General features: G+C 48.7%; 43 protein-coding genes and 3 pseudogenes. 18 read left to right on the top strand and 28 right to left on the bottom strand.

Annotation, left to right across the window (positions count from 1 at the left end; all coding sequences use genetic code 11):
* Positions 1-72 precede the first annotated feature (72 nt).
* Together IXB50_RS17300 and IXB50_RS17295 are read right to left on the bottom strand one after the other, a co-directional pair.
* Positions 73-1,614 (bottom strand): hypothetical protein, encoded by a 1,542-nt coding sequence (locus IXB50_RS17300; RefSeq protein WP_215610241.1) that lies wholly within the window; start codon positions 1,612-1,614, stop codon positions 73-75.
* A gap of 81 nt (positions 1,615-1,695) precedes the next feature.
* Positions 1,696-2,649, bottom strand: coding sequence for a homocysteine S-methyltransferase family protein (locus IXB50_RS17295; RefSeq protein WP_215610240.1), 954 nt, complete (start codon positions 2,647-2,649; stop codon positions 1,696-1,698).
* A gap of 170 nt (positions 2,650-2,819) precedes the next feature.
* On the opposite strand from IXB50_RS17295, the gene IXB50_RS17290 reads away from it, so the two are divergent.
* The 5 genes and pseudogenes from IXB50_RS17290 to IXB50_RS17275 all read left to right on the top strand — a co-directional run bounded on the left by IXB50_RS17290 (position 2,820) and on the right by IXB50_RS17275 (position 6,367).
* Positions 2,820-4,442, top strand: a complete 1,623-nt coding sequence (locus IXB50_RS17290) for an NAD(P)/FAD-dependent oxidoreductase (protein ID WP_215610239.1) — start codon at positions 2,820-2,822, stop codon at positions 4,440-4,442.
* Between the two features lie 106 nt (positions 4,443-4,548).
* A pseudogene (locus tag IXB50_RS22860) lies at positions 4,549-4,674 on the top strand (type II toxin-antitoxin system VapC family toxin); the annotation flags it as partial.
* A 190-nt stretch (positions 4,675-4,864) separates the two neighbouring features.
* A complete protein-coding gene (locus IXB50_RS17285; RefSeq protein ID WP_246564640.1) occupies positions 4,865-4,984 on the top strand; it encodes a DNA glycosylase AlkZ-like family protein in 120 nt (39 codons plus the stop codon).
* A 187-nt stretch (positions 4,985-5,171) separates the two neighbouring features.
* The gene (locus tag IXB50_RS17280) at positions 5,172-5,630 is read left to right on the top strand and encodes a cupin domain-containing protein (RefSeq protein WP_215610238.1); all 459 of its coding nucleotides are present in this window, start codon (positions 5,172-5,174) and stop codon (positions 5,628-5,630) included.
* Positions 5,631-5,956: 326 nt separating this feature from the next.
* Positions 5,957-6,367, top strand: coding sequence for a VOC family protein (locus IXB50_RS17275; protein WP_215610237.1), 411 nt, complete (start codon positions 5,957-5,959; stop codon positions 6,365-6,367).
* A gap of 173 nt (positions 6,368-6,540) precedes the next feature.
* On the opposite strand, the gene IXB50_RS17270 is transcribed toward IXB50_RS17275, so the two are convergent.
* Positions 6,541-6,972, bottom strand: coding sequence for a hypothetical protein (locus IXB50_RS17270; RefSeq protein ID WP_215610236.1), 432 nt, complete (start codon positions 6,970-6,972; stop codon positions 6,541-6,543).
* Between the two features lie 41 nt (positions 6,973-7,013).
* On the opposite strand from IXB50_RS17270, the gene IXB50_RS17265 reads away from it, so the two are divergent.
* Positions 7,014-7,484 (top strand): nucleotidyltransferase family protein, encoded by a 471-nt coding sequence (locus tag IXB50_RS17265; RefSeq protein ID WP_246564637.1) that lies wholly within the window; start codon positions 7,014-7,016, stop codon positions 7,482-7,484.
* Positions 7,481-7,849, top strand: coding sequence for a ribonuclease toxin HepT-like protein (locus tag IXB50_RS17260; protein ID WP_215610235.1), 369 nt, complete (start codon positions 7,481-7,483; stop codon positions 7,847-7,849). The genes IXB50_RS17265 and IXB50_RS17260 overlap by 4 nt, the downstream gene beginning before the upstream one ends.
* A gap of 147 nt (positions 7,850-7,996) precedes the next feature.
* Here the strand turns inward: IXB50_RS17260 and IXB50_RS17255 are convergent, their stop codons facing one another.
* Both IXB50_RS17255 and argS read right to left on the bottom strand, forming a co-directional pair.
* Complete coding sequence (locus IXB50_RS17255; RefSeq protein ID WP_215610234.1) at positions 7,997-8,656, bottom strand: hypothetical protein; 660 nt, start codon at positions 8,654-8,656, stop codon at positions 7,997-7,999.
* Between the two features lie 214 nt (positions 8,657-8,870).
* The gene (gene argS, locus IXB50_RS17250) at positions 8,871-10,625 is read right to left on the bottom strand and encodes an arginine--tRNA ligase (protein WP_215610233.1); all 1,755 of its coding nucleotides are present in this window, start codon (positions 10,623-10,625) and stop codon (positions 8,871-8,873) included.
* 234 nt (positions 10,626-10,859) lie between these two features.
* On the opposite strand from argS, the gene IXB50_RS17245 reads away from it, so the two are divergent.
* On the top strand, positions 10,860-12,248 hold the full coding sequence (locus tag IXB50_RS17245; RefSeq protein ID WP_215610232.1) for a hypothetical protein: 1,389 nt from the start codon (positions 10,860-10,862) through the stop codon (positions 12,246-12,248).
* Positions 12,249-12,343: 95 nt separating this feature from the next.
* On the opposite strand, the gene IXB50_RS17240 is transcribed toward IXB50_RS17245, so the two are convergent.
* The gene (locus IXB50_RS17240; RefSeq protein ID WP_215610231.1) at positions 12,344-15,277 is read right to left on the bottom strand and encodes an SdrD B-like domain-containing protein; all 2,934 of its coding nucleotides are present in this window, start codon (positions 15,275-15,277) and stop codon (positions 12,344-12,346) included.
* Positions 15,278-16,423: 1,146 nt separating this feature from the next.
* Positions 16,424-17,659 carry a BaiN/RdsA family NAD(P)/FAD-dependent oxidoreductase gene (locus tag IXB50_RS17235; protein ID WP_215610230.1) on the bottom strand — a complete coding sequence of 412 codons (1,236 nt, stop codon included), beginning with the start codon at positions 17,657-17,659 and terminating at the stop codon, positions 16,424-16,426.
* Between the two features lie 311 nt (positions 17,660-17,970).
* Here IXB50_RS17235 and IXB50_RS17230 point away from each other — a divergent pair, with 311 nt between their 5' ends.
* Positions 17,971-19,008, top strand: a complete 1,038-nt coding sequence (locus tag IXB50_RS17230) for a PDDEXK nuclease domain-containing protein (RefSeq protein WP_215610229.1) — start codon at positions 17,971-17,973, stop codon at positions 19,006-19,008.
* 369 nt (positions 19,009-19,377) lie between these two features.
* Here IXB50_RS17230 and IXB50_RS17225 read toward each other — a convergent pair whose 3' ends face one another.
* The 3 genes from IXB50_RS17225 to IXB50_RS17215 all read right to left on the bottom strand — a co-directional run bounded on the left by IXB50_RS17225 (position 19,378) and on the right by IXB50_RS17215 (position 21,011).
* Positions 19,378-20,187 (bottom strand): formylglycine-generating enzyme family protein, encoded by an 810-nt coding sequence (locus tag IXB50_RS17225; RefSeq protein ID WP_215610228.1) that lies wholly within the window; start codon positions 20,185-20,187, stop codon positions 19,378-19,380.
* Between the two features lie 228 nt (positions 20,188-20,415).
* Positions 20,416-20,793: a DoxX family protein gene (locus IXB50_RS17220; protein ID WP_215610227.1), complete on the bottom strand. Its 378-nt coding sequence runs from the start codon at positions 20,791-20,793 to the stop codon at positions 20,416-20,418.
* The gene (locus IXB50_RS17215; protein WP_215610226.1) at positions 20,790-21,011 is read right to left on the bottom strand and encodes a DUF6737 family protein; all 222 of its coding nucleotides are present in this window, start codon (positions 21,009-21,011) and stop codon (positions 20,790-20,792) included. Before IXB50_RS17215 ends, IXB50_RS17220 begins: the two co-directional genes overlap by 4 nt.
* A gap of 600 nt (positions 21,012-21,611) precedes the next feature.
* Between IXB50_RS17215 and IXB50_RS17210 the strand changes: the two genes are divergently transcribed.
* Positions 21,612-22,406 carry a DUF1838 family protein gene (locus IXB50_RS17210; RefSeq protein ID WP_215610225.1) on the top strand — a complete coding sequence of 265 codons (795 nt, stop codon included), beginning with the start codon at positions 21,612-21,614 and terminating at the stop codon, positions 22,404-22,406.
* A gap of 26 nt (positions 22,407-22,432) precedes the next feature.
* Here the strand turns inward: IXB50_RS17210 and IXB50_RS17205 are convergent, their stop codons facing one another.
* Positions 22,433-22,984 carry a Uma2 family endonuclease gene (locus tag IXB50_RS17205; RefSeq protein ID WP_215610224.1) on the bottom strand — a complete coding sequence of 184 codons (552 nt, stop codon included), beginning with the start codon at positions 22,982-22,984 and terminating at the stop codon, positions 22,433-22,435.
* Positions 22,985-23,182: 198 nt separating this feature from the next.
* On the opposite strand from IXB50_RS17205, the gene IXB50_RS17200 reads away from it, so the two are divergent.
* Both IXB50_RS17200 and IXB50_RS17195 read left to right on the top strand, forming a co-directional pair.
* A complete protein-coding gene (locus tag IXB50_RS17200) occupies positions 23,183-24,373 on the top strand; it encodes a DUF4336 domain-containing protein (protein WP_215610223.1) in 1,191 nt (396 codons plus the stop codon).
* A 268-nt stretch (positions 24,374-24,641) separates the two neighbouring features.
* Positions 24,642-25,961 carry an aromatic ring-hydroxylating dioxygenase subunit alpha gene (locus tag IXB50_RS17195; RefSeq protein WP_215610222.1) on the top strand — a complete coding sequence of 440 codons (1,320 nt, stop codon included), beginning with the start codon at positions 24,642-24,644 and terminating at the stop codon, positions 25,959-25,961.
* Positions 25,962-26,014: 53 nt separating this feature from the next.
* On the opposite strand, the gene IXB50_RS17190 is transcribed toward IXB50_RS17195, so the two are convergent.
* Positions 26,015-27,097, bottom strand: coding sequence for a tetratricopeptide repeat protein (locus IXB50_RS17190; protein WP_215610221.1), 1,083 nt, complete (start codon positions 27,095-27,097; stop codon positions 26,015-26,017).
* Positions 27,098-27,224: 127 nt separating this feature from the next.
* Here IXB50_RS17190 and IXB50_RS17185 point away from each other — a divergent pair, with 127 nt between their 5' ends.
* On the top strand, positions 27,225-28,523 hold the full coding sequence (locus tag IXB50_RS17185; protein ID WP_246564635.1) for a Caspase domain-containing protein: 1,299 nt from the start codon (positions 27,225-27,227) through the stop codon (positions 28,521-28,523).
* A 66-nt stretch (positions 28,524-28,589) separates the two neighbouring features.
* On the opposite strand, the gene glgA is transcribed toward IXB50_RS17185, so the two are convergent.
* Both glgA and hemC read right to left on the bottom strand, forming a co-directional pair.
* The gene (gene glgA, locus IXB50_RS17180; protein WP_215610220.1) at positions 28,590-30,023 is read right to left on the bottom strand and encodes a glycogen synthase GlgA; all 1,434 of its coding nucleotides are present in this window, start codon (positions 30,021-30,023) and stop codon (positions 28,590-28,592) included.
* A 179-nt stretch (positions 30,024-30,202) separates the two neighbouring features.
* Positions 30,203-31,159, bottom strand: a complete 957-nt coding sequence (hemC, locus tag IXB50_RS17175; protein WP_215610219.1) for a hydroxymethylbilane synthase — start codon at positions 31,157-31,159, stop codon at positions 30,203-30,205.
* Between the two features lie 129 nt (positions 31,160-31,288).
* On the opposite strand from hemC, the gene IXB50_RS17170 reads away from it, so the two are divergent.
* The gene (locus tag IXB50_RS17170) at positions 31,289-32,773 is read left to right on the top strand and encodes a tetratricopeptide repeat protein (RefSeq protein ID WP_215610218.1); all 1,485 of its coding nucleotides are present in this window, start codon (positions 31,289-31,291) and stop codon (positions 32,771-32,773) included.
* A 29-nt stretch (positions 32,774-32,802) separates the two neighbouring features.
* Here the strand turns inward: IXB50_RS17170 and IXB50_RS17165 are convergent, their stop codons facing one another.
* Positions 32,803-33,537: a sulfite exporter TauE/SafE family protein gene (locus IXB50_RS17165; protein WP_215610217.1), complete on the bottom strand. Its 735-nt coding sequence runs from the start codon at positions 33,535-33,537 to the stop codon at positions 32,803-32,805.
* Between the two features lie 174 nt (positions 33,538-33,711).
* Here IXB50_RS17165 and IXB50_RS17160 point away from each other — a divergent pair, with 174 nt between their 5' ends.
* Positions 33,712-34,230 (top strand): MarR family winged helix-turn-helix transcriptional regulator, encoded by a 519-nt coding sequence (locus tag IXB50_RS17160; protein WP_215610216.1) that lies wholly within the window; start codon positions 33,712-33,714, stop codon positions 34,228-34,230.
* Here IXB50_RS17160 and IXB50_RS17155 read toward each other — a convergent pair.
* Together IXB50_RS17155 and remA are read right to left on the bottom strand one after the other, a co-directional pair.
* Positions 34,227-34,661 (bottom strand): SufE family protein, encoded by a 435-nt coding sequence (locus tag IXB50_RS17155; protein WP_215610215.1) that lies wholly within the window; start codon positions 34,659-34,661, stop codon positions 34,227-34,229. The two genes, IXB50_RS17160 and IXB50_RS17155, sit on opposite strands and share 4 nt — an antisense overlap.
* 105 nt (positions 34,662-34,766) lie before the next feature.
* Entirely contained in the window at positions 34,767-35,030 is a 264-nt protein-coding gene (gene remA / locus IXB50_RS17150) for an extracellular matrix/biofilm regulator RemA (RefSeq protein ID WP_215610214.1), read from the bottom strand.
* Between the two features lie 284 nt (positions 35,031-35,314).
* Between remA and IXB50_RS17145 the strand changes: the two genes are divergently transcribed.
* From IXB50_RS17145 to IXB50_RS17135, 3 genes are all read left to right on the top strand, one after another.
* A complete protein-coding gene (locus IXB50_RS17145) occupies positions 35,315-37,063 on the top strand; it encodes an Rqc2 family fibronectin-binding protein (RefSeq protein ID WP_215610213.1) in 1,749 nt (582 codons plus the stop codon).
* 100 nt (positions 37,064-37,163) lie between these two features.
* Positions 37,164-38,189, top strand: a complete 1,026-nt coding sequence (gene dusA, locus IXB50_RS17140; RefSeq protein ID WP_215610212.1) for a tRNA dihydrouridine(20/20a) synthase DusA — start codon at positions 37,164-37,166, stop codon at positions 38,187-38,189.
* Between the two features lie 120 nt (positions 38,190-38,309).
* Positions 38,310-38,582 carry an acylphosphatase gene (locus tag IXB50_RS17135; RefSeq protein WP_215610211.1) on the top strand — a complete coding sequence of 91 codons (273 nt, stop codon included), beginning with the start codon at positions 38,310-38,312 and terminating at the stop codon, positions 38,580-38,582.
* A 207-nt stretch (positions 38,583-38,789) separates the two neighbouring features.
* Here IXB50_RS17135 and IXB50_RS17130 read toward each other — a convergent pair whose 3' ends face one another.
* The 11 genes and pseudogenes from IXB50_RS17130 to IXB50_RS17080 form a co-directional block, all read right to left on the bottom strand.
* Entirely contained in the window at positions 38,790-39,404 is a 615-nt protein-coding gene (locus IXB50_RS17130; protein WP_215610210.1) for a hypothetical protein, read from the bottom strand.
* Between the two features lie 222 nt (positions 39,405-39,626).
* Positions 39,627-40,187: a hypothetical protein gene (locus IXB50_RS17125; RefSeq protein WP_215610209.1), complete on the bottom strand. Its 561-nt coding sequence runs from the start codon at positions 40,185-40,187 to the stop codon at positions 39,627-39,629.
* Positions 40,188-40,726: 539 nt separating this feature from the next.
* Positions 40,727-40,906, bottom strand: a pseudogene (locus IXB50_RS17120) (DUF4058 family protein); the annotation flags it as partial.
* Positions 40,907-40,957: 51 nt separating this feature from the next.
* Positions 40,958-42,427 (bottom strand): multicopper oxidase family protein, encoded by a 1,470-nt coding sequence (locus IXB50_RS17115; protein ID WP_215610207.1) that lies wholly within the window; start codon positions 42,425-42,427, stop codon positions 40,958-40,960.
* 112 nt (positions 42,428-42,539) lie between these two features.
* Entirely contained in the window at positions 42,540-43,043 is a 504-nt protein-coding gene (locus IXB50_RS17110) for a hypothetical protein (RefSeq protein ID WP_215610206.1), read from the bottom strand.
* Positions 43,036-43,467, bottom strand: coding sequence for a MarR family winged helix-turn-helix transcriptional regulator (locus IXB50_RS17105; RefSeq protein ID WP_215610205.1), 432 nt, complete (start codon positions 43,465-43,467; stop codon positions 43,036-43,038). Before IXB50_RS17105 ends, IXB50_RS17110 begins: the two co-directional genes overlap by 8 nt.
* Before the next feature lie 99 nt (positions 43,468-43,566).
* Positions 43,567-46,746: an efflux RND transporter permease subunit gene (locus IXB50_RS17100; RefSeq protein WP_215610204.1), complete on the bottom strand. Its 3,180-nt coding sequence runs from the start codon at positions 46,744-46,746 to the stop codon at positions 43,567-43,569.
* Positions 46,747-46,770: 24 nt separating this feature from the next.
* On the bottom strand, positions 46,771-47,685 hold the full coding sequence (locus IXB50_RS17095) for a class I SAM-dependent methyltransferase (protein WP_215610203.1): 915 nt from the start codon (positions 47,683-47,685) through the stop codon (positions 46,771-46,773).
* 126 nt (positions 47,686-47,811) lie between these two features.
* Positions 47,812-48,288: a FixH family protein gene (locus tag IXB50_RS17090; RefSeq protein WP_215610202.1), complete on the bottom strand. Its 477-nt coding sequence runs from the start codon at positions 48,286-48,288 to the stop codon at positions 47,812-47,814.
* 89 nt (positions 48,289-48,377) lie between these two features.
* Positions 48,378-50,117: an efflux RND transporter periplasmic adaptor subunit gene (locus tag IXB50_RS17085; protein ID WP_215610201.1), complete on the bottom strand. Its 1,740-nt coding sequence runs from the start codon at positions 50,115-50,117 to the stop codon at positions 48,378-48,380.
* Positions 50,114-51,548: pseudogene (locus tag IXB50_RS17080) on the bottom strand (hypothetical protein); the annotation flags it as partial. The pseudogene IXB50_RS17080 and the gene IXB50_RS17085, both read right to left, overlap by 4 nt.

Genomic DNA, 51,548 nt, shown 5'->3' with positions numbered 1-51,548 from the left:
AAGTTGGGAATCTCGGTCAATATCGGACGGGTGCCTATCTCAGCGTGAGACTGACGTAAGAAACTGCAAGATCTAAGATAATCCCACCATAGCACCCGGATATTGTTTTCTTTCTACCTGGGTACCAAGACTATTTAGCTGTTCTACGATCGCCTCTTCTGACTTTGGTTTTTTCCGTGCCAAGAGAACCCACACTCTTTTTTGATCCTGCAGCTCTGTGGCTTTTAGAGCCCGTAATTCTTGATAGTGTTGTTCTAAATCAGCGTCCGATATTTTCCAAATACCGATATTGCTCAGCTGACTGAGAACAATGTCAGATGCAGGCAGCTCAAAACGACGGTTGTAGAACTCAAACTGAAACTGTGCCCCTGGCAAAACATAGAGCTTATCGCCTGCTTGCCAGTGAGTATCTATGTATTGGATAGTCGGTCTCACGTGATCAAAGTGCAAACTTATAGGATCTATCATACCGTGAAGACCTTTTCGGGTGGGTATGAATACCAGCATCACAGCCATGATCAGGCCGACAATCCCCAGCACCCTAGGTTTCTTTTTCCACCTCGCCAACCAAAAAACAATACCTTCTGCCAAAGGAATTAGGGCAAATGGGGCCAAAAATAAGATTAGTCTCTCTCGGAATGGATATTTATGCAGATAGGCGGCCAGCAGGGTAATCAGCAACGGGCTACTGAGGTAGAGCAGACGTAGTTTTGCCGTGCGGTATAACAAAACACAACCGGTAATAAAGGCCACCATGGCAACGCCATCTGCTGGTCCAGCAAAGCCGAGGGGGCGATAGAAAAAGCGACCAAAGGAGTCCAATAACCACGCTATATCCCAGACATTATTGGGATAACGACCCGCCCAGCTATCGGAGAGTCCTGTTCCTGTCAGGGCTTTACGAATAACGAGAAAATATAGGCCACAAAAACTAAGGAACCATGCACTATACAGCGGTAACCGTCTGAGGCAAAAATCTTTTAGGGTTTGCCAGGGTGTATGCCACAACCGTAGTTTGACGATATTGGCTCCTTCTACACCTGCGATCACAAAAATGCTAGGGAATGATAGCCAGATGCTGACGATGCCTAATATTCCTGCTGATAAAGACTGTTTTAGGCTAGGTTTAGCGGTGGCCAGCTTAGATATGGCCATAAATAGCAACAACCCGCTGGCGACATCCCAGCTATAGGGTTTTGTTTCACTGGCAAAATAGGCAATGTAGCCCTGTACTGAAAACAGCAGTATGACAATGGGTCTGGCCCATCCTTGGGTAAACTGCTGCGTCAATCGATAGAACAGTCCCAGGGATAATAGGCCACCGATGAGGGGAAACAGGCGCAGAGAGTATTCGTGACTCCCTAGGGTATCCATGGCAAATTTCTCAATCCAGAGAAATAGGGGGGGAGCCGCCTGATTGTGATCCAGTGCATTGAGCAGTTCTAGATAACTGCGGTCTAGTAGATTGAGCCCGATGGCCACTTCGTCAAACCAGAGGGAGCGATTGCTCAGGTACTGCACCAATCTAATTAAAATCCCTAATCCAACGCCCAGCAGGGAAAAAATCTCTAGCCAGTGACGATGGGTTAAGGATTTTAGGTTCTGAAGGAACACGGGCGGCTGGTAAATAGCAAACTTCTAAATGTCTATCATGTTTGCTGGTGCCCGAACCTGGGTTAGTTTTCCTGAGCTAATTTACTCAGCTAAAACGGGACTACAGGTCTTACAAATGGCTTCAATGTGTCGATGGTCGGTGCCGCAGCAACCTCCCAGTACATTCAGGTGGGGCAGCTGTCTCCGGAGCAGATAGAACCGTTCGCCTAGATCCTGAGGGTTGCCGTCATCTAGGGTTTCGGCCTCGTCTAGCTCAGCGTGGCTCATCATGGAGGCATTGGCTCGGATACCCCGAATACGCTCTACCCAAGGGCCTTGGTTGAGGATGGCGCGGTCAAAGTGGATGGGGTGAGCGCAGTTGATCATGTAGTAGGCTGGGGCGCTATCGGTGGCTGTATCAACGATGCGGATAGCCTCTTTTAGGCTGGTGCCGTTGGGTAGTTTGCCGTCGGTTTCAACGGTGAAAGAAATGACAACGGGCATTTGAACCTTGCTGGCGGCGCGGGTGATACCGATGGCTTCTTCTGGGTAGGTCATGGTGATGGCGGAGACCAGATCAGCTGCGGTGTTTTGGAATGCGTTGATCTGGGCCTGGTGGTATTGCTCAGCAGTTTCTGCATCCATCAGATCGTTAGGACTATAGCCGTCGCCTCGAGGGCCGATGCAGCCGCTGATGACGATAGGGGTGTGTGGGCTGTCGTAGGTAGTCTGGGTGAGTTGGAGGAGTGCGATCGCGCGTCGGTTCACATCTGCCAGCCTGGCCGCATCATAACCCTGCCGACTGCCCCAATCGGCACTGGCCCGCCATGTCGGACTTTCTAACACAAGACCCATGCCATAGGTTTTAGCCAATGTGCCGTAGGTATTGAAATAGTTATGGAGCGCTTCGGTCCCCAAGGGGCGGTCCATCAAGGTAAACGCTGCAAAGTCCGGCAAATCCCAGCCCTGCTGAAACAGCATGACAGTTTCTAAGCCACCATCCGTAATAAAAATACTGTCAGACAGCTGTGGCAGCTGATGTCGGTAGTAAGCCATGGTCTGTGTTCCTTAAGTGTGTGTGAACGATTGCGTTTGATTTGATACAAATCGCCCATCGCAATTCCTAAGCGTGGCCTGTGATATTCATCACCGCCCTAGCGCCGATCAAAGCGCCATCCCCAGACAACCGTGGCAAAATAGGCAGTGACCCATGCCCATTGCTTTTCATGCTGCGCCTTTCCGAAATTAAGCTGCCCCTCGATCATACGGACGAGGATTTGCACGCCGCTGTCCTCAAAAAATTGCGACTCAAGGCAGCTGATATTAACAACTACACCGTCTTTAAACGCAGCTATGACGCCCGCAAACGAGACGACATTCGATTGGTGTACATCGTTGATGTGGAGCTACCGAAACAAAAGCAACTGCTGCATCGCTTTAAGAAAGATCCCCATGTCAAGCCTACCCCCGATACCAGCTATCACTATGTAGCAGAAGCACCCAAGGCTGTAGAACATCGACCTGTCGTGATTGGTAATGGTCCCTGCGGTATGTTTGCCGGTCTGTTGCTGGCCCAAATGGGCTTTAAGCCCATCATTCTGGAGCGGGGCAAAGCGGTCCATGAACGCTCCGTCGATACCTTTGGCTTTTGGAGTAAGCGCAAATTCAAGCCCGAGTCCAATGCGCAGTTTGGCGAAGGGGGGGCAGGCACTTTCTCTGATGGCAAGCTGTATAGCCGGATCAAAGACACCAATCACCACGGTCGAAAAGTGTTGCATGAGCTAGTCAACGCTGGTGCTGTGCCGGAGATTCTGTTCATTAATAAACCCCACATTGGCACCTACCGTCTGGTCAAAATTGTGGAGAACTTACGTAATACAATTCTCTCTTTTGAGGGAGATGTCCGGTTTGAAACCCGTGTGGATGACATTGATATTGCAGACCGTCAGGTGCGGGGAGTGATGCTGGCCAATGGTGATTACATTCGCACTGACCATGTGGTTCTGTCCGTGGGCCATAGTGCTCGCGACACCTTCGAGATGCTCCATCGTCGCGGTGTGTATATAGAACCAAAGCCTTTCTCCATTGGTTTTCGCGTGGAGCACCCCCAGCCCTTGATCGACGAATGTCGCTTTGGTGAACAAGCTGGTCATCCGATTTTGGGCGCTGCTGACTATAAGCTGGTGCATCATTGCAACAATGGTCGCTCGGTCTATAGCTTTTGCATGTGTCCTGGTGGTCAGGTTGTTGCCGCGACGTCAGAAACGGGTCGAGTTGTTACCAACGGTATGAGCCAGTATGAGCGCAGTGGCAAGAATGCTAATAGTGGAATAGTGGTTGGTATCACCCCTGAAGCCGATTATCCGGATGGTCCTCTGGCAGGAATTGCACTGCAGCGAGAGTTAGAAGCGCGTGCCTTTGAGCTAGGAGGTGGCACCTATGAAGCTCCTGGTCAGCTGGTGGGAGACTTTTTGGTTGGTCAACCCTCTCAACAGTTGGGGAGCGTTAAACCTAGCTATCGTCCTGGAGTGCATCTCTGTGACCTGAGTCCGAGTTTACCGGACTATGCCATTGAGGCGATTCGCGAAGCGTTACCTGTTTTTGATAAAAAGATTCCAGGATTTGCGATGCATGATGCTGTTCTTACTGGTGTAGAGACGCGCACGTCGTCGCCGATTCGCATTAAGCGAGGAGAGGATTTTCAAAGTCTAAATACTCAGGGATTGTATCCTGCCGGGGAAGGTGCAGGATACGCAGGTGGTATTCTCTCGGCTGGTGTGGATGGTCTCAAAGTCGCTGAAGCTGTTGCTCTGAGTATTGTGGAAAAAGTGTCTTGTTTAGTGGGGTGATATGGATGATGAACAAGATGTCATCCCGAATGTCATAAACATAGGACTTCTCAGTGGAAAGGCGAAGACTCAATCAACACAAGTTGAATAAACTATTTAATTCTTGATCCTAACCTGGAGTTGTAAGCATATAGCTAACGCTCAAATTCAGACTAAGCTCGCTGAGATCAGTCTTGATTTTGGATTTCAGTTACTGCTGATTTGTACCCCATACGAGTTGCTAGGAGAATAATTCATGGCTCAATTTAGGCGTTATACCGCAACAAGATAATCATCCTAAAGTGCATCTGAAAAGATGAAAACTCAACCGTTAATTACTGTGCATGATTGTACCTTCAAGCCGCAAATGGTAAGAAAACGTTCTTGGGCTCCATGGCGGACATGGCGGTAATGAATATGAGCGGATGATGCACGGTGATTGCATGGAAAATACTCTATTCGATAATCTTGTCATTCAACGTAATCGCATGAAGGCGCTGTTTGGATTTGACTATCTAATTGAGTGCTATGTGCCTGAGTCCAAACGTCGAACAGAAACCTAACAATCCCAGGAGAGTGCTAACTATTAGGGAGTTCATGCAGATTTGTATCGCCAAATTTTGCAAGATGTGAATGAATCTATATCAGAATGAGAACTATCGAAAATCTTTAGCTCTAATCGAGATGAAATATGGTCTGTAACGACTAGCCTAGGGTATGGCATGCCAAACATCATCCTCTGCTAATCCCATGAAATATTCTGATCTGCTAAAACATCCCGAAGGTGGGCGCTATCTTGAAGTTTATCGCTCGATGAGTCAGGTATCGATCGATGATAAAACGAGGACAGCTCTTACCCATATTTACTTTTCCTTGGAACCTCATGAGGTCAGCCGTTTTCATCGTGTCAGCAATGATGAAGTGTGGAATCTCTATCAGGGAGAAGGGTTATACCTGTACCAATGGGACGGGAGTTCCTCCACGATTGAGTCTATTGAACTGTCGGCCAAGTTAATGAATTTCTGCCATGTGATTCCAGCAGGCTATTGGCAGGCGGCGGTTCCTATAAAAGATCGTGTCCTGGTGGGTTGTTCTGTTGCGCCTGGGTTTGAGTTTGAAGACTTTGAGTTGATTGTGCCAGAGTCAGATATTGCTCAAACATTACTCAAGATAGATCCAGGTTTGTCTAAGTTGATTCAGGTCAGGTAATGCTGCTGATCTAGAAAACAGTTGTGAAAATTGGATGGCTCCTGATATTGATGGACTGGCACGAGGTAAAGTCCCTAAAGTTAGCCTCACCCATATTGACCATCACAGCCAATGATTGCCACCATGACGGATTGCTTAGGCTAGTTTAGCGATTGTGTGGTGCAACACCTCAACCCCATGCGGAGTTTTAAGATAAATTTCTTTGACTAAGAAAACTGGAGACTTTAGTACATTTGAACTATATTGGTGATCAAGTGCTTCTGATTGACTTCAATACTTTTTGACTTAGCCTGTTGTTATTTTCAAACATGCTTAAGGAGATTGCTATGAAATTGAGTCCCTATCTCTCTTTTAATGGTTGTTGTGAAACTGCTTTCAAGTTTTATGAACAGTGTCTGGGTGGCAAGATCGAATCGATGATGCCTTATAAAGGTTCACCTATGGAAGCAGAGGTTTCTGCGGAATGGGGGAATAAGGTCATGCATGGTGAGTTTAAGTTGGGTGAGTTCGTTTTGATGGGCTCTGACTGTATGCCGGGTAAGTATGAAGCAGCGAAAGGGACTTCTCTGATGATTGGGATTGAGGATCCGGTCGAGGCTGAACGGGCGTTTAATGCTTTAGCAGAGAATGGAAAGGTGGTAATGCCGATTCAGGAGACTTTTTGGGCAGAGAAGTTTGGCGTGCTTGAGGATCAATTTGGCATTCCGTGGATGATTAATTGCGATAAACCGATGTGATAGAGCTTTGGTTTTTAGTACTGACAATATCGCTGAAACCCCGCCACTATTCAGTATTTGTATCCTGATATGGGCAGGGTCAAAGCTTTTGTCGAAGTGCTTTAATCAGAAGTGCTTCGACAAAATGAGCGCCTTGAGTGTGTCATGTTTCAGTAGAACTCAGTGAGTAGCCACTACTGGACATACTCTTCGATGGGGCCGTTGTAGTTTAGGGTGACATTGCGATCTCGACCTGTACCTTCTACCGTAACAACGCTGAGGATAGTATATTCTTCTTCTAGTGCCACTGCCGTTGGCTCGCCACCGCGAATGGTGAATTGCCACATTGCGGGTCCTAGCATTTCACAAGGGGATGCGATCGCAGCTCCATGCATAGCCGCTTCAGCTCGATACGCAGACAGTCCACCATTGGTTAACTCTGCTATTTGGCGCGCTTCATTTTTGGCAGCATTAAGGGCTATTTGCTCGGCTGGCGTGGTAGCAATGCAAGCACTCTCATTGGCTGAGTTCTGTTTTTCGCTAGCAGTTACTTGTGCCATAGTCGGCATAGCCGTACTGATGCTGGTTGCCAATATTAGGCTGGACAATAGAGCAATGCGCTGCATTGGATGATGCTCCTCAGATATAGTTTGCTGCTAAAGCATACATGGTACTTCAAGTAAAATCAGTACTTGAGGTAAATCAGATTCATGTCAGTAGGAATTACAATAATGATGTTGGAGGAATCCTGGTGGAGAGTGGTCTGATGGCCAAGACAGCACTAGAGCTAAGCCCTGAAGAATGGAAGCAATATTCGCCACCAGTGCGAACGGCTACCCCTGAAACGAGAGATCGTTGGCATGCTGCATGGGAGCTGATTCCTCAGTTAGTAAAGTTACTGCGTGAAGACTTTGGTGCAACTACAATCAAGGTCTTTGGATCGGCAATTAATGTAGATTACTTTTCCCTAGACTCTGATATTGATATTGCTGCTTGGGATATTCCCATTGATAAATACTTTCTGGCGGTTTTGGCTGTTGATGAATTCACCCCTGATTTTAGGGTCGATTTAGTGGATCCTGCAATTTGCCGTCCAAAACTCCTCCAAAATATTGAGGAAGAAGGCATTGAGGTATGACACAGTCGCTGCAACGATTGGCGGACAGAATTCAGGATGAGTTGAGTAAGATAGAACTTTGTCTTCAACGTTTACTTAAAGCGTGGCAAAGCTTTCAGACGTCAAAAAATGAACTATTTTTGGATAGCGTAGCGCTCAATATTCAGGCTGTTTACAATGGCCTAGAAAATATATTTGTGCTGATTGCTAAGGGCATTGACGGTAGCTGTTCATCCGATAGCAATTGGCACCAAGGACTACTTAAACAAATGGCAGCTGAGATTCCGGGAAGACGACCTGCTGTTATTTCTGACCATAGTTTTCATGCTCTGAGTCCCTTACGTGGAGCCCGACATGTTGTAGTCATATATATCCATTTGAAATAGATGATGCCCGTCTGGGACAGACCGTTCAACTTATAACACCTATCTTTCAACAGGTTAATCTGGAGATATCTGCGTTTGCAGAATTCTTACGAGCATCGGCGTTATAACAACCGTAGAAAAGAGAGATAAACTTATCTGTGATGATTTCTAACCCAGTCGCCAACGCTGGGCATACTTTCGTAAGTAAATACCGATTGCCTGTACCGATAGGAATAGATGAGTAAACGTTGGCAGCATAGCTGAAATACCGACAACAATACCAAAGTAGATATTTTTGAGATTGTGTTTGTTGGTGGGATTTTGCACAGCTGCAACTACGCGAGATTCGTACACATCCGCTCGTGTAGCTAGAGACTCTGGTGAATGTTGAATGATGCTGATCAGCCAGCCAGAGAATGAGAAAACAAATAATACCCACCATGTGGCAACAATAGCAATTACCACATCAACACTGAGGTGAGCGATATAGCTGGCCAGTGAAGTCGTTTTTAAAGCCCGTTTAGCAATCCAAACCGTAATAAAAAACGACAGGCTATCAAATAATGCTCCCAATATGCCTACTGGAAACTGGAGCAAAAAATAATGTATGCGTTCATCCCCAAATGCTTCGTGGGGAAAAGCGGTGAGCAGTGCCAGCCAATAGCAGCTCATATTGAGCAGCGTAAAAAAGATAAATAATTTGGGAAAAAAGCTGATTAAACTTCCCCGCTTAGTATCGTAGTAATTGAGCAAGCGTCCCAGGGATTTTTTCCAAATCGCCATGACAGGGCGCGTGCGCAATTGGCGCAGGGAAGTAAGAATTTTCATAGAAGTTCAGGAGCCCGTTTAGCTGGCCAATTATAGATAGGTATTTTGCCTACCATAGCCAAAAAATACAGAATCAGGTACCGTACCTCTCTGAATATGAGTGTGCCAGTTCCTACACTGGCTATCGAGCTAGGTGGGCATGGGTGCCATTGCCTGCCCTGATCAGACCAATCTTTAAATCGTGCAACCAGCGTTTTTTGGGATGCTAATCTGCCTACATGCGTTCTAGGACTGGAATACCCAGTAACGATAGGCCCAGTTGTAGGGTACGAGCGGTTAGATCGCACAGCATCAAACGCGATGTCCGTTGAGGTTCCTCTGCTTGGAGAACTGAGCAACGGTCGTAAAACTGATTGAACTTTTGGCTTAGTTCAAATAAATACTGGCATAGCCGATTGGGGTATAGATCCCGCGCTACTTCCATGATGGTGGTGTCGAGTGCGAGCAGGTGTTTGGCCAGTGCTAGTTCTGAATCATCCTCTAGCAAAATGGCTGCATCGCCGAGCTGGGAAAAGTCGATGTTGCCTTTGCGGCTAATGCCCTGGACTCGCACATAGGCGTACAGCATGTAAGGGGCTGTATTACCTTGGAGAGCCAACATCTTGTCAAAACTAAAGACGTAGTCACTGGTGCGATTTTGACTGAGGTCGGCATATTTAACGGCACTGATGCCCACAGCCGTAGACACCTCCTGGACAAACTCTGCCGATTCCTCTCGACTTTCATCAGCAATTCGTGTTTGTAAATCTTTTTCTGCTCCGGTGACAGCTTCATCAAGTAGGGACTTGAGCTTAACGGTTTCACCAGAACGGGTTTTGAGTTTTTTGCCGTCTTCTCCTTTGACCAGACCAAAGGGGACATGTACTAGCTCAACGCCATCAGGGATCCAATGGGCGCGATTGGCCACCTGGAAGACTTGCGCAAAATGGTTCGCCTGACCTGCATCGGTAATGTAAATCACTCGCTGGGCTTTTTCGTCGACGGTGCGTTGTCGAATAGCGGCAAGGTCGGTGGTGGCATAGTTAAAGCCGCCGTCAGACTTTTGCACAATCAGCGGCTGAGGATTCCCGTCTTTGTTGGTAAACCCTTCTAGAAAAACAACCTGGGCACCCTGGTCTTCTTCTAACAATCCCAGGGATGTAAGATCTTTGGCGACATCTTCGAGTAAGGGATTATAAAAGGATTCTCCCCGCTCTTGAATCGTAATGTCGAGGCGATCATAAATCTTTTGAAACTCTTTTCGAGATTGTTCACAAAGGAGCTGCCAGGCTTTACGGGCGCTTTCATCGCCAGACTGGAGGTCAACAACGGCTTCGCGGGATGTGGTTTTAAACTCCTCCTCCTCGTCAAAGCGCTGTTTGGCTTGCTTATAAAACTCCACCAGGTCACCAATATCGACCGAGGATGACTCGGTAATGGCCTCAGGACAGACATCCCGCAGATGAGTGATCAACATGCCAAACTGGGTGCCCCAGTCGCCGACATGATTTAGACGGAGGACATCGTGGCCGAGAAATTCTAAGGTGCGGGCGATGCACTCTCCGATGATGGTGGAGCGCAGGTGACCCACGTGCATTTCTTTGGCGATGTTAGGACTGGAGAAATCGACGATGGTTCGCTGGGCTGGTGTGGCTGTGGGGACACCTAGACGATCGTCTGAGTAAATGGCTTTGAGCTGTGCTTGCAGATAGTCGGTTTTGAATTTGAGGTTGATGAAGCCAGGGCCAGCGATTTGTGGTGGTTCGCAGAGGTCATCGATGGTGAGGTGGTCGACGATTTTGGTTGCGATCGCACGTGGCTTCTCCTTCAATCGCTTGGCCAGGGACATGGCCACATTCGCCTGATAGTCACCAAACTTAGGATTATTCGTCGCCACCAGCACCGGGTCTGTACCCTCCAAATCGGGGCCAAACGCATTCACCAGGGCTGTTTGCAGGCGTTGTTTTAGATCGTCGAGGGTGGATAGCATGGACACCAATGAAAGCAAGCAACCTATAGCCTATCAACTCCCCTTACACATTGCGCTATATCATCCATGGAGAGCCAAAAAAAACTGTGTCCCATTCACCCAGATGGGTGATGTCCCTATGGTTTTACCTAGGTAACGATTGGTCTGTAACCCAAAATAGATTGGGGATGGCCTTTGACTGTGCCTTAGCCGTCAATGCATCGACCTTCTTGGTGTGATTTGTGTGGTGTTCCTATGACTGTGTTTTCCGGTTTTCCCTTGGGTTTTCCATATTTTGTGCGTTTAAGTCTCAGTGCACTGACGGTTAGTACCCTGACCCTGACGAGTTGGGTCTCGATAGCGGCCATTGATATTTGTGGTTCAACGGCGCTGGCGAGTCGGCAGTTTGGCCAGGATGGTCGCGATGGTCGCGATGGTAGAACGGGGCGCGATGGCCGAGATGGAACTAGTCAGACGATTTGGGTGACCGGCGATCCAGTCCATCTAGATCTATCCGGTACCGATGGAGAAGATGGTGGTTATGGAGAAGACGGTGAATGGGTGCGTTGTCGACGCCAGCCCCGTGATGAACGCCAGGACTTGCAAGCGGCGGATGGCGGTGATGGCGGTGATGGTGGCAATGGTGGACGCGGTGGTCATGGCGGCAATCTGACGGTGCATTACACCAACCCCAGTGAGCTTAGGCAAGTTTTAGTGACAGCCGATGGTGGACGTGGTGGACGTGGTGGACGTGGTGGGGATGGTACCGATGGCTGTGATTGTGCCGATGAGCGTTGGACCGTTGAAGTCTGTAAGGACGGTACTTGTCAACTAAAAGAGTATGAATGTGACGACGGTGATGATGGTGCCGATGGTCGTAATGGTCGAGATGGTGATGTTGGCAGCCTTGGTCAGCTTGTTTTGATCAACCAGGTAGACCCATTACCTCAAGAATCGCCTCGCCAGTCTCATTCTGTAGCCAGCTTGGCAAATCTGACTGTGAATCTGTCACGAAATCTTTGGGATACTCGCAGCGGTGCCAAAACCTTATTAGCCCCCGGCTCGACCATTGCCAATACCTATCAAGTTTATACTGGTCATATTGAACGACAATTTGCCCTAGATTGGCAGGCCCCTCAGCCCTCCCAGAGCTTTACGGAAGCAGTTGACCTGGAGTTACAGCCTGATGGTCAAGTCAGTATCGATTTTCCTGAGTCCTACTGGCTTTTGGGCGAAACGCTAGAACAAGAAACCCTGACCACCTATCGCGTGGATGGCATTGTTCCTGTGGAGGAAGTGACTCAGCTGGCTGTAGGGCGGGTTGATGGTCGTAGTCGTACGTTTGAATTCAATGTGGTTGACTTGGCCCAGCGATCGGATGTATTAGAGACTCGGTTTGAAGTGCGCTATAGCACCTCAGGTGATGATGGTCGTCGTCGTCGCTATGATCTCGAATTTGAGGGGCCAGTGCCTGAAAATCTAGTACAACAAGATCACAATCGATTTACCCTGGCTCTCGGACGATTGCCAATCCGCTCTCAATTGTTGAGTGGTGGGACCAGGGCTCAGGTGGAGTTAACGATTATTCGTTCTTTTGGCAGTAATGTGGCGGAACAGACCTTGACCTGGGAAGGAGAGATTTGAGGGAGAGAATTTTGAATTGCTAGTTCTGAATTTTGAGCTGTGGACCAGTAGCCCCCACCTCCCAGAAGTTAGAAGAGGTGAGGGGCCAGGGGTTGTTATACAGCTACCTGGAAGTACACATCCACCATATCGATAGTGCTACCATTACGTTTCGCAGAACTATGCTCACCGTGGACGTTACCAGCCGCATCCGTGCTAAACACATCAACGTAGTCGGTCACGAGGTCAGTGATGCCTGCAGTAGTCAAACTCACTAGCTCACCACTGTCAGTCACACCGTTTTCGTTGCTGTCTTGCCATAGACGCAGGTCGGCAAACATGTCGTCGGACTCATTCACCAGGCCATCACCATTGCTATCAAAGGACTCCAGCTTAGCAAAGCCTTCACCAACGCCACCACCAAATAGCTCGGCACGGGAAGAGATTAAGCCATCGCCATTGTTATCAATAGCTAGGAAGCCATCTTCACCGGAGAGCCAGCCAGTGTTCACGGCGGTGCCAGTGTTGAGCATGTCAAACATCACACCCTGATCAATGCTGACGGTCTGAATGCCATCACCATTCAAATCAAACGAGATGGGTGAATAGACAGCATAGTTATCTTTGATATAGATCTGTTTCTCTCCTGTGTAGACCTCTTGATCGCCAATCTTCTCAATATTGAGGCTGAAGCTCTCAGTGCCTTCAGTGGAGGTCTGCCCAGAGAACATTTTACCGAGCTGGATTTCCTTCAATGCAGAAATGTCGAAGGACTCGGAAGTATCGCTCCCGGCTGCAACCTTGACAACAAGTTTATCGCCTTGGGCACCAGCTACTTCGAAGTCATCTGTAAGGTTATGGGCACCAACAGGTAGTTGGTTCAGGTCCCCGGAGAACCAGTGGGTGCCGTTCCAGTAATGCGCTGCGTAATAGCGGTCATAGGTATTAGCCGTGTACAGCTGGCCCTTTTCACCCCATTGCACATTGTGAGTATAAGGATTTGACAGGCTCTTAATTGTTTCTAACTGATACCCATCGGCCTGTTTCGCAGTGCCGTTGTCGATGTTGATGGTAACGTAAGTATCTTGAGTCACGATGCCATCGAGCTTGATCTGATAGGAGCCTGTATTGCCTTCCTTAATGCATTCAGCACCAAGAATCTCGCCCGTTGTAACCGGTTGAGCAACAATTCCTGCATCTAGGGTAGAGTTGTGCTCACCAGCGGCTAGGGTGACGATGTGAGTCATGCCGTTGGTGGGGTCAGCATCAGAATCGATAGTGTCATCGTTGCTGCCCATGGATGCCACTAACTTAATGTCATCTAAGCGGGCACCACGGCCATAGGCTAGAGCTGTACCAGTGGAAAGAAACTCAAGTTGCTTAGTACTGCCATCGCCTTCAAAGGTGACGGTGTAGTTCTTCCAGTTATAGCCATTGCTGCCAGCCCCATCTTCTGCAACCGCTAACAATGTGTCACCATCCAGGCGAACTTCCATCGAATTCACATCTGCACTGAAACCAGGGCGAGCTGCATACTGGAAGGTGAGGGTATATTGCTTACCTGCTTCAGTGTCAATGTCGCGATAGATGTTGCGAGCATCGTTGTAGTAATCGATGGCATCATCATTCAGTTCGATGTGGTTGTGGCCATCTGCAGAGTTACTAGTGCTATGGATTTCAATATAGCCATCAGTGGATTGCCAGCCTTCAAGAGAACCGCTAACAAATGCTGTATTCTTCGCGGCACTTTCAAAACTGGTGTCAAAGATGACTTCTTCTCCAGTAATCTGAGCAGCATTAGCTTTGGTGAACTCATAACCATTAGGCAGATGAGAGAAGGTTACCTTATACTCTTCGCCAGCATTGAGGTTATCAAATAGATAGAAGCCGTTGAGGTCAGTAGTGGTTGAGACGTTCGTATCATCAGCGTTGCCGATCACACCATCAGCACCACCGCCCGTGAGTGTGACTTTAACACCTTCGACGCCTTGCTCATTATCGTCTTGGATACCGTCTCCGTCGGTGTCATACCAGACGCGATCGCCCAGACTAGCACTGGGTAATGCTACAAGGCCTGCGTCAATAGTGGCATCATATTCACCGGGTGTGAGGGAAATAACATCCGTAATCCCAGTGGTTGTATCGGCATCAGAGTCTAGGGCGTCATTTCCTGCATTGGCAGCCGTAAATTCCTGACCTTCAGGCGCTTCAAACTGTACCTTATAATCCCCCGCTACTACGGTAAAGTCGTAGTTCCCGTTGGCATCAGTTTGCTTAGTCTCAACGATTTCATCATTTTCAATAGTGCCATCGCCATCGAGATCAGCCAACAAGTTAACTGTGACATTAGCCACACCTTGCTCGCCCGCATCTTGGATGCCGTCGTTATCTGCATCAAAGAAGACTTTATCACCGAGTTTGGCCAGTTCTACGGCAGCAATGACCACCTGAGCATCAGGAATCAAATCACCATTGTCTTCAGGAACAAGAATGATGGCCATTTTTTGACCATAGTCAGGGACAAATCCTTCCCCATTTGCCTGAGCTGCTGCCACAATTTCATTGATGCGTGCTTGCTGCCAATGATCGCCTTCGGGGCCAACATAGGCAGAAGAACTTTCATCATCTAGCAATGCCCACATGGCCTTTTGGATGTCGGCCCAAGTATAGTTGCCACTACCATTGGCAGATGCTTGGTTAGTGAAGTCCTGGTTGAGCACCCAGTTAACCAGGTCCATGTTGTCAGGCTGTTCAATGTCTACCTCATCCGGTAGGGTTTCATAGCTGGAATAAACCTGTGCAGAGTAGCTACGACTGGTGTATTCACTCGGGTCAATCACACCGTCATAGTTCTCATCGTATGAAATGTCGAGACCGCGATCCGCATCAATGCAAAAGCCATCATAGGTACCGTTGAGGGCACCGCCATCTTCTAATATCAGGTCAAAGGTTCTTGTATCGGTTGGATCGTCGAACTGATTATGGAAGAAGTTGACTGTTTTGATGGTGATGCGATCGGGTAAAGAAGCACTGAGGGCTTGAATAGTCATGTTGATTCCTTTAAAAGTGTGTTGACATGGATGAAAAATCACTCGACCATACGCCTTGTGGCAGCAGCATGTTGCAACAGTCTTTGCTTAAGACGTTGTCGCTCTATGGCTGCCTATGTTTGGACAGATCAATCAAGCCGCCCTTGTAAGTTCAAGGGTATGATTGTTAGGTCTGATGGCGTGTGGTAAGTGTTGAGAGTGTTGTCAAAACAACAGAAGTTGTTGACAAGCTTGTTTAGATGCCGAGATTAAGTTTGTGCAGTGAGATGGTGATGCATTTAGCTTTTCAAGCGAAGCTTCCTGGGAGGGCAATGATAGCGCTCGCTGAGTATCGTATGTCTGGATACTCCAATAACAGTTGAAAAAAGCAGTTGTATTGCATAACCTCTTCGCGTTTAGACATGTTGCCGACACTGGTGAATATCCGGTGGCGATATGCTCAATATAACTGTTGTCTCGGTCGAATTTCTTAAATGTGATGCAAATCACGATTTAGTTTTTGTGAGCATAACAATTAAATTTGTTATGGACTAAGTAAGTTCCGTAGTATGTTTTTTCTTGATACTAAAAATATTGTCGATAAAGCTTGAAAGGTTTTATATGTAAGGAATTCAGGCTTCTTTGTGTTCAGCCTGATGATTTTTCTAAGGAGGCAAGGCCTTGAGAATGTATGTTTCTGGATAGGTATTTCTTAAGAAAGTGCTTGCTTCTCTATGAATCTTTTTTGAAGGGACTATGGATTTCCTGTTAGGCAATTATTTGCTGGGCACTGCCAGTTTAAATCGCTTAGGGTCTATAGGGTTTGTGGCTGAAGTGATTGCATGGATGATAATGTCGATGCTTTTTAGGGAATAAGGATTGGCGTTAATTGTGGCTTGAGCCTTAGGGCTGGTTTTGGGGTGGAGCTGATTCGATGTGAATTCCTCTTTTTTGAAGGGTGGATCAATTGGAGGAAAGCATGGGGATGCATCGATGGGGTGCTCAAATCTTGTCTCTATGGGATAAGGATTTTATAAGATCCAAAAATTATGTCTGAAGAGGTTGCCATGGCAACCTGTACATCAAAAGATAGAACCTAATTGAATCCTCATTCCTATACGATCAAGATTTTGATTTGTTTTTGAATTTTCTCTTATCGTTGACTCTTTATGTCAAAGAGTCTTTTATTCCTTGTCCTGCTAGCCACCCGGTTGTCCAGGCGCTTTGAAAATTAAAACCACCCGTGATGCCGTCGATGTCGAGAATCTCTCCGGCAAAGAAGAGGTTAGAGCATAGACGACTTTCCATGGTTTTGAAGTTAACTTCTTTTAGACGGATGCCACCACAGGTGACAAATTCGTCTTTGAAAACCCCTTTGCCCTGGAGAGCATATTCTCCCTGGCAGAGTTCTTGGGTGAGTTTGTTGATGGCTTTGTTGGAGAGGGTGGTCCACTGTGTATTCGACTTAATCTGGGCTCGTTGGACAAAGTAGGTCCACAGGCGTTTTGGGGCGGGGGTAGGATTGTGGTTTGAGATCGCACGTTTACCCCCCTCACTCCTTGCGGTTTGTAATTGAGCCCTGACGTTATCCTGACTGAGTTGCGGTAACCAGTTGATGAGGACGGTGCCTTGGTAACCCTGGTCGTGTAGCGCACGAGCACCCCAGGCGGAGAGCTTTAAAACGGCAGGACCACTGAGACCCCAGTGGGTAATTAGCACTGGGCCAGTTTGAGTCAGGGGTTTCTTGTGCCCTGGCAGTTTCAGTTTGATCTCCACCGGATCCATAGATAGGCCGCTGCGCTGGCGCAGATCACTGTCTTTAATGGTGAAGGTAAAGAGAGAGGGGACCGGTGGTTCGATGGTGTGACCAAGACTTTTGGCAATGCGATGACCCTGGGGACTACTGCCGGTGGCGAGGAGGATGCGATCGCACTTTACGTCACCCTCTCGCAGGCCAACTGCAAAGCCTGACCTTGTTTTTATGACTTGTTTGACTGGTGCTTTCGTTTTGATCGTCACCCCTGCCTGTAAAGCTGACTGCATCAGGCAGTCCACGATAGTGGCAGAATCATCGGTGATAGGAAACATGCGGCCATCGGCTTCGGTTTTTAGCTTGACGCCGCGTTGTCGGTACCAGGCGATGGTGTCCTGGGGCTGAAATCGAGAAAATGCTCCCCGTAAGGCTTTACCACCACGCGGATAGTTTTGAACCAGCTGGGCCGGATCAAAACAGTGGTGGGTGACATTGCAGCGACCGCCACCGGAGATCCGCACTTTGGCGAGACATTCGGGACCGGCTTCGTAGAGGGTGACGGTGGTCTGGGGATTGGCATGAGTGGCTGCGATCGCACCAAAAAAACCTGCTGCACCACCGCCAATGACGACTATTCGCTGTTTTTCCACGCTACGTTGCTGATACCTTCCCAGAGATGGTGGGCCATGACCTACCTACATATCTTGTTTTCACAAGAAAATTTATATTTTGTACTTTTATTGCCGTATATTAATTAATGTGAAGGTATCTAAGGTTTCTGACGTAGAAGTCAAGGTACTTGATAGTGATGATTGCCTTGGCTGTCTGAGACTTGTAGGGTTTTGGGCAGCCATTTTCTTTGGGTTGCTGCGCAGTCTCTCATCATATCGAAATATGACCACACTTTTATGTGAGTCCATGGCAAAATCAGCACTATTGCCGCTAAGCCTGCTTCCCATCAATGTCCCACCCCCTATCCCCTGATAATTACCGCCGATTTTTACAGTCTCTCAAGGACCGTATTCGCTCGGCTCAGGTCAAGGCGGCCTTAGCGGTGAATCAAGAGCTAATCCTGCTCTACTGGCAGATTGGCCGCGAAATTCTCAACCGTCAGCAGCAAGAAGGGTGGGGTACCAAGGTGATTGATCGCTTGGCTAAGGATCTCAAGCGTGATTTTCCTGATATGACAGGGTTTTCTGCTCGGAATCTAAAGTATATGCGTGCCTTTGCCGATGCTTATCCTGATGGTCAGCTGGTGCAGCAGGTGCTGTCGCAGATTCCCTGGGGGCATAATGTCAGGCTGTTAGATGTGCTCAAGGATCCAGACGAGCGACTTTGGTATGCTCGCCAAACCATTGAGAAAGGCTGGAGCCGCAATGTTTTGCTCATGCAAATTGAGCAAGGTTTACATAAACAGACAAGCGCCGCGATTACGAATTTTGAGCGCACGCTGCCGCCCGATCAGTCAGATTTGGCCAAGAATCTGATTAAGGATCCCTATAACTTCGACTTTCTCACTCTGGCAGCTGATGCCCAGGAGCGAGACCTGGAGCAGTCTTTGCTATCTCATATTCGTGATTTTTTGTTGGAGCTGGGGGTGGGGTTTGCCTTTGTGGGTAGCCAATATCCGATTCAGGTGGGGACCAAGGAGTATGCCATTGACTTGCTGTTTTATCACCTGAAGCTGCGGTGTTTTGTGGTGATCGATCTCAAGCTTGGCGAGTTTGAACCTGAATTTTCTGGCAAGATGAACTTCTTTGTGTCAGCGGTGGATGAATTGCTGCGTCATGCAGATGATCAGCCGACGATTGGTATGATTTTATGTAAGTCCAATGATGCCACGGTGGCGGAGTATTCTCTGCGGGATGTGAACAAGCCCATTGGTGTGGCGACGCATCAGTTAGGGCGGGAGCTACCGGCGGATTTGCAGGGGACATTACCTACGGTAGAGGAACTGGAGCAGCAGTTGGAAAGTGCTCAGTTGCCTGAGACTAATTAGGGGTGTTTGGGGTTTTGATAGCAAGCTGAGTCAATGCATTGATCTCACATCTTGCACCTAGTGAAGAAGCGTCAATCCGCCTTGGCCTCAAAGTCACAAGGCTAACTGGATCAAAACCCGCTATAGGGGTTAAGAGATCGGTAAAAGCTATATGTATAGAGCTTCACAGCCGACCTTGTCGCTTTAGCGACAGCCCTCGATTAGCGCTCGGTTTTGAACCGAGCGTGGGCTGAGGCTCGTCTCCAACATTAGTGCAAGATCTGAATTTATCGGATGGCTCTGCTCATAATTGTTCTCAGTTTCTGGAGTGCAGGAAATGAGCTCAGGCACATCAGCTAAGTCTGAGAAAAAGCACATCTCGGTCAAACTTCAAAGGCGATTGGAAAACCTTGAAAGTGCAATCACAACTCGAAAACCAAGAGAACCATAGGATCGGGTGGCAGGCCGATTAGCAAAACGACGGGCAGAGCGACAATACTCTGCATCGAAGTGCCACGATCCACCACGCAGAATTCGATATTCGTCATCTTCATTAGTCCTATTCGTTATCCAAACACGACCATCAGTCGGTGTGCCCTCATAATTGTCATGCCAAATGTCCTGGCACCATTCCAAAACGTTGCCATGCATATCGTAGAGACCATAAGCATTAGGCGGGTAAAGTCCTACAGGAGTTGTTCCATATTGGTTGCTCCCAAAGCTAGCCTGCTTCGCTGTAAGGGCATCTCCAAAGTAATAACGTGTTGTTGTACCAGCCCGACAGGCATATTCCCATTCTGCTTCACTGGGTAAGCGAACAGTGATTCCAGATTGCTTGGAAATTGTTTCGCAAAACTCAACCGCATCATGCCAGGATACTCGCTCTACTGGCTGATCTTTGCCTTTGAAGTCACTTGGATTATTGCCTGCAACCGCTTGGTACTGCTCCTGTGTAACCGGATATTTTCCGATCCAAAACGGGGGTATTGTCACTTTATGTTGTGGTCTTTCATTGCCTTTGCTGTCCTTTTCGGTATTAGAGGCTCCCATGAGGAATGTCCCACCAGGAATATGCATCAGCTCAAGGGTGATACCGTCGCCTAAGTCTAGGATTCTTGCCTCTGTAGTCGGATAGGACACCTCTGGGGATGATGGTTTAGATGGTTCATTCGAGGCATGGGCCAAAAAGATACGGATCATCAGCTAAGGTTGTGCTAAGTAGGCAAGGGTAGAAAAGCTCACGTATATTTCAAAATGTAAATGCAGTGGAATCCTATGCTTTAGAAGGCTTTTAGCTCAGTTTACAAAAGGAAACGTAGTTGATTATTTCAAGCCCGCCCTACTTATTTGTTTCAAACTGTTAGCCATTCAGATTTCCTAAAAAGAAGCCTATGGTTGGCTACCGGAGTGGCAGAATCTTATCTAAACCTAACTCTCTAAGGCTTCATCTAAGCTGACTGCGCCTGCTCCGGTGTAAATCACCATCAGTAGCCCGCCAATCAGGCCCACGTTTTTTAGAAAGGCATTGAGCTGTTCACCGTCGGCTACAAAGTTATGAAACATCAGCGTTGCTGGAATCAAGAAGAAGATTAGCAGTATCGCGCCGATTTTAACCTTGTAACCCAACAGTAGCGAGAGGCTACCTGCTAGTTGAAAAATGATCGTGCCTGCTGCTAGTAGACCTCCGAGGAAAAGTCGTTGGCCAAGCATATCGGCAAATCCGCTGAATCCCATGAGGTGAGTAATGCCCGCTTTTACAAAGATGAGGGCTAAGCAAATGCGGGCGGCGAGGGGTAGATACTTCATAGATCGGACTCGGTGGTTTCGTACGTTTTGGGGACCAGGTATAGAAATAGATACCACCACACCAAAATCACAAATGCTGCTGGTGTAGTGATCCACCAGCGATGTAGCCATACCCAGCTAACGGTAGGTACTGCTAGGCCGGTCAAAGCAATGGACCAGGGCTGACACCACCAAGGCTTGAGCTGCCAAAATGACTGAGGTTGTTCGGATGGTTCCATGGATGAAAAAAAGTTACTCAATACACCACATCAAACTAGGGTAGCGTGCTGTCAATGTGTGGGTGTCGATGCTCCATGGCATGCATCAATTTGTGAGGTGCTGATACATAGCTGATGGGAGGGCCAGATCCCATCGTCTGAATTCGCTTCAATTAGCGAAAAAAAAAGCGGTTGAAACAGTAAAAACTGTCTCGCCCGCTTCTTGTTAACCCACCCCAGGAACTGCCCATTAAAAAACAGACAGCTCCGGTTCTGAAATTGCTAGCATCAACAGACACCAGCAAAACCTGAGGAGTTCACTAGTAACTGCCTAGGAACCGCAACGTAGCCCTGAGAAGTTACCTCACGTGTCTAACTCAAACTCCGATGCACATAATGTTTCGAAGGTGTTAGAAACGTGTCGAACTATCAACTTGATTTAAGAATCCCATGAGAAGATGACAAATAGGTGTAATTACTTATTTTCTTTAGAATTAGGTCCGAACTGTTGCAATTGATACGTTTCACGCTTGATCCCCGGTAAGCCTTGGGTGGATTTGGGGGTTCCTTCTCATTTTTTGGTGGTTTTGGGGATGGCTTTTTTCTTGAGGTGCGTTATCTATGTCAGATTTAGCCAATGCCTACGATGTTAGTAATTTAGGGTTTTATCGGCAGTACCATGGCCAGCAGCTTTATTACCGTTGGGAGGGGACGGTCTGGTGGCGGCTGTCGCCAGAGGATCCTTTGGAGCGGGTATTTGCGATCGCAGGCATGAATGCCACCAAGGTATTCCTCTGCTCCGGTGCCAAGGGCGAGTATGGCCATCGCATTAACCGAGAATTAGGTCTTTACTGCGATTTAGCCACTGGCGATGTCCTCACCCATTGGCAACCTTTTCCCGATCAGCCCCCCGTGTCAGTGGTGCCTATTGCCAACCGGGTAGTCCAGGGCGACGTTTCGCCAAAAACGACGCAAATTCCTGCGGGTGAACCCTATCTCAAAAAAGTGCAAGAAATTCCCCTCACCTATCCCCATCCTTTGGCCGCTGATCCTAAGTACCGCGATCACTGTCCTGGCGATACTTTTCAGGGCACAGAATATTTCACGACCTATGGGACGCGTCCTGGGGCGACTGCACCCACACCACTATGGGCCAGGGATTGCCCCTGGCTCCCCTGGATGAAGCTGGGCTATGGGCATCCAGCTCGCCTCAGATTTGAAACGACGATTCAGCGGGTGGATCGGTTTGCAGATCTGAATCCAAAACTGATAGAGGTGATTCGTCAACGGGTGCCTATCTATGAGCACACTCCAGATGCCACTGACGAACCTAACGTTACCAGTACGACTTATTTCAAGCAGTATTTTGAGGCGTATCAGTCAGGGGAGACGTTTCCGATTCGGGAGACTGAATAATAGGACGGTCGGGTTTGCACAGTAAGCTATGGGGTCATCAAACGCTGCACCTGAATGTCTACATCCTGAAAGGCTATCGGGGATACGGTGCCAGTTTGCAGCAGATCTTCAGTGTTGTATTGTCCGTTCTGGGGATTTGTGAAGACGTAGAGTTGTTTATTTTTTAGACTGACGACCCAATATTCCTGGATGCCTGCTTCTGCGTAGGTGATTTTCTTTGTTGTCAGGTCTTTGGTTAGGGTGGCGTCAGAAAATTCGATCAACCAGTGGATATTGTCGGGATAGGGATGGTGCTCTAGATAGACGGTGCCTAAGGGTTTTACGATCGCTAAGTCAGGGATAGGTTCCGAATTGTTGCTCAGAGTGATGGGATGGGCTTCGCGAACTTTGGCACGATGGCCCAGTAGCCCCCGGAGGTAGTCGCCGACTTCGCTGTTGTAGTAGGCGTGGGGTTCACCCTCTGGCGGCATGATGATGATGTCTCCGCGTAGTAGTTCGACGGGCTGGTCGTCGAATACGCCAGCATGGATGGCTTGGTGATACCGGTCAATGGTCCATTGGTAGGTGGTGACGGTCATAGTCACTGAGCCTCAAACGTTGAAAAGGTTGAGCGTATCGGTAGTTTTAGTATGACAAATTTGCGATCATCAGAAGGTTAGCGTTATCCAGAAGACTCACTCAACTGTGGAAAAATCTTAGGCTGCTTCATCTGCCCCAACTATTCCCTGATGAGCCGTAAAATACTAAAGCTTGGGCTAAGTCAGGAGGATTAGGGTGTGTCTGAATCGCGGGCAGTTGAGCGTTCCGCCGATTGGTCGTGGCCATGGTGGCCGCTGTTACCGCTGTACCCCTATGGACAGCGACGTACCTTACGCCGGGAGGTAATCACCAACCAGGTTTGGACCTTTGACCAAATGCAGGGCATTTTATACGTCGTCGTGCCCATTCGCATGACCGTCATCCGTCTGGCAGCGGGTGGTTTGCTTGTCTACGCCCCCATTGCTCCCACCCCCGAATGCATTCGCCTGGTCAATGAACTAGAAGCTCTCCACGGCGAGGTCAAATACATCATCCTACCTACGGTCACTGGCCTGGAGCATAAAGTATTTGTCGGCCCCTTTGCCCGTAAATTTCCTGCCGCCCAGGTCTATGCCGCCCGCTATCAGTGGAGCTTCCCGCTCAATCTGCCCCTCAGCTGGTTGGGCTTTCCCATGGGTCGCACCCACTGGTTGCCAGAGAATCCAGCAGACGCTCCCTTTAGCGACGAGTTTGACTATCGAATGCTGAAGCCAGTCAACTTAGGTATTGGCCCCTTTTCAGAAGTCGCCCTGCTGCATCGTGCTTCCAAAACATTGCTGGTGACTGATTCTGTCGTATCGATTCCTGCCGAGCCGCCAGCGATTGTGCAGTTAGACAGCTATCCTTTGCTCTTTCATGCCAAAGAGAGTGCTGATGATGCCCCAGCCGATACGGCTGAAAATCGTCGCAAGGGATGGCAACGCATTGCCCTGTTTGCTTTCTATTTTCGTCCCGATTCCCTGAAAGAACCGCGTTGGGGGCGCGTATTTCAGCAGCGGAAGACGGCATCGGATCGGTCCAAACGGGCTTACTTTGGTCTGTATCCGTTTGATTGGGCACCTAACTGGCAGCAGTCCTTTGACCGTCTGAGCAGCAATGGTCGCTTGGTAGTGGCTCCAGTGCTGCAGTCACTGATTTTTAACCGGGGTAGCCAAGCCGTGTTGAACTGGGCCGATCAGGTCGCGGCTCTGCCGTTTGAGTCTGTGATTCCCTGTCATTTAGATGCACCGATCAGAACAGATGGCGCAACGTTTCGTAAAGCCTTTGCTTTTTTGGCTCCTGAGAATCGATCAGGCCGAGGGGGGGAGTTGCCAGAAGCGGACTTTAGCTTACTGAATAAAATTAGTCGCCAGTTGGAAAACTTTAGGATTACGCCTCCTCCTGGCTAGAACCCCGGTTTTTAGTGAGATCCCTGTTGCCTCAGAACCCCGGTTTTTAGTGAGATCCCTGTTGCCTCAGAACCCCGGTTTTTAGTGAGATCCCTGTTGCCTCAGAACCCCGGTTTTTAGTGAGATCCCTGTTGCCTAAATATCGGCAATCTGAAAAACCGGGGTTCTAGGAGATCGATGCCTACCTATCGGCAATCTGAAAAACCGGGGTTCTAGCTGGATATCCCTTATCCTTGAAACTTAACCTTTTTCAAAAATGGGTTTTACCATGGTGGCATCTCCCCAACAGCCCGAGCCGTCTGTTTCTGCACAACGGCCTGACGACCCTCAGCTCAACTGGCGGACCTGCTGGTATCCCATCACCTTTGCGGTGGATTTACCTGCCGATCAGCCCTATGGATTTTCCATCTTTGCTGAGCCCTTTGTCATCTTTCGCGATCACCAAGACAAACTCGTGTGCCTGGTGGATCGCTGTCCCCATCGGTTAGCAAAACTATCTGATGGTCGTGTCACCGCTGGTCGTCTGGAATGCCTCTATCACGGGTGGCAGTTTGGTGACAACGGCACTTGTCTCCATATTCCTCACTTGCTAGAGGGTGCTACTGTGCCTGATCGCGCTCATACTCAGTCATTTCCAGTCCAAGAACAGCAGGGCATCATTTGGGTTTGGGCGGATGGTGACGTGCCACCGACTCCGGTGGCTCCGCCTGCGATCGCAGATTTAGAAACAGACGGTGTCTTTCAGGTCGATACTGCCACTGATCTCCCCTTTGACCACACTTTCCTGGTAGAGAATCTGCTGGATCCTGCCCACGTTTACATTAGCCATGGTGGTACCGAGCTCAATATTAGTCGGGACGATGCAGCTCCTCTGGATCTGGAGGTGTTGGCCACATCGGTGGATGGGATCCAAGGCCGTTTTCGCCGTGCTGATCGGCCCCAGACTCCTTGGATAAAGCTGACGTTTCATGCGCCGATGCTGGTGCACTATGACTTTTCGAATCCGACCTATGGTGTCATCGGGGGGCTGGGTCTATATGCCTTACCGGTTGCTCCTGGTCATAGTCGGATTCTGATGCGACGTTATGGCACCTTTTTTAAGCGTAACTTTACGCTAAAGCCACGCTGGCTAGAGCATTTGCGCCAAAATAAAATTTTGGAGGAGGATCTGGCATTTATTGTGGCTCAGGATCGGTTTTTCCACGAGTCAGGGCAATCGATAAAATCCGCTTACTTCCCACTTAAACATTGCGACACCTTGGTAATGGCACATCGTCGCTGGTTGGATCGCTTTGGCCAGGATCTCCCCTGGTATGTAGGGTTTGCTACCGTAAAGGCCACTACAGTGAGTCAAGAGTCTCAGGGGTTTTCCACCCGCTTTGAGCGCCATACCCAGTCATGTCAAGCCTGTCGCGGGGCTTATGAACAGCTGATTTTGCTTAGACAAGCAGGCTGGGCTGGGGCGGTGACCAGTATTGCGTTAGCGTTGGTGACCGAGGGGCCGACTCATATGGTCTTTGTGCTCAGCTTCTTGTTGGCCATGGTCGCGATCTCAGCTGCCCGCGCTTTAGAAACCCGGTTTCTGTGAAGTGGGCGCTTTCCATTAGAACCCCGGTTTCTGAGAGTTGACTCTCTTTGGCATTAATGTGTCCCATTAGAAACCGGGGTTCTAGCGAAAAGCAAGGTGCTATAAATCTGCAAGGCGGTATCCCAATCGCTGGGTTTGCGCCGATTGAGATCGATATAAATCGGCATATACGGTAACAGCGGTATCATCTCCAAAGCACCCTGACCAAAGTTGCTAAAGTCCTCCAGGGTGGGGCAATTAGTGTCGCGATTGATCGTTTGCCGCAGGCCGTTCCAGCGAATGCGGGTGGAGGTCAGATTGGTTTGGTTGGGGACCAGGGCCACGCTTTTACGAAACTCGTAGGTGCGATCGCAGCCCCGCAAAATAATCTTGCGCCCATGAATATGCAGATCCAGCACCTGAGCATAATCCAGTACTTGCTCTTTGCGCTTGATTTTCCCCCAAGGGCCTTTGTCATTCACCTGCTCAAATAATGGTAGCTGGGCCTGTACGATTTGAGTCACCTCAGACCAATCAAACTGGAGCGAGCCCATCTGACCTGTGGGGCTCTGGCATACCACCATTGGCTGAGGGACGACTGCCTGAAAGGACTTCACTTGAAAGACCTGGACAGTTTTGAGCGCCTCAATCGTGGACCACATGGCAGGAATCCCCACTGCTTGCAGGGCCTCACCATAGTATTGCATCTCTCCAATAGAGCCAGTGCGTTGCAGACGTAGCCCTCGTTTGGGTAGCTGTAACCTGGCCATATAGGGGTCAATCCGCAGGATTTTTGCCAGATCCATGGCTGCCTGCTGCATATCTTCGGGTGGCATGATTACCAACACCCCCGGATCATCACTCCCTAAAACTGCCTTGGCCTCGTCCAATGCTGCTTGACGACTGCTCTCCCGTGCTTGTTGCACTCGCTTTAAGCCTGCACGAGCTTGTCCCATCAGTTTCGGATTATTGACCCGTTTTAAGAAAGTCAGGTAAGTTTTCTCAGCGGCATCCCACTGTAGCGTGCCTTCTTGTAATCGTCCGATAGATAGCAACATCCAGGGGTCCTTAGGATCCGTTTTTTGCCACTTTTTGATCAGTGCGGTAGCACGACGATAGTTCTGGGCCTTGAGGGCAGCGGTGACAAGTTGATGCATAGGGTGACAGATGCAATGGCCACAGGCCAAAATCCTCCCCATTGTAATCATCGAAGCCAGTAGAGGCATACCCACAAAAATCTCAAAACTGCGTCCTAAAATAGGGCAAGGATCAACGAATTTTGCTATGCGCTCTCCAACGTTTCTAACTCAGTTACTGACGACTAGCTTGATGGGGGTTGTCATTGGTTTAGGTCTAGGCTGGAGTAAACAAGCCTCTAAGGTCACTGGTCGCTCAATACCGTTAGCAGAGCAGAGTTATGGGAAAAGCCTTGCTAACGGAGATAGCTCACTACCTCAGCCAGCGTCAGAGCCTATAGAATTCTTGGTCCTTGCCGGTGGTGGAGCGCCCTATTACAACGAAATTGCCCTTGAGAAAAATGTCCGTTACTTTCAGCGCACACTAACGTCCCTTGGCATTGATTTCAGCAATGGGCGACAGTACTTTGCTAACGGTAATGATGGTGAGGCGACGGTGCGCTACATCAACTTTGTTGGGCAAGAGCAATTCAAACCGCCAGAAATTGACAACCTGGATGGAGCCGCCACGGTTGCTAATGCCCAACAGTGGTTTGAGAATTTAGCAAACAACCCTTCTCCATGCCCTTCATTTTTCTATTTTACGGGCCATGGCGCATACAACGATGAGAATCCTGATAATAATGCGATGATTCTTTGGGAGGAAAAGTTTGTTTCGGTGCAGCAGTTGGCGGGTTGGCTAGATGAGTTACCTGCTGATCAGCCATTTGTAACCATGATGGCCCAATGCTTTTCAGGCTCTTTTGCCAATCTCATTTATGAACAAGGCAATCCTGACAATCCTGTTGCGTTGCAAACTCGTTGTGGTTTTTTTGCAACGGTTGCCGAACGTCCATCCGTGGGTTGTACTCCAGCTGTGAATGAAGCGGACTATCGTGATTATAGTTCTAGCTTTTTTGCTGGTTTAAGTGGGATTGATCGGACTGGTAAGACTGTTGCCTCTGCAGATTATGATGCGGATGGGAGAATCTCCTATGCTGAAGCCCATGCTTTTGCTAAAGTCGATGAGGAGACTACTGACTGGCCTGTTTCTACCTTAGAAGTATGGTTGCAAAAGCAAGCAGGAGAAGAGAAGGTTGCTGAGGTTTTCTCGCGACCGATGACTGTTTGGATGGCTCAGGCTTCTCCCCAACGACAATATGTTATCCGTGCTCTGAGTGACAAGCTAAACCTGGATTGGGAAAAATCCTATACGTCTCAAATGCCCCCTGTGGATTTTGAGTCGGTGAGGGGAGCGTATTGGATACGTTTGGGCATGGAGCTGACTAATGTTGCTGTGATCCAGGAGATTCGGCAAGGTGCTGATACTAATACTCAGGCTATTTTAGAAAAACTGACCCTCTGTGAGAGTGGCAGTTTTTCTAACCCTGATGGAGCGAGTCATTAAATCCTCTGCCGATCTGCCGATCGAGGATGTAATGACTCTGAATATATTGAGGCGATCCTAGGGAAATCATGTTTTGGAGGCGAGCTTCAAAGTTCCACCATGTTCTACTGGAATTTGACTTTTATAGGGTAATCCTTTTACATCGCTGTAGAGCTTGATATATTCAATCGCTGAATTTTCCCAGCTAAAGTTTTCAGCCATGGCGCGTTTTTGTAATTCTTTCCAGAAGGGTTTGTACTGGAAGCCTTCCCAGGCACGTACCATGCAAGTAAACAGGTCTAGGGGCTCATAGCGATCAAAGCAATAGCCTGTGCCTTTGCCATTGACTGGATCGTGATGGCTGACGGTATCTACCAGGCCACCGGTACGACGGACAATGGGTACACAGCCGTAGCGCATGGCGATCATTTGACTGATGCCACAGGGTTCAAACCGGGATGGCATTAAGAAGGCATCAGAGCCTGCGTAGATTTTTTGGGCGAGCTGGCTGCTGTACATCAGGTATACGGAGACTCGACCGGGAAAGCGATTGGATAGCTCCCACAGCTGGGTTTCATAATGGCGATTGCCTGAACCAAGCAGTACCAACTGGGCATCGGTATAGGACAAAAAACGATCCATGGTCTGCAAAATCAGATCGATACCCTTTTGCTCTACTAAACGGCTAACCAGACCAATGACAAAGCGACCATCGTTGACTTCAAGACCCATGTCTTCTTGGAGGGCCCTTTTGTTGATGGCTCTTTTTTCTAGGGTTTCTGCGGTGTAGGTTTGCTCGATTTGTTGATCCGTGGCGGGGTTAAACTCATCCAGGTCAATGCCATTGACGATGCCGCTCAGCTTTTCACTGATATAGGACAGGAGACCTTCGAGTTTTTCGCCATATTCCTTGGTTTGGATCTGCTGGGCATACGTGGGTGATACGGCATTGACCCGGTCAGCGTAGAGAAGAGCGGCTGCCATGGTGCTATCGCCCTGCATATACCAGGGACACCAGGTAATTTTGTCCAATTTCCAGCGCCAGGGACCCTGATAAGCCAGATTATGAATAGTAAAGACTGTGGAGATTTCGGGGGACTGATGCATCCATACAGGTAGCATGCCCGTATGCCAGTCGTGGCAGTGAATGATATCGGGTTTCCAGTGGTTCCAGCAAAACTCAGCAGCACCATTGGCGAAGAAGGTAAAGCGCCAGTCTTCATCTTCAGTGCCGTAGATTTCGTTGCCATCAAAGGCAGGATGGCCAAATAGATAAAGGGGCACGTCTGACTTTGGCAATGTGGTTTCGTACACTGCAAAGGCATTGAACATGGCATATCCCCACCAGACGGGCTCTTCGGGGATATCGATTTTGTCTCCTATAAAGCCGTAGTAGGGCATCAATACCCGCACATCATGCCCCATGGCTCGCAATGCTTTGGGTAATGTGCCGACCACATCACCCATACCACCTACCTTTGCTAAGGGTGAGGCCTCTGCTGCCACAAATAAAATTCGCATCCCGTTCCTGTTGCCCCGTTGAAAAACCCACATGCCACGGGATCAAGTCTAGAGGGGGATTGGATCCGTGCATAGTGCTTAAGCCTACGGTTGGGGCCCATATTTTGCCGTAGGGGCATTGCATGCAATGCCCCTACGGCAAAATATGGGCCCATGATCCAATACAGATCAGGGAAAAATTAACGGCTTTCGGCTGAAATCTCATCCAAAATTGTCTGAGCACCAGCGTCTTTAGCCCGCTTTGCCAAAGTCGTTCCCATGGCATCAGCTGTATCTACCGGACCAGAGATTTCGTCTTTCACGAGTGTTTGTCCATCTAGACTCGCGACGATGCCAGTTAGTTTCAGGCTATCGCCTTCGATCACAGTATTGACGCCAATGGGTACCTGGCAGCCGCCTTCTAGCTCACGCAAAAAGGCTCGCTCTGCATAGCAACGCTGGGCAGTGGGAACATGCTCCAGGGTTTTAATGACCGCTAAAATATCTTCATCACCGCTGCGACATTCAATGCCCAAGGCACCTTGACCCACAGCATGGAGAGAAATCTCCGCCGGTACCACTTGCTGAATTCGATCGCCCATCTCCAACCGCTTCAAGCCAGCAACTGCCAGAATGATGGCATCGTACTGACCTTCGTCTAGCTTGCGGAGGCGGGTGTTGAGGTTACCCCGGATATCTTTGAACTGGAACGAAGGGAAATGATGACGTAGCTGTGCTAATCGACGCAGGGAGGATGTGCCAATAATGGCACCCTCGGGTAGCTGATCAAGGGTTTTACCTGCATGCTTTTCATGGACAACCAGGGCATCAGCTGGGTCTTCCCGTTCGGTGACGCAGCCTAGCATCAGACCCTCGGGGAGGCGTGTCGGTAGGTCCTTGAGAGAATGCACGGCAAAGTCTATGCTACCGGCGAGCATGTCGTCTTCTAGCTCTTGGGTAAAGAGGCCCTTATCACCAATTTTGGACAGGGAGACATCTAGAATTTTGTCCCCTTTACTTTCCATGGTCTTAACTTCAAAGTTAATCTCAGGGAAGCGTTTTTGTAGCTCACCCTGCACCCAGTGGGTTTGCACTAGGGCAAGCTGACTTTTACGAGAACCAATCCGGATGGTACGGGTTGCTACATTTGGGGACATAGTTAACAGATTTGTTATGGTTAGACAGCCAGCAAAGGCCTGCTGACAAAAGATTTACACAAGACCTTAAGATTACAGCACAGGTGACCGCTCACGGTCGCAAAGCAGCGCGAGTACAAAGTTCTGTAAATGAGTGTTTATTTTGATTTACGAAATTATCGTTGGTTTCGAGTCCTTGGAAAGCGGCTGATCGGTGGTTTAGCCACACTGGCGTTATTGTCTGTACCGGTATCTTTACCCGCTTATGGTCAGCGTTTGGATCCAGTTTTATTAGATGCTTTTCTGACCAATCCATTAGAGGCGGAGCCACGGGATCCTCTGTTACCTACGGCGGTTGTGGATCGGCCTTTGAGTCCGCTGGAGTTATATGACCTTGAGGTCGCCCTTTTTCAGCTAGATGCTCAGGCCCGCGCGTTACTCTTGGCCGAGCAGCCGGATGATGCCTTTGCTCTTTGGATCAGGGAGGTGCAGCTGCGTCGGGTGTTTGGTCTTGAAGCGGAGTTAGAGGCGTTAGATCGCATTGGTCAACAGGCATGGACTTCTCAGCGATCGCAAGAAATCCGTCTGATGGCGGTCAGGCTCAAGCGGATTTGGGAGGCGGAAAAAGCAACGGCTAGCCTCGAACGTGTGGAAACCATTGCGACTATTGCCCAAACCTTGCGGATGCGGGACACGTCTACTGAGATTTATCAGCAGCTGATTGAAATGACGGCAACTGATGCCATTGCTCAGCAGGCATGGGAGGTTGTCCTGGCAGCTCATTACTTACAGTGGTTTGAGTTTGACGATGCAGCGCAGCTCTACACCCAGCTAGCCGCGAATGCTAAGGCTGAGGGCAATACGCTAGAACATATGCAGTACCTCACGGACCTGATCTACAGCTATCAGGAAGCCAAGCAGTACTCTCAGGCATTGCCAGTGCAGACTGAGCTGCTGCAGCTTTATCGGACTACGGGCCAAAATTATCGAGAACCGCCCCTCGAAATTGATATGGCTCGCAATTTGCGAGCGCTAGGCGTCTATCCCCAGGCGGTTGAATATTACAACCTGGCCTATGTGACTGCCCAGCGTCTAGAACTCTATGGTCATGTCAGTACCGTGCTCAAGGATTTAGGCGATCTCTATGCTGAGCAAGGTCTCACCAATGAAGCATTGACTATGTACAACCTGCTGGTGCGGGCTGAGCAGCAAGCCTATAATCAGCACGGCATTTTGGCCGCCTATGATCGATTAGGCCAGCTTTACTTGAGTATTGGCGATACCGACAACGCTCTGGTTGCTTTCCGGGCAGGGGTGGCGTTTTCAGAATCGTTGAAATATCGTGAGGCCTATTTCCGAGGTGAGGTGGCGAAACTGAGTTTGGACAATCCCCCTGAAACGGCCATTCAGCCAGAGCCAGAGCCTACCCTGGGCGACTCATTGCGAGAGGGACTCAGGGATAATCCTCCTTTTGATTTGGCTCCTGTGGAGATTGACCCAACGGATGTGGAGCCCACGGACCTAGAGCCTACGGAACCAGAACCGGTCACTCCTGATGCTCAGCCCGAAGTGGAAATTATCAGTGATGAAGTCATTGATGTCACCCCTGATCCTGGTGGGAATATTGCTCCCTAATTATTGGGGAGGATGAAATTCAGGCAGAGCTAAACTAATAGCTTCAAACCGATGACGCCCAGGATCACCAGAACTACCTGACGAAAGATAGTGGCATCAATATATTTGGATAACCAGATGCCCAGGCCCAATCCAGCGATAAAAAATGGTGTGGCGTAGCCGACCTGGGTCATCAGGTTTGCATCAAAGTCTCCTTGCCACAGGTGGGTTGCGATCGCAACCGATGAAAGCACACAAAACACACCTGGTAGGTTGCCTTTAAATTGTTCGGGGCTCCACTCGTTGCAGTTGGCATATATGACAATGGGTGGTCCCCCTATGTTAAACGCGCCGGTGAGTACACCTGAGGCTGCCCCAAACGCATAGGCCCAAGGTCGTCCGGTCAGAGTGGGCAACGACAGCTGCAACCATGAATAAACTACATAGAGCAAAACTAAGACCCCCAACCCTTGTAGCGCTAAATGCTCGGGCACATACCGCAATCCCAAGACACCGACTGGAATCGTGACCAGTGCTCCTGCTGCCAGATGGGCGATCCGTGACCATTCAAAGCTATCTCGGTGATACCACCAGAGCACCACATTCCCGATCAAACCCACAGCAATGACCAAGGTCACTGCCAGCTGCAGCTCCATAAATACGGGTAAGAGTGAGACTGCCACTAACGCAAATCCAAACCCTGTCAGACTCTGTACTAAAGAAGCCAGACCGACAATTAAGCCGATCCAGAGACTATCAGCCATGCTGGCGTTAAGGATATCCATTGGCTGCCATAATTACGTACTTGTATATTAACAAGCATTAAGAAAAATAACTGGGTGTAAATCACACTTAATGACTGTATCAATTCATTGCAACGCGCTTAATAAAGTAGCGAACTTAATCAATTTTTGTGTCCGAATGGTTGAATATACAACTAGTGATTCATTGAACGCACCATGACGGCACCCTATGGCACTCCCAAAGAAATTGCGCGTCAGATGACCAATGACTGTATTGCGATGCGATTGCGACAGCTTAATCGCATCGTCACCCGTTTGTATGACGATGCATTGAGGCCATTAGGGTTCACTATTAACCAGCTCAATATTTTGGCGACTATCGTCAGTCGTGGTCCCATTCCTCCCGGTCAGTTGGGTCAGATGCTTGGGATGGAAAAATCCACAGTCAGTCGTACCGTCGATCGAATGTGTAAGCGAGGCTGGATTGACGTTGGGCCTGGCAAAGATAAGCGGAGCCAGTCTCTCAAAGCTACGTCTCAAGGTCGGCAGCTGTTGGCCACAGCGGCTCCCGTGTGGCAAGAGCTACAGGTCACTGTTCTCGACTCAACTGCTGAGAATGCAGGGCTACTAGCCTCATTGGGCATTGGTAACGCCCCCAACGCAGATGGCAATGATGATGTTGCAGTGGCAGACGATTTCTACAGCGATGAGTATGCTGCTGATTTTTATGCCTAATCTTCTATAACTAAGGCCAAGGCTTTGTGCTGCATAGTCTTAAAAATGTTGTAAAACCCGTTCGCTCTAGATGGTGTGAGGCTGACATCCAACTGAGTATCCTTAATAAAATCGGGTTCTAGTTGAGCGATATCTTTAGGAGGTAGCCCTTTTAAGCCTTCAATCAGTAGAGCTACCAATCCTTTGGTAATTTGCGCGTCTGAGTCACCCTGAAAATTTACATTGCCCTGATCATCTGAGCTGGCAATGATATAAACCTGGGAGACACAGCCTTTGACTTTGTTCTCTGGCGTTTTCGCAGCTTCAGGGAACCCGTCTAATCGTTTGGCGTACCACAATAGTTGCTCGTAACGACGCCGTGGATCTTGGATCCGTTGAAAGCGTTTCACAATTTTGTCTAAGGCAGGAGGACGAGCAGAGTTAACGGACATTTTTCAAATGCAATCTTTCTTGGCATTGATAATGTCTTTAGTGTAAACCTCTCCAGTCTCTATCAAGACGCTATGCCCTAAACGAAGGAGGATACCTCAGTTCAGTTAGTTATCACCATTGGTGTCTTTGCTCACCATAAAGCGATTGGCCACAGTTTCAGGCTGCAGTGCCGATAGGATCACATGGTCCGAGTCGGTGACGATTACAGCCCTGGTCCGTCTGCCATAGGTGGCATCAACGAGCTGTCCTGTGTCTCGGGCATCACCAATTAAACGTTTAATTGGCGCAGATTCTGGACTGACAATGGCGACGACTCGATTTGCCGATACGATATTTCCAAAACCAATATTGATAAGCTTGATATCCATAAGTTCGCAAACGATTATCCTAAAGCACAGATCTAAATAAAACACAACTGGCATTAAGCGTAGGAATAGAGCCTACTGATTGCGCAAATGATTAAATGCCAGTACCGAAATGTTAACTAAAAAAAGGGGAGTTAAACATGAGAAAAACAACGCTTAACGATTGAGACGGCTTATTTTTCTCATGTTTGACTTATTGTCAGAGTTCCCTCTTTTTGAGTGTTCTCCACAGAAAAAGGCTAAATTGTTCGAAAAACTGCAAATTTGCTGATCACAGGGGAAAAAGAGTGCAACCGGTTGACATCACAACCCTTAGAGCCGTATGCGATGAGTTAACCACTCAATGGTTGCCTGCTCGGTGTGAACAGGTAGTGCAACGCAATCGTAACACAATATGTCTGGGTTTACGTACATTCGAGCGTCGAGGGTGGTTGACAGTTTCTTGGCATCCTCAAGCTGCGCGTATTCACGTAGGGACTGCTCCGCCAAAAGCACCTGAAACCTTTACCTTTAGTCAGCAGCTGAAACATCAATTTAGTGGTCTGGCCCTGACCAGGATCGAATTTCTGGCCCCTTGGGAGCGAGCCATTGACTTGCAATTTGCCCGTCGTCCAGATGAAGTGGCTGAATGGCATCTGTATGTGGAGATTATGGGGAAATACAGCAATGTTTTGTTGACGAATGCTCAGCAAGAAATTGTGACAGCGGCCCATCAGGTCAATGAGCAACAGTCGAGTATCCGTACTATTCGCACGGGCGGTCGATACCAGTCTCCTCCAGCCATTGTTGGTACGCTGCCCCACCTGGATGAGCCGTTTGCCGACTGGTATGAACGCGTGAGTTTGGTGCCTGGTAAGCTCAGTAAAATGATGGTCAAGAGCTATAGCGGTCTGAGTACGGCCCTGGCGAAACAGTTGGTCAGGGCAGCTGACCTTGATCCTGATCAAACGACTGATTACCTGGTTACCGATGACTGGCAGCAACTATATGTTCAGTGGCAGCGTTGGTTGCAATGTTTGGAAACCAATGATTTTCAACCCGCTTTCATGGAGCAGGGGTATACGGTCTTAGGCTGGGCTGGGGCAACCAAGCCGATGGATTCAATCCAGCAATTATTGGATAGTTACTATACGACGCAACTCAATCAGCAAAGCTTTGCTCAGTTGCACCACCAGCTCACCCAAAAAACCAAAGCACTGACCAGTAAACTGCGCCAAAAAGCAGCCAATTTTCATCAGCGTCTAGATGATTCTGATCAGGCTGATCGCTATCGAGTCAAGGCTGATTTGCTGATGGCGTATCTCCATGAATGGCAGCCAGGGATGTCCAAGATTCAACTCCAAGACTTTGAGTCAGGAGAGCCCGTCACGTTGGCTTTGAATCCTGAAAAAAATGCGGTTCAAAATGCCCAAGCTTTTTATAAACGTCATCAAAAACTGAAGCGGACCCGTGATGCTGTGATGCCTTTACTCCAAGCCGTAGAAACAGAGCTACATTACCTGGAGCAGGTGGAATCTGCCCTGACCCAAACGATGCACTATCGCGATCCTGAGGATCTTGTGGCTTTAGAAGAAATTCGAGATGAATTGGTGCAGCAAGAATACCTAAACGATCCGTATCAGCGTCCCGGTCGTAACCGTTCTGATCGACTGCCAAATTTTTATAAGTGTCGTACTCCGAGTGGCATAGAGATATGGGTCGGACGCAATAACAATCAAAATGAAGTGTTATCGTTCAAAGCTGCAAATGATTATGATCTATGGCTGCACACTCAAGAAATTCCAGGTAGTCATGTGTTGCTACGTTTGGAGCCAGGTGCTCAGCCTAGTGACGCGGATCTCGCCTTTGCCGCCAATATTGCGGCTTGGTTTAGCCGGGCTCGGCAGTCGGAACAAGTGCCTGTGGTTTATACCCAACCCAAGCATGTGTACAAACCTAAAGGAGCCCGACCCGGCATGGTGATTTACAAACATGAACAGGTGCTGTGGGGACAACCGCAAAAAGCAAAAGCTTATTTAGATACCCAAGGAACGTAGATACCTAAAGAACCCAAGCTGTTCAGGTTGGGTAGAACATGCTCGATCCTTTGCCCCCTCGAAGAGTCACCCAACTAAGCCAAGGTTTTTGATTGTCCCAATGCTGACCACCCCAATTTCCCAACGCCTACATCCCCTCAGTGTGGCCCCGATGATGGATCGCACTGATCGGCATTTTCGCTATTTTATGCGGCAGATCACTCGCAAAACTTTGCTCTATACCGAGATGATCACGGCCCAGGCGATTCTCCATGGCGATCGCAACAAGCTATTGGGGTTTGATCCTGAGGAAAAACCTCTATCACTACAGATTGGTGGTGATGATCCTCAGCTGCTGGCAAAATGTGCGCGGATTGCTGAGGATATGGGCTATGACGAAGTCAATCTAAATGTGGGCTGTCCGAGTAACCGAGTGCAAAATGGTCACTTTGGTGCCTGTTTGATGTCTCAGCCGGAGTTAGTAGCTGACTGTGTGGCTGCAATGCAGGCGGTGGTGGATATTCCGGTGACGGTCAAGCATCGCATTGGGATTGATCAGTGCGATCGCTACGAAGATATGGTGAAATTTGTCACCACCGTTGCGACAGCAGGCTGTTATCGCTTTACCGTTCATGCCCGTAAAGCATGGTTAAACGGACTAAGCCCCAAGGATAATCGCAATATCCCCCCCCTTCGCTATGACGATGTCTATCGCCTCAAACACGAGCATCCTGAGCTATGGATTGAAATTAACGGGGGGATTAAGACTCTCGATCATGCTGGCAACCATCTCCAGCAGGTGGATGCTGTCATGATTGGTCGCGCTGCTTATGACACCCCATATATCTTTGCCTTGGCCGATCGCGATATCTACGCTGTGGATGAGGCCTTAACGCGTCATCAGGTGGTGATGGCCATGCTGCCCTACATTGCCCGCTGGACGGAGCAAGGGACTAAACTCCATTCCATTACCCGGCATATGTTGCAGCTTTTCCATGGCATTCCGGGTAGTCGTGCTTGGAAACGTCACTTAACCGACCATAGCTGTCGTCCGGGGGCTGGGCCTGATACTGTGACAGCTGCCTTAGCTCAGGTGCCAGAGATCATGAGTATAAATACTTATATAACTGCGCCTTTGTCAATGTAAATGGCAATATGATTGCGAAAAACAAATACCTTGGCCACAAAAATTTCCACTCTTAATAAAAATTAAAATAACGTTACATTTTCCTGCAAAATAGGAATCAATAATTAGTTCACCCCTTAGATGTCAAGAATTAAGATTACGGTGGCTGGCCGAGTACAAGGTGTGGGCTTTCGATATCACACGCGTCAAAAAGCACAAGAATTAAACCTGACGGGCTATGTCACCAATAAGCCTGATCACACAGTCGAAATTGTGGCCGATGGTACTGATGAAAACTTAGATGCCTTGATCGCCTGGGTCAAGATTGGCCCTGAACGGGCCAGGGTCAGAGGCATCGAAGTCGAGGACTGCCTACCTATCAATCATTTTGATGAGTTTCTGATTGAGTATTAGAGATGCAGGGCTTTGGGAAAACGTTACCCTTTGCCCAGAGATTACTTACAGCAGTGTAAATACGAGTACCAATGCAAAGGGCCTTTGCCCAGAGACTACTTACAGCAGTGTAAATACGAGTACCAATGCAAAGGTCCTTTGCCCAGAGACTACTTACAGCAGTGTAAATACGAGTACCAATGCAAAGGTCCTTTGCCCAGAGATTACTTACAGCAGTGTAAATACGAGTACCAATGCAAAGGCGGCCATAAACGACAGAGTAAATGCATCACGAGTTAGGGACCGACGGGAGCTTTTGCGTTGGGGATAGGGACGTTCATCGGTCAGGGGAATAACGGGGATCGAAGCAAATCTACCCTCGGGATGGCCAAGGGCATAACCGTTGCGATCTTGGGTTGGAAATGCTGCGGAGACAGTAGGTGCAGCGCTTCCATAGGTAGCATGCGGTGGCGCTAGCTGAGGTTCATCCAAGTCAAGAAACATGGAATCCTGAATCACAAGGCCGATTTCATATCCATTCCAACCTTTCTCTCTCAGAACTTCTGCGGCTGCGTCTGGGCCACGATTGAGAAAGTCTATCTCTGATTGATCAGGTTCAGTATGGTCCGTATATAAAGATTCTATTGGAGGTCCAAACACCTGCTGGAGCTTATCTAGATCTCTGGACTGTGTTTGAATCGTTGCGAACTCTTGGTGTGTGATTGAAGCGTTTTTCAAGACAGCGTTGATCTGCTCGCATGACCAACCATCTCTACACAGAGTACGAGCAGCTCTTAGATCTAGGGCCTGCTCCAACAAGGCATCATGCTGAACGTTGTTCATATAGTTCTAAATCGATCTGGTACATAGCTGGATAAATATACTTACCCAAGCAGATAACCTTTTTCAACTGCGTCAACTCTTTATCGCTAACCTGAAACATTTCACCCAGGCATTACTTTTAGGGCCGATTAGCCTCCAGAGCCTATAGCTTATCCTGTACTCATACTTATATATGGTGGTGTATGGCTCCACGGGAGGCAGTCGTATAACCTCGTAAAAACTTCATAGCATATGAAGCATTAGCGAAACTCCAACGAAAATAAGACCGCCAAACCAAAACAGTGCGAATAAAGTTTTAGCGACTGAGTTGGTTCGTTTGTGATGCAATGTCTGGGGGCGTGTTAGCAGGGAATAATGATGATGGATAACCCGTGCAGCGGGTCGATCGTGCATTAGGGCAAACCCTAAGTTCTCCAATGGTTTAGTAGATGGTTTAAGTACGTCATGAATCTGCGAGAAGTGCCAGCCATGATGCGTGAGTACGGCTGCCGCTTCTTCTACACCTCGATTCATGACTCGAATGGTGAGGGTCTTGCTAGTGTCAACCTGCATCAGCTTGACGTCGGTGGATGGGCTTAGTTTGGGCGGAGGTCCAAATTTTCGTTGTAGCTGATCGAGGGTCGTGGTTTGCTGTTGAATCACCTGAAAACTTTCAGGTCTGATGGAGCCGTTTTGAAGAACGCCATTGACCTCCTCTAGCATCCATCCTGCTCGACAAAGCGAGTGGGCAGCGCGAATATTTAAATCTTGCCTAGATACGCCATAGCGGTAAAAATTTTCCATGGAAACTTAGTGCGACCGACGATAGACTATGTCCACATCCAAAGACTGCGATTTTTCGTAACCCAGAGGGTGAACTTGTTAGATGCGGTTTAGCAAACGTGTTGATATGTTGGGATGGTTGCGTTTCCACTACTACCTTATGAGAGGAGGACTCTATCCTTAGTACTGTGGATGACGCTGTAGTCCGGCAACCCTACCGCCTAAAGGTATCAGTCATTGTTGCGTCACTGGTTGACCTTAAGAATTAATCCAGACTATTGGATTGTAGTTCCACCATTCGGGGGTTCGAGTCCCCTCGTTCGCCCTCTTTCAACCATTGCTGAAAAAAATTAGCTTAAATCTGAGCTTTAGACATCGGTTTTTAGTTCCACCATTCAAAAGTTTGAGTTCCCTTACTCACAGTCCTTGCAGCAATCACTGAAAAAATAGTTAGCTTAACTCCATCCTAAATATAGCTTTAGCCACTAAAGCTATCTGGGGAATTGAGCTCTTCAGTCAGCACAGGTGGCCCCTATGTTGAACAGGTTAATTTCAGTCTTTTAATAGGTACAGCGGAGAACGAAAGAACAATTGTTCTTCAAATCATCCAAGTCATATCCTGACTGGTCATAGATATCGCCTAGTAAATTTTGCAGATTAACGATGGGGTCTGGTTCAGTGTCCTGTAGCGGCAGTGGAAATGTAGAAATTGGGGCTGGCAAATTAAAGGAATATAAGTCTTGCCTGGGGGCATTGAGTTCTGGTTCTAAATTTAGGTCGTCTTTGTAGACCTAAGCCGATTGAATATCGAGAATTCCCATCATGCCTCGATCCTCATGGTCTAATACATGGCAGTGATAAACGGTTTTACCGGTGTAGTCTTGGAAGGCCATACGAATGCGTACTCGTTCACCAGGGTTGACGGATACAACATCTTTCCAGGCAGCGTAGGGGTCGGTCTGCCCATTTCGGCTAATCGCCTGAAACTTGTTGACATGGACATGAAATGGATGTGCCATGGTACCGGTATTAATGATTTCCCAGTCTTCGATGGTACCGAGGCTCACTTGGGTATCAACGCGGTTATGGTCAAAGACTTGCCCATTGATTAAAAACACCATGCCGTGCCCGTGATTTAGCGTAAACTGCCTCACTATATATGGTTCAGGTAGAGGTTCTATGGGCAATAATGCAGTGGGTAAAAGTGTTTCTGTAGTCGTCCCACTGTAGGCCAGTGTGGCAACCGTTTCAGTACGCTTTTGACTTGAGGGACCACCCATCATTCCGCCACCGCCCATCATTCCGCCGCCCATCATGCCCTGGGCTGGATTGAAGGGAGTATTGAGTAAACGGTACTGTCCTGATGTTTGGGTGGCACGAATCAAAACTTCAGCTCGTTCGCCGGGTGCTAGGACTAAGTTGTTGAGTTCTACAGGAGCTGCGATCGCACCGCCATCCGTAGCGATCAAAAAGAGTGAATGTTCTTCCAACGAAAGCTGGAAAAACCTGGACGGCGAAGCATTCAGCAGTCTTAATCGCAGTAACTCTCCCTGGGCCACCGTGATTTCTGGGTTAAGTTGACCATTGGCCAATAGCAAATCACCAATGCGTCCGGTCATCTGGGCCATATGACCAGGGTTGGGAATGTTACCTCGGCGATCTAAAGCCAAATCTTTAAGAACTAAAGCGGTCTCTTGGGCTGCTTTGACTTCAGGGATATCGTCTAAGGCTCCCCGCACGATAAACAATCCGGCCAGTCCCGCGAATAATTGTTTAGCCACCAACCCATGGTAGTGGGGATGGTACCAAAACGTGCCCGCTGGATGATCTTCAGGAATTTGAAATTCATAGGTATGGCTTTCGCCAGGAGAGATTTCTAGGAAAACATTATCTCCGGTGCCTGTGAGGGGAATGTGTAGACCATGGAAGTGAAGGTTAGTTGGCTGATTGAGTCGATTGGTAAACTGAATTTGTACTGTGTCACCTGGCTTTGCCTCCAGCTGAGGCCCTGGTAATTGCTGGTTATAGGTCAATAGGTTAGCGTTTTTTCCATTTAAGGAAACTGACTGAGCACTCGCTTCTAAATCTAGGCTGAGTAAGCCGTTCGCACTTTTAATTACGTCTGGTAGTAGTAGATTAGAGGATGTCTCCCTGAGAGAATATGTTCCTCTAGAGCATTGGGATAACAACATTGATGCTGTTGTCACTGCGCTTAGCTTTAGAAAATTCCTGCGCTTAATTGAAAACTGTTGAAAACTCATGGATGGCATAACGCTCACCTATCAAACTGTCAGGACTCCAAGAGACTAGAGGAACTTACAATTTCAGTAGAATTTGATAGTAGCGACAAATTGTGAAATGACGATGAAATCTTTACTGGGCATGGTGGCCATGATCTGAGCGCTGCGCTGCGAACCAATCATGTACAGCTGCAACAAGGGCAGGCTGTTGAGTAGTGTAGCGAATTTGCCCGCCATCTGGCAGCGTTGTGTACTCAACTGTCATGTTACGGTGGCCTGCTCTGAGCTGTTTTAATCCAGGCATGGCATCCCCGTGAATAGCGGCAGGATCAGAAAAATCACCGGCTTGAAATTTAGCAGTCTCTTCTTTTAGATGACTCTGAATGAGTTTTACCTGCTCAGGGTCTATTGGGCTGTCGGCAACTACGGTTTGCAGCCCCCCATCTGGTAATGGCTCAAAGTGGTGGGTTGTTTTCTCTAAATCAAAGGGCATTACCTGTGCCCCTCGCATGGCCACTTCAGCCTGTCGCTGATGGAGAACAGCCTGCCGATATAGACTGGCTCCGATAACAATGGCTAGCGCAATCAGCCCCGCTATCCAAAAGATTTTTGGACGATGGATCAGTTGATTATTCACTTTTATGGATAGCCTCCACAAGAATTTTTAGGGAATTGAGTACAACTGTCTGTTGACCATTGGGGATTGCAGAGAGGATGCGATCAAACTTTTCTCGACGTGCAGTGGCAAGTTGTTCCGCTACTTGTTGTCCATTTTTTGTCAGTGCCAGCTGCATTACTCGGCGATCTGCTTCACTCCGATTGCGTTGGAGCCACTCTCGTCGTTCTAAGATTTTGACTAGACGACTGACTGTACTTTTTTCCAGGCTGAGGCGTGTGGACAATTCGTTTTGAGAAAGCGATTGCCCATTAGATAGCTCCATAAGGGCATGGGCCTCTGCCACCGTCACTGGCTGTCCACAGGGTGTTTGGTCTGGTCGGTGCAAACCAAATGCGCGAATTAGAGCGATTAACTGACCTTGTAAATCAGGAGAATTGGACACACAGATAAAATCAAACTAATAGTTCGATTATGCAACTATTTAGTTGTATCTTGCAACTAATTTCATGATGCAGTTAGCTAGTCCCTTGGGCTATTGTTCCTAAGAAAGCTTTGCACGGGCTAACTGCTTTCTCTTTGAGGGTTGTTTCAGTCGTTTGAATGCCTCTGTCGCATCATCCACGAAGGAATAGACGACGGGTACCACTACCAGAGTCAGCAGTGTAGACATCACCAGGCCACCCAAGATAACGGTGGCAATGGGGGAATAGGCGTCCATTCCGGTTTCTGGGAAGAAGGCTAATCGGACGATGACTATTAGGGTGGTGACGGTGGTCATGACAATGGCTTTGAGGCGGATAGGACCAGCCTGACGAATTGCGATCGCACGCGGCACCCCTTCCTTTCGCTTCGCTAAAATCAGCTCTAGCAACAAAATTGCCGCCGATAGTGAAACCCCAGAAAGAATGACAATGCCCAAAATCGATACGGTGGACAGGGTGTGATTGAACAGTAGCAATGCCCCAAATACACCCACCAGCTGCAGTGGCACAGAGAGCATCATCACCAGGGGCTGGATAAACGAGCCAAACTGAATCACTAAAATGATGTAAAGCAGCACCAGAGATACCAGCAATCCCTTGAGCAACCGGGCAAATTCGATCATCATGTCGGTCATATCCCCCATGGAATCGACACCGTAGCCAGGGGGGAAGTTTAGTTCTTCGCCTGCCTGCATTGCGATCGCCATGGACAAATCCATAGATGCAGGAGCATTCTTGCGGTAATAGCCATTCACATACACCACTCGCTTACCATTCACACGCTCAATCAATGTGGGACCTTGGCGGGGTTCAAGCGTCGCTACTGTGCTCAGGGGAACCTGTTGGCCTGTTTTGGTGGTGATATAGGTATTTGACAGGTCCTGCATCGTACCACGAGCATTTTCGTCATACCGTACCAGAATAGAATTCTGTCGGAGGTTGGGGCGATTATAGTAGCGACGTGTCATGCCACCATTGAGCGCATAGTAGGCTTGCTGGGACACCGCCTGTACCGTCAGACCTAGTTCCTGGGCACGGCGGCGATCAATATTGAGCCGATACTCGGGCTGGGACAGGGCCGAACTCGTAAACGGCATTTTAAGATCAGGATTGGCCTCGGCAATGTCTAAGACACCTTGAGCTAAGCGATGAAGTGTATCTAAGTCATCGCCATATACCGCCAGCTGAATGGGAGCCGCAGAAGTGGCCATCACATCCACACCCATTTCCTTAATTCCAATCCGACGAATACCGGGAATGGTCTGTTTGGCCTCCGCTTCAATGCCGTCCATAATCTCCCAAATGTCCCGCTGCCGTTCATTCAGGGGAGTGATAGTCACCGTCATTGCTGCCGTACTCACACCGCCCATGCTGTAGCTCGTAAAGTAGGTGCTATTCCGCGTTAGCTCAAAGCCTATCTGGGATGAGACTTTCTCTACTTCTGGCTGTTGCAAGATAATGTCTTCAAACCGACCTGCTGCTGCATCAGTGGCTGCGAACGAGGTGCCTGCCTCCATTTCTAGGGTGGCGACAAACTGTCCCGAATCTCCCAGGGGCATCATCTCTTGGGGAATAAGACCGTAAAGCATTATCGCCAGAACCACTGAAGCCCCTGCAATGGCCAGGGTGATCTCTCGATTCCGCATACACAGATCTAGCAACCAGGCATAGCCCCGTTCTAATTTGTTAAAGCCAAAACGCACAGGTGTGGTCAGGAGCTGTAGCCAGGTACGCCGCTGAGGCTTGTCGCTGTGGGGCTTGAGGGTAAACGCGGCCACCAAAGGAATCAGCGTAATTGACACCAGCAACGAAGCTACAAATGCAAACACCATGGGCCACACAATGCCGACAAACATAAGCCCCGTGAGACCGCCCGAGAGAATCGTGGGCACCAGTGCCGCAATCATCACACAGCTTGCCGCTGCACTGGCCAAAAAGACTTCTCCAGTGCCCTTAATTGACGCCTGAACGGGCATCAACCCTGCTCGTAACTTTTGATCAATAGAGTCGAGCACAATAATCGAATCATCCACCAGCTTACCAATAGCCATCATCATGCCAATCAGGGTGGAGGAATTGAGGGACATGCCGATGGGAATAAACGGCAGGGTGGAAAGGGCCAAGCTAGTGGGAATGGAGATCATGATGATCGCCGTGGACCGGAAGTCTTCGAGAAAGACCAAAATCACCAGTCCAGCAAGAACGACACTCACCAACAGCTCCTGGAACGTACTGCTGACAATCAGGTTAACTAAGTAGGAGTTGTCATAGGCTTCCTGAAATTCGATGCCAGGATATTCGTTTTGGATCGCCTCCAGTTCCATCCTGACCCGCTGGATTACCTGGGGGGAACTAGAGTCTGGTTGCTGAATAACGTTGACCGCTAGGGCCGATTCTCCGTTGTAACGGTAGCCGCTGCGTCGTTCTTCATAGGTGTCTTTAACCGTTGCGACATCTCGCACATACACCACCCGCCCATTTTGTTCTAAAACGGGGTAATCCATGACCTCGGCAGCCCCCAGGGTGCGCTCATCGGTGCGAACCAGAATTTCGCTATCTCCCTGGGTTAAAGTTCCTGCGCTTTGGCTAATGTTGTTAGCATCAATGGCATCCCGCACCTGCACAATAGACAGTCCATAGGCCGCCAGCTTCTGACGATCTACAACAATCTGCAGCTGACGACGGTAGCCCCCAAAAATGGATACGGCCTGCACATTTTCCACCTGAGTAAGCCGATCCACTAACGTATTGTCAGCAAATTCTCTCAGTTGGAGGGGGTCCCAATTCTCACCCTTGAGCGCCAGCGTCAGTACAGGACGATTTAATGGGTCAATCGGCAGCACCCAGTAGGATCTAAAGTTAATGCCATCAAATAACAGGTCACCTTCAGCCGCTGTCATAATGTTTTGCACCGACTGCACCGCCTTATCGACATTGCCTCCCCAGGCAAACTGAATGGTGACGATAGAATTATCTTTTGGGGAACTAGATCGGATAAATCGCACCCCGTCCAAGACGCTCAATCGCTGCTCAATTGGCTTACTGATATAGGTTTCGATTTCCTCTGGTGATGAACCAGGGGCCATGGATACTACCGACACTAGCGGGCTTTCCACATAGGGCATCATCCGCACCGGTAGTAGAAAAAGCGTCAGTAGTGACAGCATAATCACCGCAATATACATCGCGGTGACAACAACCGGATTTTTAATAGACCAGCGGGTGAGAAATTCTTTCATGGGAGCTTCAGAGGAATCTATGCCCTAATTTGATTTTTGTAAGAGAATCCAAAACAAATCCTCAGCAGGATAGGGAAAGTCCATACCATCTGGCACTAGATTAAGCAGTGGTATCAAGAGTCTCCCGATAGCAGAATCCTGGAACTTGTAACGCAACAACGATTTGGCATGCCCACCATTTATCCACTTAGAAGGTCGCCCTTTGGCAACGACCCGAAATCCAAACTGGCTCCCCAATGAAGCAATTTCCTCAGGCGAAAACCAGTGCAATACACTGGGGGGACTATATTCATGCCATCCTTGGCCAAGCACACGAGCTGTCCAACTACTACGATTCCAAGTTTCAATTAACCAATAACCATCTGACGCAGTCACAGATGCAGCAACAGATAGAGCCTGTCGTAAATTATAAAAATGTGGAATGACTTGAATAAAGGTAATCAAATCATAGGTATTATTTCCAAAATCTTGAGGGGATAACTCTTCCAGGGTTCCTGTTTGTACCGGTAACCCAAGATTTTCTCGGGCATAGGTTGCGACTCGATCATTGGGTTCAATCCCCATTCCCTGCCAGCCAGTATCTATTAGCCCTTGCAGAATGAAGCCTGCAGCACTGCCCACATCAAGTAGTCGTCCAGGTTTAGTGTATTTGTTAACTTTTAGGCCATAGCGTCTGCCATGCTTTTTTAAAAGCTTAGCTTCAGCCAAATAATCTGAATACCCTGCACCACCACCTTCAAAATAATCGTCTCCATACACCTGTTGCGCATGAGTAACATCAGGTACAAGATCGGCAAAGTGGTGACCGCAGTTTTGACAAGCACGAATCCAATAGCCATATTTTTCAAATACTGGCTGACTATTGTGATGACAAATTGCACACTGTGTTCGTAACTGTGGTCCTTTTTCTGGAGATGACAGACTTACAGAAGAACTCATAAAGAGAGAAGCAATATTTCAGAGTGATTTTGGATAAAACTATGTCCCCTAGTTAAGGAACACTAGGTTCCTTAGAAACAAGTTGAGTGTCTTAGAAGACTTATTCTCCAAGACCTATGTGGCCAGTTATTGGGCCTCAAACATAAAGTGAGCTTTGCCCTGTTGCTCCCCTTCATCAACAGAGGTGTTAACGGCCCACATGCCTGCCATACCCAGGTATGTGGCAACCTTGTATTGACCTGGCTCAGCATCTGGTGAAATTTCGGCTTCGGTGGTCATATCGTCCATGCCGTCCATGGGCATAAAGATTTCTACCTCCAAATTTTCAGTGGTGACCGGTTCACCTGTGGCCGCATCTTTCACCGCAACAAAAAGTTCTGCATCTCCCATGGGTACAGCATCAGGGCTCACCAGGGTGATTTCTACATTACCTTCGCTGGTGGCTGCCATGCCCTCCATGCTGTCCATACCCTCCATTTCCATTGTGTTGGTGGCAGCGGCAGTGTCTGGTGTCTCTGATGTGGCAGTGTCAGGAGTCGATGCCCCTCCACAGCCAGTTACTAGCGCACCTACTGCGATTAGACTCAATAACAGTTTTTTCATGATTTTATTGGTTTGAATAAAGTGTGTGTAGACTTGTGTGAGCAGCATCCCCGCTGTTCCCTATGCATTAAAACAATAGGGATATGACTTTAATTAACTGGCACGGTGAGGCGAGCCTTGCCAGCCTGTTCGGCATCAGTCACGGTGGCCTCTATAATCCAGTCACCTTTCATGCCTAAATGGGTGTTGACCTTGAATTCTCCAGGGTTGTCCGTAGATGACAACTCTACTTTGGCCATCATCGGTGCCATGTTTTTCATGGGCATGGTGATGTCGAGGGCTAGATCATCGGCAGACACGGTTACCCGTTCCCCAGTCTCTGTATTTTTCAAGATAAATGTGATCTCATTTTTACCCGCTTTCACCGTGTCAGGACTGACCAGAGAGAGTTCTAATGCACTGTCTGCGGTACTTACAAAATCATCGGTGGGGTTGCCCAGAGCATCAACAACGGTCACAGCTCCTCCTTCGATCAGGCGACTATGTCCCGAGGTAATCACCTGATCGCCTACTTTAAGACCATCGATAATCTCGATGCGATCGCGACTCATCATCCCCGTTGTTACCCGTCGTCGCTGGGCGTTACTGCCATTCACAACCCAGATTGCTGCCTCACCGTTAAAGCTCACAACAGCTTTTTGTGGCACTGAAAGCGCCTCGGTGCGTCGCTGTGTGATAATCTCCATATCCACAAACTGCCCCGACAGCAATTGTCGTTCTGGGTTATCCACCACAGCTTCTACGGTGACCGTGCGGGTCTCTAAATCCGCTTGGGGAAAAATGCTAGTGATTTCTCCTTGAATGACGCCTGCATCCGTGCCCTGAATCTTTGCCACAATCGGTGTTCCCACTCTAATCTGGTTAGCATCCTGTTGCGCCACATTGGCCTGGAGCCTGACCTGCTGATAATCACCAATTTTGAAAATTCCCATTCCAGGCTGCACCACAACGCCTGGATCGGCCATGCGGGCCTGTACAATGCCGCTAATCGGCGCTGAAATTTGGGTGTAGCCTTCAAAGGCAGATGCCGTATTTATCTGAGCACGGGCACGTTCTACCTGGGCCTGATCGCTGGTCACCTTAGATTGCAAGCGGATGAGTTTGGCCTTAGCGCCATCCAACATGGCTCGTTTAGCATCCACCTGGGATGCCGCTAAATCATACTGAGATTGGGATGTGGCCCCTTTCGCCGTCAGGGTCTCAAAGCGATCTCTTGCTAGAATGAGATAGTCGAGGTCCGCCTGAATTTGGATGATTTCCTGTTGTTGTTCTTCCAGCTCAAACTGACTGGCTTCCGCAGTAGCAAGCAGTGCTGTGGCCGATGCTTGGGCCTCACTCGTCTGACTGACCCGCTCAATGGCATCCAGATTAGCTAACAACTGACCCGCATCGACCCAGTCACCAGGGTAAATATCATAGTTTGAGAGCTGACCCGCCACACGGGGATAAACAGTGACCTCTGTGTAGGGCAAAATTGCTCCGGTGTAATTAACACTGGCATCCAACGGAGCTGATTTCACAACTTCTACTGTTACCGGTGTTGGGTTAAAGGCCCCATCCACCCGCATCATCTCGTCATGGGACATGCCGCCCATATCGTGGCCAGACATATCATGGCCGCCATGGCCGCCCATGTCGTGGCCTTCCATACCTGATGTAAGCATGTGAGTTGCGCCAACAATCCCCGTACTCAATAAGGCAAAGACGCCTAATCCTAAGAGTGCCTTCCCCGATTTTCTCCACCAGGGGATTGATGGGTCAGGTGGATTTTCAATGGGCAAATTTTCCTCTAGTCCTTGTAGTTCAGTAGACTCAGGTGGAGAACTCATGGATACAGCTGCACAACCTCAACGTCGATAGCGCAGTTCACACCATGCAACCATTCAAGGATGGGGTCACATGTCACGCCTGGTAGATACTCATAGGGCAACTGCCAGGTAAAACCATACTCGGGCCTATGGGGCAGGAGAGTATGATCTGAAAGTCTTAGGACTCCATTTTTAAAGGGAACTAAGTTGTGTTCTGTTGGCCATTCCCGCATCGATACCCGTTGAGCGAGCAATGTTGCGGAAGATTCCACAGATGTGAGTCCATAAGATCCTTCAGCTCCAGCCGCATCTAGTTCACGCTGGATAAGTTCCTTAACTTCTCTGTTAGATACCCTTTCCCACTTGCCGGGGATAGTCCTGCCATAGGCATAGAAGCTGTTACAGTCTAGACGGTATTTCAGCTCATTGCCCCAGCAAACTTCCATAAGGCCTGCGATCGCACCTGATGGGGCCATGGTTGCCTGTCCTGCAGGTGAAATGATTACCGCATCATTTAGACAGTGCTTAACAGCCCACGAACCACGGGATATGCTATCTTTTGCGGCTTCCTTTCGTTTCTCTAACTGAGTCTTAGCTTCCTGCTCTCGATAAGGTTTCTCTGCATTCGCTTTAAAGCTGCGAATCTGTGGTAATGTCAGCGCCCTGCCAATCCATTTCTTACTATGGAGCTGAACAAATCTTTCAATTTTTGCTGAGAGAGTTTTGCCATTGCGATCGCACAGATAGGCCAGCTCAAAGATTTTTTGATACAGCTTATCCAGGGAGGCAATGTTCTTGGGTAACTCCTGCCCCCACTCTAGTAGAAATGTCAGCCAACGTTCTAGGAAGACTCTGGGAGAAACAGCATCTTTCAGTAGAGTCTGGAAATCTTCAGCCGTGTTCCCAGCATTAAAAAACTCTTCACAGCCTGCCTTTGGTCCAAATTCCAATGGGATTAGCTGAATCTTTCCTTTTAGATGCTTCCCTGCTTTTATCAACTGCTGCATCACTGCGGCATTGGTCATACCATCAGCATCAAATAACGCTATTTGCCCACCATTAGCTGGTAAGGTGCTAACGATATGGGAGACGCCAGCCACCGCCGCAACGTTTGTATTTCCCCGCTGGGTTCCAATAAAGGCATCACACCAACCTTCGGTGACAACATAACAATCACGAATATTTCCGGTGGGACTCCAGGCGATTGGAGCTGCTCTTTCCAACTTTGGGCTTACGTACTTTGGATCGGTGACGATATCGTGACGCAACTGTCCATAATTTTGGCCAAAGGGGAACCAAATGCCCGAATCAAGGGCCTTAAACCCAAGTAGCTTAGTGGCATCCGATTGGTCAACAGCACGCACACTGTATTGATCGTATAAATTCACTTCCTCCCCTAACCAATACTTTCTTGGAGTTGAGGAGGAGACGGTGGAGGCAGGCCTTTTCGAC

The organism is Leptothoe spongobia TAU-MAC 1115 (genome assembly GCF_018739885.1).
Classification (GTDB): domain Bacteria; phylum Cyanobacteriota; class Cyanobacteriia; order Phormidesmidales; family Phormidesmidaceae; genus Leptothoe; species Leptothoe spongobia.
The sequence above is the reverse complement of the archived record's forward strand: the minus strand, read 5'-3'. Positions and strand labels throughout refer to the sequence as shown.

Bases quoted from the DNA above. Each gene is read 5' to 3' on its own strand.
- IXB50_RS17155 (WP_215610215.1), bottom strand. From the start codon at position 34,661: ATGTCCGTTAACTCTGCTCGTCCTCCTGCCTTAGACAAAATTGTGAAA.
- IXB50_RS17255 (WP_215610234.1), bottom strand. From the start codon at position 8,656: ATGAAAATTCTTACTTCCCTGCGCCAATTGCGCACGCGCCCTGTCATG.
- IXB50_RS17130 (WP_215610210.1), bottom strand. From the start codon at position 39,404: ATGAACAACGTTCAGCATGATGCCTTGTTGGAGCAGGCCCTAGATCTA.
- IXB50_RS17260 (WP_215610235.1), top strand. From the start codon at position 7,481: ATGACACAGTCGCTGCAACGATTGGCGGACAGAATTCAGGATGAGTTG.
- IXB50_RS17115 (WP_215610207.1), bottom strand. From the start codon at position 42,427: ATGAGTTTTCAACAGTTTTCAATTAAGCGCAGGAATTTTCTAAAGCTA.
- IXB50_RS17185 (WP_246564635.1), top strand. From the start codon at position 27,225: ATGCGCTCTCCAACGTTTCTAACTCAGTTACTGACGACTAGCTTGATG.
- IXB50_RS17095 (WP_215610203.1), bottom strand. From the start codon at position 47,685: ATGAGTTCTTCTGTAAGTCTGTCATCTCCAGAAAAAGGACCACAGTTA.
- IXB50_RS17290 (WP_215610239.1), top strand. From the start codon at position 2,820: ATGCTGCGCCTTTCCGAAATTAAGCTGCCCCTCGATCATACGGACGAG.
- IXB50_RS17295 (WP_215610240.1), bottom strand. From the start codon at position 2,649: ATGGCTTACTACCGACATCAGCTGCCACAGCTGTCTGACAGTATTTTT.
- IXB50_RS17210 (WP_215610225.1), top strand. From the start codon at position 21,612: ATGTCAGATTTAGCCAATGCCTACGATGTTAGTAATTTAGGGTTTTAT.
- IXB50_RS17240 (WP_215610231.1), bottom strand. From the start codon at position 15,277: ATGACTATTCAAGCCCTCAGTGCTTCTTTACCCGATCGCATCACCATC.
- IXB50_RS17190 (WP_215610221.1), bottom strand. From the start codon at position 27,097: ATGCATCAACTTGTCACCGCTGCCCTCAAGGCCCAGAACTATCGTCGT.
- argS (WP_215610233.1), bottom strand. From the start codon at position 10,625: ATGCTATCCACCCTCGACGATCTAAAACAACGCCTGCAAACAGCCCTG.
- IXB50_RS17215 (WP_215610226.1), bottom strand. From the start codon at position 21,011: ATGGAACCATCCGAACAACCTCAGTCATTTTGGCAGCTCAAGCCTTGG.
- IXB50_RS17085 (WP_215610201.1), bottom strand. From the start codon at position 50,117: ATGAGTTCTCCACCTGAGTCTACTGAACTACAAGGACTAGAGGAAAAT.
- IXB50_RS17135 (WP_215610211.1), top strand. From the start codon at position 38,310: ATGTCAAGAATTAAGATTACGGTGGCTGGCCGAGTACAAGGTGTGGGC.
- IXB50_RS17125 (WP_215610209.1), bottom strand. From the start codon at position 40,187: ATGGAAAATTTTTACCGCTATGGCGTATCTAGGCAAGATTTAAATATT.
- IXB50_RS17100 (WP_215610204.1), bottom strand. From the start codon at position 46,746: ATGAAAGAATTTCTCACCCGCTGGTCTATTAAAAATCCGGTTGTTGTC.
- IXB50_RS17230 (WP_215610229.1), top strand. From the start codon at position 17,971: ATGTCCCACCCCCTATCCCCTGATAATTACCGCCGATTTTTACAGTCT.
- IXB50_RS17165 (WP_215610217.1), bottom strand. From the start codon at position 33,537: ATGGATATCCTTAACGCCAGCATGGCTGATAGTCTCTGGATCGGCTTA.
- IXB50_RS17160 (WP_215610216.1), top strand. From the start codon at position 33,712: ATGACGGCACCCTATGGCACTCCCAAAGAAATTGCGCGTCAGATGACC.
- IXB50_RS17225 (WP_215610228.1), bottom strand. From the start codon at position 20,187: ATGATCCGTATCTTTTTGGCCCATGCCTCGAATGAACCATCTAAACCA.
- remA (WP_215610214.1), bottom strand. From the start codon at position 35,030: ATGGATATCAAGCTTATCAATATTGGTTTTGGAAATATCGTATCGGCA.
- IXB50_RS17265 (WP_246564637.1), top strand. From the start codon at position 7,014: ATGGTACTTCAAGTAAAATCAGTACTTGAGGTAAATCAGATTCATGTC.
- IXB50_RS17170 (WP_215610218.1), top strand. From the start codon at position 31,289: ATGAGTGTTTATTTTGATTTACGAAATTATCGTTGGTTTCGAGTCCTT.
- IXB50_RS17195 (WP_215610222.1), top strand. From the start codon at position 24,642: ATGGTGGCATCTCCCCAACAGCCCGAGCCGTCTGTTTCTGCACAACGG.
- IXB50_RS17270 (WP_215610236.1), bottom strand. From the start codon at position 6,972: ATGCAGCGCATTGCTCTATTGTCCAGCCTAATATTGGCAACCAGCATC.
- IXB50_RS17245 (WP_215610232.1), top strand. From the start codon at position 10,860: ATGACTGTGTTTTCCGGTTTTCCCTTGGGTTTTCCATATTTTGTGCGT.
- IXB50_RS17280 (WP_215610238.1), top strand. From the start codon at position 5,172: ATGAAATATTCTGATCTGCTAAAACATCCCGAAGGTGGGCGCTATCTT.
- hemC (WP_215610219.1), bottom strand. From the start codon at position 31,159: ATGTCCCCAAATGTAGCAACCCGTACCATCCGGATTGGTTCTCGTAAA.
- IXB50_RS17275 (WP_215610237.1), top strand. From the start codon at position 5,957: ATGAAATTGAGTCCCTATCTCTCTTTTAATGGTTGTTGTGAAACTGCT.
- IXB50_RS17220 (WP_215610227.1), bottom strand. From the start codon at position 20,793: ATGAAGTATCTACCCCTCGCCGCCCGCATTTGCTTAGCCCTCATCTTT.
- glgA (WP_215610220.1), bottom strand. From the start codon at position 30,023: ATGCGAATTTTATTTGTGGCAGCAGAGGCCTCACCCTTAGCAAAGGTA.
- dusA (WP_215610212.1), top strand. From the start codon at position 37,164: ATGCTGACCACCCCAATTTCCCAACGCCTACATCCCCTCAGTGTGGCC.
- IXB50_RS17205 (WP_215610224.1), bottom strand. From the start codon at position 22,984: ATGACCGTCACCACCTACCAATGGACCATTGACCGGTATCACCAAGCC.
- IXB50_RS17090 (WP_215610202.1), bottom strand. From the start codon at position 48,288: ATGAAAAAACTGTTATTGAGTCTAATCGCAGTAGGTGCGCTAGTAACT.
- IXB50_RS17285 (WP_246564640.1), top strand. From the start codon at position 4,865: ATGGAAAATACTCTATTCGATAATCTTGTCATTCAACGTAATCGCATG.